The 42,599-nt window shown below is 48.4% G+C and carries 36 protein-coding genes (1 of these 36 only partly in view); 9 read left to right on the plus strand and 27 right to left on the minus strand.

Annotated elements, in window-relative coordinates:
• A protein-coding gene (locus tag CFT61_RS05345) for an ATP-binding cassette domain-containing protein (protein ID WP_089543431.1) crosses the window boundary here: on the plus strand, positions 1-1,336 show its 3' portion. It extends 152 nt beyond the left edge of the window; 1,336 of the gene's 1,488 nt are visible here — the last part of the coding sequence; its start codon lies beyond the left edge, outside the window; the stop codon is at positions 1,334-1,336.
• Between the two features lie 104 nt (positions 1,337-1,440).
• Here the strand turns inward: CFT61_RS05345 and CFT61_RS05350 are convergent, their stop codons facing one another.
• The 13 genes from CFT61_RS05350 to CFT61_RS05410 all read right to left on the minus strand — a co-directional run bounded on the left by CFT61_RS05350 (position 1,441) and on the right by CFT61_RS05410 (position 18,104).
• On the minus strand, positions 1,441-1,716 hold the full coding sequence (locus CFT61_RS05350; protein WP_089543432.1) for a Txe/YoeB family addiction module toxin: 276 nt from the start codon (positions 1,714-1,716) through the stop codon (positions 1,441-1,443).
• Positions 1,713-1,991: a thymidylate kinase gene (locus CFT61_RS05355; RefSeq protein ID WP_119250465.1), complete on the minus strand. Its 279-nt coding sequence runs from the start codon at positions 1,989-1,991 to the stop codon at positions 1,713-1,715. Before CFT61_RS05355 ends, CFT61_RS05350 begins: the two co-directional genes overlap by 4 nt.
• Positions 1,992-2,537: 546 nt before the next feature.
• On the minus strand, positions 2,538-4,202 hold the full coding sequence (locus CFT61_RS05360) for a dipeptidase (protein ID WP_089543434.1): 1,665 nt from the start codon (positions 4,200-4,202) through the stop codon (positions 2,538-2,540).
• A gap of 20 nt (positions 4,203-4,222) precedes the next feature.
• Complete coding sequence (gene nadC, locus CFT61_RS05365) at positions 4,223-5,074, minus strand: carboxylating nicotinate-nucleotide diphosphorylase (protein WP_089543435.1); 852 nt, start codon at positions 5,072-5,074, stop codon at positions 4,223-4,225.
• Between the two features lie 53 nt (positions 5,075-5,127).
• Positions 5,128-5,349, minus strand: a complete 222-nt coding sequence (locus CFT61_RS05370) for a hypothetical protein (RefSeq protein WP_089543436.1) — start codon at positions 5,347-5,349, stop codon at positions 5,128-5,130.
• Between the two features lie 2 nt (positions 5,350-5,351).
• On the minus strand, positions 5,352-6,278 hold the full coding sequence (locus tag CFT61_RS05375; protein ID WP_254918866.1) for a DUF4296 domain-containing protein: 927 nt from the start codon (positions 6,276-6,278) through the stop codon (positions 5,352-5,354).
• 15 nt (positions 6,279-6,293) lie between these two features.
• The gene (locus CFT61_RS05380; protein ID WP_089543438.1) at positions 6,294-6,977 is read right to left on the minus strand and encodes a lipoprotein signal peptidase; all 684 of its coding nucleotides are present in this window, start codon (positions 6,975-6,977) and stop codon (positions 6,294-6,296) included.
• A 3-nt stretch (positions 6,978-6,980) separates the two neighbouring features.
• On the minus strand, positions 6,981-7,364 hold the full coding sequence (locus CFT61_RS05385) for a TraR/DksA family transcriptional regulator (protein WP_089543439.1): 384 nt from the start codon (positions 7,362-7,364) through the stop codon (positions 6,981-6,983).
• Positions 7,365-7,474: 110 nt separating this feature from the next.
• Positions 7,475-11,086 carry an isoleucine--tRNA ligase gene (ileS, locus tag CFT61_RS05390; protein ID WP_089543440.1) on the minus strand — a complete coding sequence of 1,204 codons (3,612 nt, stop codon included), beginning with the start codon at positions 11,084-11,086 and terminating at the stop codon, positions 7,475-7,477.
• 223 nt (positions 11,087-11,309) lie between these two features.
• On the minus strand, positions 11,310-11,927 hold the full coding sequence (locus tag CFT61_RS05395; RefSeq protein ID WP_089543441.1) for a starch-binding protein: 618 nt from the start codon (positions 11,925-11,927) through the stop codon (positions 11,310-11,312).
• A complete protein-coding gene (locus CFT61_RS05400; RefSeq protein WP_089543442.1) occupies positions 11,924-14,701 on the minus strand; it encodes an alpha-amylase family glycosyl hydrolase in 2,778 nt (925 codons plus the stop codon). Before CFT61_RS05400 ends, CFT61_RS05395 begins: the two co-directional genes overlap by 4 nt.
• A gap of 259 nt (positions 14,702-14,960) precedes the next feature.
• Positions 14,961-16,955, minus strand: coding sequence for an NAD(+) synthase (locus CFT61_RS05405; protein WP_089543443.1), 1,995 nt, complete (start codon positions 16,953-16,955; stop codon positions 14,961-14,963).
• Between the two features lie 6 nt (positions 16,956-16,961).
• Entirely contained in the window at positions 16,962-18,104 is a 1,143-nt protein-coding gene (locus CFT61_RS05410) for a DUF2027 domain-containing protein (protein WP_089543444.1), read from the minus strand.
• A gap of 274 nt (positions 18,105-18,378) precedes the next feature.
• Between CFT61_RS05410 and ispE the strand changes: the two genes are divergently transcribed.
• The gene (ispE, locus tag CFT61_RS05415) at positions 18,379-19,239 is read left to right on the plus strand and encodes a 4-(cytidine 5'-diphospho)-2-C-methyl-D-erythritol kinase (protein ID WP_089543445.1); all 861 of its coding nucleotides are present in this window, start codon (positions 18,379-18,381) and stop codon (positions 19,237-19,239) included.
• A 15-nt stretch (positions 19,240-19,254) separates the two neighbouring features.
• The gene (locus CFT61_RS05420) at positions 19,255-19,869 is read left to right on the plus strand and encodes a DNA alkylation repair protein (RefSeq protein WP_089543446.1); all 615 of its coding nucleotides are present in this window, start codon (positions 19,255-19,257) and stop codon (positions 19,867-19,869) included.
• A gap of 308 nt (positions 19,870-20,177) precedes the next feature.
• On the opposite strand, the gene CFT61_RS05425 is transcribed toward CFT61_RS05420, so the two are convergent.
• Both CFT61_RS05425 and CFT61_RS05430 read right to left on the minus strand, forming a co-directional pair.
• Positions 20,178-20,681 carry an NUDIX hydrolase gene (locus CFT61_RS05425; protein ID WP_089543447.1) on the minus strand — a complete coding sequence of 168 codons (504 nt, stop codon included), beginning with the start codon at positions 20,679-20,681 and terminating at the stop codon, positions 20,178-20,180.
• Positions 20,682-20,708: 27 nt separating this feature from the next.
• Positions 20,709-22,784 (minus strand): dipeptidyl-peptidase 3 family protein, encoded by a 2,076-nt coding sequence (locus CFT61_RS05430; protein WP_089543448.1) that lies wholly within the window; start codon positions 22,782-22,784, stop codon positions 20,709-20,711.
• Between the two features lie 165 nt (positions 22,785-22,949).
• Here CFT61_RS05430 and recQ point away from each other — a divergent pair, with 165 nt between their 5' ends.
• Positions 22,950-24,794: a DNA helicase RecQ gene (gene recQ, locus CFT61_RS05435; protein ID WP_176425508.1), complete on the plus strand. Its 1,845-nt coding sequence runs from the start codon at positions 22,950-22,952 to the stop codon at positions 24,792-24,794.
• A 160-nt stretch (positions 24,795-24,954) separates the two neighbouring features.
• On the opposite strand, the gene CFT61_RS05440 is transcribed toward recQ, so the two are convergent.
• The 11 genes from CFT61_RS05440 to CFT61_RS05490 form a co-directional block, all read right to left on the minus strand.
• The gene (locus CFT61_RS05440) at positions 24,955-25,929 is read right to left on the minus strand and encodes a F0F1 ATP synthase subunit gamma (RefSeq protein ID WP_089543449.1); all 975 of its coding nucleotides are present in this window, start codon (positions 25,927-25,929) and stop codon (positions 24,955-24,957) included.
• Between the two features lie 6 nt (positions 25,930-25,935).
• Positions 25,936-27,522 carry a F0F1 ATP synthase subunit alpha gene (gene atpA / locus CFT61_RS05445; RefSeq protein WP_089543450.1) on the minus strand — a complete coding sequence of 529 codons (1,587 nt, stop codon included), beginning with the start codon at positions 27,520-27,522 and terminating at the stop codon, positions 25,936-25,938.
• Between the two features lie 91 nt (positions 27,523-27,613).
• A complete protein-coding gene (locus CFT61_RS05450) occupies positions 27,614-28,150 on the minus strand; it encodes a F0F1 ATP synthase subunit delta (RefSeq protein WP_089543451.1) in 537 nt (178 codons plus the stop codon).
• Between the two features lie 5 nt (positions 28,151-28,155).
• Complete coding sequence (atpF, locus tag CFT61_RS05455; RefSeq protein ID WP_089543452.1) at positions 28,156-28,659, minus strand: F0F1 ATP synthase subunit B; 504 nt, start codon at positions 28,657-28,659, stop codon at positions 28,156-28,158.
• A gap of 166 nt (positions 28,660-28,825) precedes the next feature.
• Entirely contained in the window at positions 28,826-29,065 is a 240-nt protein-coding gene (gene atpE / locus CFT61_RS05460; protein WP_006846851.1) for an ATP synthase F0 subunit C, read from the minus strand.
• A 44-nt stretch (positions 29,066-29,109) separates the two neighbouring features.
• Positions 29,110-30,219: a F0F1 ATP synthase subunit A gene (locus tag CFT61_RS05465; protein WP_089543453.1), complete on the minus strand. Its 1,110-nt coding sequence runs from the start codon at positions 30,217-30,219 to the stop codon at positions 29,110-29,112.
• Between the two features lie 47 nt (positions 30,220-30,266).
• Positions 30,267-30,710: a hypothetical protein gene (locus CFT61_RS05470; protein WP_089543454.1), complete on the minus strand. Its 444-nt coding sequence runs from the start codon at positions 30,708-30,710 to the stop codon at positions 30,267-30,269.
• 41 nt (positions 30,711-30,751) lie between these two features.
• On the minus strand, positions 30,752-30,991 hold the full coding sequence (gene atpC, locus CFT61_RS05475; RefSeq protein WP_089543455.1) for an ATP synthase F1 subunit epsilon: 240 nt from the start codon (positions 30,989-30,991) through the stop codon (positions 30,752-30,754).
• Positions 30,992-31,009: 18 nt separating this feature from the next.
• Positions 31,010-32,536 (minus strand): F0F1 ATP synthase subunit beta, encoded by a 1,527-nt coding sequence (gene atpD, locus CFT61_RS05480; protein WP_089543456.1) that lies wholly within the window; start codon positions 32,534-32,536, stop codon positions 31,010-31,012.
• Between the two features lie 287 nt (positions 32,537-32,823).
• Positions 32,824-33,801 (minus strand): 6-phosphofructokinase, encoded by a 978-nt coding sequence (gene pfkA / locus CFT61_RS05485; protein ID WP_089543457.1) that lies wholly within the window; start codon positions 33,799-33,801, stop codon positions 32,824-32,826.
• Between the two features lie 268 nt (positions 33,802-34,069).
• The gene (locus CFT61_RS05490) at positions 34,070-35,500 is read right to left on the minus strand and encodes an SLC13 family permease (RefSeq protein WP_089543458.1); all 1,431 of its coding nucleotides are present in this window, start codon (positions 35,498-35,500) and stop codon (positions 34,070-34,072) included.
• Positions 35,501-35,977: 477 nt separating this feature from the next.
• On the opposite strand from CFT61_RS05490, the gene rpsA reads away from it, so the two are divergent.
• Positions 35,978-37,762 carry a 30S ribosomal protein S1 gene (gene rpsA, locus CFT61_RS05495; protein WP_089543459.1) on the plus strand — a complete coding sequence of 595 codons (1,785 nt, stop codon included), beginning with the start codon at positions 35,978-35,980 and terminating at the stop codon, positions 37,760-37,762.
• 381 nt (positions 37,763-38,143) lie between these two features.
• On the opposite strand, the gene CFT61_RS05500 is transcribed toward rpsA, so the two are convergent.
• Positions 38,144-38,689, minus strand: a complete 546-nt coding sequence (locus CFT61_RS05500) for an REP-associated tyrosine transposase (protein ID WP_089543460.1) — start codon at positions 38,687-38,689, stop codon at positions 38,144-38,146.
• A 330-nt stretch (positions 38,690-39,019) separates the two neighbouring features.
• Here CFT61_RS05500 and CFT61_RS05505 point away from each other — a divergent pair, with 330 nt between their 5' ends.
• The 4 genes from CFT61_RS05505 to CFT61_RS05520 all read left to right on the plus strand — a co-directional run bounded on the left by CFT61_RS05505 (position 39,020) and on the right by CFT61_RS05520 (position 42,583).
• Positions 39,020-39,448, plus strand: coding sequence for a hypothetical protein (locus CFT61_RS05505; RefSeq protein WP_089543461.1), 429 nt, complete (start codon positions 39,020-39,022; stop codon positions 39,446-39,448).
• Between the two features lie 252 nt (positions 39,449-39,700).
• On the plus strand, positions 39,701-40,888 hold the full coding sequence (locus CFT61_RS05510; RefSeq protein ID WP_089543462.1) for a PCMD domain-containing protein: 1,188 nt from the start codon (positions 39,701-39,703) through the stop codon (positions 40,886-40,888).
• A gap of 8 nt (positions 40,889-40,896) precedes the next feature.
• Positions 40,897-41,688 carry a porin family protein gene (locus CFT61_RS05515; RefSeq protein WP_089543463.1) on the plus strand — a complete coding sequence of 264 codons (792 nt, stop codon included), beginning with the start codon at positions 40,897-40,899 and terminating at the stop codon, positions 41,686-41,688.
• 136 nt (positions 41,689-41,824) lie between these two features.
• On the plus strand, positions 41,825-42,583 hold the full coding sequence (locus tag CFT61_RS05520; protein WP_089543464.1) for a hypothetical protein: 759 nt from the start codon (positions 41,825-41,827) through the stop codon (positions 42,581-42,583).
• The last annotated feature ends 16 nt before the right edge of the window (positions 42,584-42,599 follow it).

Here is a 42,599-nt window from a genome sequence, read left to right on the forward strand (position 1 = left end):
GGGCAGACACCCGCTGTTGATGCACGATCCTGATTACGACTTTTCTCCTAGTACCAAATCCCTGGTGAGCGACAATATCAAATATATCACCTTCCGTGATACCTACGGAGGCGACAACGACCGCACCTACTTCCTGCAGCAGCGCTGGAACCAGCTGGAAATAGATGAGAACACGCCTATCGTCAAGGACAAGCTGGAAGAGGCTTATCAGATGGCTGGCGAAGATACGCCGGAGCGCAGACAGCTGCAGGAACACATCTACGAGCTGTTCCACATGCACCACCTGCTCGACAAATACACCATCCTGCTGAGCAGTGGAGAGCTCCGCAAGTTCAAGCTTGCCTCTACCCTCTTCTCAGAGCCTCGCGTGCTGATTATGGACAATCCTTTCATCGGTCTGGATGCCGACACCCGCGACCAGCTCAAGGAGCTTCTCAAGTCACTCACCACAGAGCATCATCTGCAGATCATCCTCGTATTGAGCAAGAGCGATGACATCCCAGACTTCATCACCCACGTGGTAGAAGTGAAGGATATGAAGGTATATCCTAAGCTTACCAAGGAAGAATATCTGGCACAGCGCAACCCCATCCCTGCCCACGTATTATGCGAAGAATTAGAACAAGCCATCATCGACCTGCCATATAGCGACCGGGAATATCACAGTCAGGAAGTGGTGAAGATGAACAAGGTTCGCATCCAGTATGGCGAGCGCATCATCCTCAACGATCTCGACTGGACGGTTAACAATGGTGAGCGCTGGGCGCTGAGCGGACAGAACGGTGCCGGCAAGAGTACCCTGCTCAGCCTGGTATGTGCCGACAATCCGCAGAGCTACGCCTGTGACATAGCCCTCTTCGGCAATCCTCGTGGCAGCGGCGAGAGCATCTGGGATATCAAGAAGCATATCGGCTATGTATCTCCAGAGCTTCACCGTTCCTATCAGCGTGATATGCCAGCCATCCGCATCGTGGCGAGCGGTCTTACCGATTCTGTGGGTCTCTATGTAAAGCCTAAGGAAGAGGATATGGACCAGTGCCGTTTCTGGATGAAGGTATTCGGTCTGGAGGGTTTGGAAGATCGTGGTTTCCTGAAGCTGTCAAGTGGCGAGCAGCGCCTGGTTCTTCTGGCACGCGCCTTCGTGAAGGATCCCGAGCTCCTCATCCTCGACGAACCTCTTCATGGTCTTGACAACAGAAACCGCCGCCTGGTAAAGGATATCATCGAGGCATTCTGCAAGCGAAAGAACAAGACGATGATCATGGTTACCCACTATAAGGAAGAGCTCCCTGCCTGCATCGACCACAGCATCTTCCTGAAGAGACATACGAAATAGGAAAGCGACTCAGTGACATCACAAAGCTATCACAATAAAACAAGATCTCCCCATAAGCACAGGCTTCTGTAGCCTGGCTTATGGGGAGATTATATTTTTGCGAGTTATTTGTCATTATAGTGACCTTCAACTTCAATTACAACTACAGTTATAATATCATCAAAAACATTATATATAATTCTGTCATGAGCTGTAATATGGCGGGAATAAGTTATATCGTTTCCCCCTTTCATTGCCTCAGGATGCCCAATACCTTCACGAGGTGTTTCTGCTATACTATTCAGAACCTTTCTTAGTTTCTCAAAAAGAGGCCTATTCGATTTTTTCCATTTTTTGATAACTTTAGTGGCATCTTTTGAATAATCTATTTTGTAAATCATAGAGAATCAAGCCATTTGTTCATCTCGGTTGAATTTTCAAAATGAAGAGTCTCTCCTTTTTTATATTCATCCATTGCTTTATCAATCTTCTTCTGCAATTCTTCATCAATTGTATTATCCTCTACAACTTCAGAAGGATGGAGAATACTAATGAGAAGACTTTCCACATAGTTATTAAGGCTGCGATTGCTAGCCTTAGCCTTTTCTTTCAGTTCTTCCAGCAAACTGCTTTGGAACCTGAACGAAGTTGGGATTCTTGCTGCTGTTGTTGACATAATCATTAATATTTTAAATTAGTTCTGCAAATATACAGCAAATCCCTGACAACGCAAAGTTTTTTTGTGATTTTAACACATAATATTCCCCCAACCTGCCAAAACATACTGGTTGGGGGAATATCCGTGTAAACAATATTCAAGGAAGAGAGAATCAGACGAAAACGCCTGGAAAATGGGAGAAAAAGAGATTGAGAATTTTCCCTTAAGGATTTTTATTTTTTTCCTTAAGGGAAAATATATTTTTCCTTAAGGAAAACGGCAGCTTCTCTTAAGAGTTTTTTCCGCAACGCTCAACTTGTAAAGTTATTTATCACAACCAGTATTTCAAGAAGCGTATGGACTCATTATTTCTATTTCAGTTTGCATGTGCTCATCCATGCTTTCATCATGGCAATCTCCTATCTGCACGTAAGATGGAAGAGTTGCCATTAAAGCATATTGAAAAGCTCATTAGACACCAAGTAAAGTTTGAAGGAGCGACATACAAAATCTCCCTATAAGCCAGGTGATAAAGACACCTGAACTTATAGGGAGATTCTTGTTTTATTTCTTCTCCTCTGGAACCAGGAACTTATCGCCACTCTGCTTGACAAGCTGCTTGGCAAACTTCTCTGGATAACCAGGACGAACTGGAGTAGCACCCAAACCGTATGGAGTCTTCTTGAAGGTACCATTCTTATCGGTTGGCTTGATGATCATATCATTGTACTTCACCACCATGAACTCGAAAAGCTGGTTCCAGCGAGCCAACATCTGCTGAGCCTTCTCTACACTGTAGTCGTTGAGATACTTCACAGCAGCCTGTGGGTTCTGGGCATAAAGCTCCTGAGCCTTCTTCTCAACACCTGCCTGAGCAGCGAAATAGCTGTTGTCCAAGCTATCACGAACCTCCTTCAAGGTTGGGAACATCAGACTGTAACGAGGATAAACCATGTTGCTAGTCATGTTGCAAACCCAGTATGCGTTTTTCTTGCTGAAATGCACCGCATCAGCACCAGGAGTATTGTAGCACTCAGGACGCTCGGTCATAGAGCAATATACTGGAGTGAACGCAGCCATATTGGCATCGTCGTTGGCAAACCAGAACACGCCGCCAATCTCTCTTGGCAACCATGAACGCATCTGGCTCACGAATACGAAACCACTCTGCTGGGTGCTGACAGGACGCTCGTTGAAATACTGCTTGCCATCCACCTTGTACATCAATGGTGTAGGACGATAAGGCATCTCCCAGATACCACCACCTATGTCAGAACCATCAGCTACAGAAAGAGGAGTACCCTCGTAATGGTCGCGCATCACATTCTCAACATCCTGAACGCTCACCTTCTTGTTAGGAACCACCCAGAGAGGCATATCCTGCGCATCAGGATTCTTGCCGAGTGCCCAATCCAGATAAGGACTCATATCATAGAAGTGGTTCAGCATAGCCCAGGCACGGGCATCGCAGAAACGGCGACCCGAGAAATCAGGCTTGGCATACGCCATCTTCCAGGAGAAATCAGCATCCTTGCCCTTGAACCAGCCCTTGCTGCGGGCAAAAGATACCACATCCTTGGCATACATCACGTTCTTCTTGTCCTTCATATTGAACTTGCCGATGCGGCTCTGGTTGGCATGCGCACAGATGGCATCATCCGGAATACGGAGAGCTACCCATACAGCACCCTTGGAACCGGCACCCTTACCCATCATCTCCATGATCCAAGCCTCTTTAGGATCGCAGATGGTGAAGGTCTCACCGCCAGAGTTGTAACCATAGGTATTGGCGAGGGTGGTCATCACCTTGATAGCCTCGCGAGCCGTCTTACTGCGCTGGAGAGCTACATAGATGAGTGAGCCATAATCCATGATACCGGTAGAATCTACCATCTCCTCACGACCGCCATAGGTAGTCTCGCCGATGGTAACCTGCCACTCGTTGATGTTGCCGATTACGTTGTAGGTCTCGGCAGCCTCAGGAATCTCGCCATAATACTTATTGCTGTCCCAATCGAAAATCTTGCGCATCTCGCCCTTGGCATGTTTAGCCGCAGGATAATGGCAGAGGTACTGGAACATTCCGTAGTCGTCGGCACTGTAAGAACACATCACCGAACCATCTACTGATGCCTTCTTGCCCACGATGAAGTTGCTGCAGGCCTCAGCCTCTGAGACACTGCCCAACATAGCTACAGCCATCAGGGCTGAAGCAAAAATCTTATTCATAAAATATACCTTTATTTATATTAATCACAAGCCTTGAAGCTCATATCCAAACCCTTCACACTGTGTGTCAAGGCACCTACAGAGATAAAGTCAACACCCTGCTCTGCATAGTCACGGATGGTATCGTAGGTGATACCGCCAGATGACTCTGTCTCATACTTTCCAGCGATGATATCTACTGCCTTCTTGGTATCAGGCACAGAGAAGTTATCGAGCATGATACGGTTGACACCGCCGTGCTTCAATACCTGGTCGAGCTCATCGAAGCTGCGAACCTCGATTTCAATCTTCAGATCGAGCCCCTTCTCCTTGAGATAAGCATGGCAACGGTCGATGGCGTTATCGATACCGCCAGCGAAATCGATGTGATTGTCCTTGAGGAGAATCATATCGAAGAGACCGATACGATGGTTCATACCACCACCAATCTTCACAGCCTGCTTCTCCAACATACGGAGACCTGGAGTAGTCTTACGGGTGTCGAGGATGTGAGTCTTGGTACCTTCAAGGCGCTTCACATACTTGGCAGTCATGGTAGCGATACCGCTCATACGCTGCATGATGTTGAGCATCAGGCGCTCAGTCTGAAGCAGCGAACGGGTCTTGCCCTCTACGATCATAGCGATGTCGCCCTTCTTCACGTGGGTACCATCCTGCAACAGAACCTCTACCTTCATGGTAGGATCGAAGCGTGCGAATACCTTCTTAGCCATTTCTACACCTGCCAAAACGCCATCTTCCTTGATGAGCAAATGGCTCTTACCCATGGCGTCCTCTGGAATGCAACACAAGGTTGTGTGGTCGCCATCACCGATATCCTCAGCAAATGCCAAGTCTATCAACTTGTCTTCTAATTGATCTACGCTTAACATATTATTAATGTTTATTGTTTAATGTTTATTGTTTACTTTTGGGGGGAAGACTATCAACTCTTGATCCTTTTCCCGTTCCATAGGGCGCAGAGGATGCCTTCCTCATCACGCTCTACCCTGATTTCTCCACCCAGCCATTCGGTCATGGGCAACTCCTCACGGAACTCATAGTAATTGACTACTCTACCCTCGGCAATCTCCACCACTGCCTGCTGCAGGATGGTGCCATCGGGAAGCACCACGGTATGAGCACCGCATCTTCTCAGTTCCTCCATCGCTATCTTGTCTTAAGAGGTTCTGCCATCATCGGCTTCATTTCCCTGAGCGGCTTCAGCGGTTTGCCATCCGAAGAAGCACTATCCTTGCGGAGACTATCGGATGATGCCGAGGAAGAGCTTCCTGCCGGCGCTGCCACAGGCTTCAGCGGATGCATGCGAATCAGCTTGATATGCTCCAGGAACATCAGCTTCAAGGTGGTCTGAGAAGAGACACCCGTACCGTTATCGTCATTCATCAGCATGAAGTATCCCTTCACGCTCTTGATGCCAAGAGAATCAGCATCAGAGAGTTCCACCGAATAATGCTGGGTACTCTGAATCATGATGGTACGCTGGGCAATACTGTCATTACCAAACTGCACTGCGAGCATCGCAACACCATTGCGCATACCATCCTGGTAGATGAACTGCGCATCAAAATCGAGCATCAGGCGGTCGCCCTTATGGAAAGTAGAATCCACCTTGATATCGAAGCTGGTACTATTGAACGGCTGCACAGGCATGAACACCATCGATGTAGCGAGATTCCATACATTAGCCGTATCGCCGGTGGCAGAGAGATTAGCAAACTCTCCTCCAGCACTGGCACTACCGCCCATGGCTGTAATCTCGTTGTTGTAACGGTCGGTCAGGTCCTTATATACATCCTCCAGCAGTTCGGTATGACGCATATAATAAACCATGGAAGAATCGAACTCGGCAGAGGTGACATCGTGCTTCCTGAGCACCGCCTCGCGATAAGCCAGGCTCTGTCCCTTGTCGCCGTTGTCATCCATGTGTGCCATCGCCAGAGCCAGGTGATAATCATAAAGAATATCCGTCATCTTGCCCTTCGACAAGACGCCGCTAGGCAGGGAAGGCTTGCAGGATGAAACGCAGAAAAGCAATGCCATCACTGCCACAAGACAAATCATTAACTTCTTCATTCTCATGCCTCCTTTCTATTTCTTATCTTCCTTATTAGCAGAAGTCTCCTTCTTCTCCCCTTCCTTTTTCTTATTACTTCCTCCGAGCTGCTCCAGTTCCTTGCGACAGAAGAGCAGCATGGAGATGATACCCACGCTGACGCAGGCATCGGCAAAATTGAATACAGGATCGAAGAATGTTCCCTGCTGACCACCCCAGAAAGGTACCCACTCCGGCCACGTATAGCTGAAGAACGGGAAGCGGAACATATCCACTACCTTACCCATAAAGAAAGGTGCATATCCGTCGCCGAACGGTACCATATAGGATACATAATAAGGCGAGGATGCAGTGAACATCAGACCATAGAACATCGAATCGATCATATTGCCGATGGCACCCGTAAGTACCAGGGCTACGAGGATGATGTAGAGCAGACGATGCGTACCTCGCTTGATGATGCGATAGAGATAGACGATGAGAGCGACGATGGCTACAGAGCGCAGCAGGCTGAGCCAGAACTTGCCGATAAACGACATGCCCCACGCCATTCCGTTGTTCTCAATGAAATCGATAAAAAACCAATCTGTAACACGAACAGACTCGCCAAGGCAAAAGTGGGTCTTGATGTACAGCTTAATCCATTGGTCGATGATAAGCAGCACAACCACCATTGCCGTGACGAGCCAGCCGATATGTAAATTCCTTTTTTTCTCCATTTATTATTTCTTTCTAGCCTCCTTGGAAGCTACACTCAATGTGGCATGAGGTACTGCACGCAAACGCTCCTTAGGAATCAACTCACCCGTCTCGCGGTCGATGCCATAGGTCTTGTTCTGAATGCGGACCAGCGCAGCCTCCAGCCCCTTGATGAACTTCTGCTGGCGCTGAGCCATCTGGATGATTTCCTCCTTGCTCTGTGCCTCGCTGCCCTCCTCAAGAGCCTTGTAGGTTGGTGATGTATCTACCACATCATTACTATCTGAGTGGTTGAGCTGAGCCATACAGTCACGGTAGGTCTGCTTTGCCACCTTTAACTTCTCTTCAATGATAGCGCGGAACTCCTCGAGTTCTACATCGCTATAACGTGCTTTTTCGTTAGCCATAGACGTTGTTTTGTTATAAAAGTTATTATTAGACTAGAGTTTTAAGGAAAGAAGTTAGAAGCAAGTAGCTTCGGATAACTCCTGACTCCTAACTTCTAACTCCTAACTATTTAATTCTTCTCTACGAGAATGTTCAACTTAAAGTCATCAAACTCGGTCTCAACACCTGCGTTGTCACCGATTTCGATGCTGTCAGCCAGTACCTGACCCTTGATGTAGTCGCCGAATGACTCGATGGCGGCATTGGTCTCCTCATTAGGAGCCACAGTCACCTTGATGCGGTCGGTAATCTCCAGACCAGTCTCCTTGCGGAGGTTCTGGATACGGTTGATCAGCTCACGAGCCATACCCTCCTTCTTCAATTCAGGAGTCAACTCTACCTCAAGCGCTACGGTCAGATTGCCCTCGTTAGATACGAGCCATCCTGGGATATCCTCAGAGATAATCTCCACGTCGGCTACCTCTACCACGGCTTCCTGTCCGTCAATATTCAATGTGATGTTGCCTGCCTTCTCGAAGGCTGCAATCTGGTTCTGATCGAGTGCTGACATCTGGGCAGCAACACCCTTCATCAGCTTGCCGAACTTCTTACCCATCACTCTGAAGTTACACTTCACCTTCTTCACGAGAATGCCCTGACCCTCAATGAAGTTAACCTCCTTCACGTTCACTTCGTTCTTCAACAGTCCGGCTACTGCCTCGATATGTGCCTTCTGTACATCATCTACGGCAGGAATCATGATCTGCTGCAGTGGCTGACGAACCTTGATGTTCACCTTACGGCGCAATGCCAATACCATGGAAGTAATCTTCTGGGCGATGGCCATACGCTCCTCCAGGTCGGCATCGATAGCAGCCTCATCAGCTACAGGGAACTTATCGAGGTGTACGCTCTCCAACTCGCCGCCCAAGTCGTGATACAACTCGTCTGCATAGAATGGAGCGAATGGTGCCAGGAGCTTAGCCACTGTCATCAAACAGGTATAGAGAGTCTGGTAAGCACTCAACTTATCCTCGCTCATCTCCTTACCCCAGAAACGTTTACGGTTCAGACGAACGTACCAGTTAGAGAGGTCATCGTTGACGAAGGCATCGATAAGACGGCCTGCACGGGTTGGGTCGTAGCCAGCCAACTCTCTGTCAACGCCCTTGATGAGGGTATTGAGTGAAGAGAGAATCCAGCGGTCAATCTCTGGGCGCTTCTCGAATGGCACCTGAGCAGCCTCTGCATCGAAACCATCGACGTTAGCGTAGAGGGCGAAGAAGCTGTAGGTATTATATAAGGTACCGAAGAACTTGCGACGGGTCTCATCTACACCATTAGGGTCGAACTTGAGGTTGTCCCAAGGCTCGCTGTTGGTCATCATATAGAAACGAACAGGGTCGGCACCATACTTATCGATCATCTCGAATGGGTTGGTCACATTGCCCACGTGCTTACTCATCTTGTTACCCTTGGCATCGAGAACGAGACCAGAAGAGATTACGTTCTTGAAAGCTACGCTGTCGAATACCATGGTAGCGATGGCGTGCAGGGTGAAGAACCATCCACGGGTCTGATCCACGCCCTCGTTGATGAAGTCGGCTGGATAGAACTTAGGAGGAATAGCATATCCCTCGTAGGTGCTGTGGATGAGTGCATCGCGGTCTGCCTCTGTGCCACGTGCCATCTCTCCCTCGAATGGGTAGTGGAGCTGGGCATAAGGCATTGAGCCTGAATCGAACCATACGTCGATGAGGTCGCTCTCACGATACATTGGCTTGCCCTCCTCGTTAACCAATACAATCTTGTCAACGTATGGACGGTGGAGGTCAATCTTATCATAGTTCTCCTGACTGTAGTCGCCAGGAACGAAACCATTCTCCTTCAATGGGTTGCTCTGCATAATACCGGCAGCCACAGACTTCTCGATTTCAGCATACAGTTCCTCCAAGCTGCCGATACACTTCTCGCCACGGTTCTCATCACGCCAGATTGGCAATGGAGTACCCCAGAAGCGGGAACGTGAAAGGTTCCAGTCGTTCAGGTTCTCGAGCCAGTTGCCGAAACGGCCTGTACCGGTGCTCTCAGGCTGCCAGTTGATGGTCTTGTTCAATTCTACCATGCGCTCCTTGCGGGCAGTATCCTTGATAAACCAGCTATCCAATGGGTAGTAGAGGATAGGCTTGTCGGTACGCCAGCAGTGAGGATAGTTGTGCACGTGCTTCTCACTCTTGAAAGCCTTGCCCTCCTGCTTCAACTCGTAGCAGAGTACGATGTTCAGGTCTTCAGCCTTTTCAGAAGCCTTCTTGTCCCAGACACCATCCACATTAAACTGTGGGTCATAGGCATTCTTCACGTAGTCGCCTGCGTGATGAGCGTATGCCTCCTTGTTAACGCAAGCGCTCACGAAGTTGGCATCGAGGTCTTCGATGAGATAGAACTTACCCTGGAGGTCAACCATTGGGCGGGTCTCACCCTTCTTATTAATAAGGTAGAGAGCTGGGATGTTGGCATCCTTAGCCACCTTGGCATCATCGGCACCGAATGTAGGAGCGATGTGAACGATACCTGTACCGTCATCGGTAGTAACGTAGTCGCCGAGGATAACACGGAAAGCCTCGCTATCCATCTCAACGAACTTATCGCGACCATCCTCAGAAGCGAATACCTTCTCAGGATGAGCTGCAGCATATTCTGTAACGAAAGCTGGAGCAAAAGCATCTACCTTCTCGCATGGCTTTACCCATGGCAGGAGCTGCTCGTAGTGCATGCCTTCGAGGTCTGTACCCTTCATGTGGTCGATAATGCGCCATGGGCACTGCTTCTTCTCCTTGTCGAATGGCAGGAGATCGCCCTCCTTGCACTCCTGGTCTGCCTTCAGATATGAACCTACCAAAGCCTCAGCCATCACGAGTGTCATAGGCTCGCCATTGTAGAGGTTGTAGGTCTCGATAGCTACATAGTCAATCTTAGGACCCACACAGAGAGCCACGTTTGATGGCAAAGTCCAAGGTGTAGTGGTCCATGCGATGAAGTATGGCTTGCCCCACTTGGTCCACTCTGCCTTAGGATCCTTGATGAGGAACTGGGCTGTGGTGGTGAGGTCCTTTACATCGCGGTAGCAGCCAGGCTGGTTCAACTCGTGAGAGCTCAAACCTGTACCTGCGCCTGGAGAGTATGGCTGGATGGTGTAACCCTTGTAAAGCAGACCCTTGTTGTAGAGCTGCTTGAGGAGCCACCAGAGAGTCTCGATATACTTGTTATCGTAGGTAATATAAGGATGATCGAGATCCACGAAGTAACCCATCTTCTCGGTCAATTCGCGCCACTCAGCGGTGAACTTCATCACGTTCTCGCGGCACTTGTGGTTGTAATCCTCGGTAGAGATATACTTCTCTGAAGCCTTGTTGTCGATATCTTTCTTGGTGATGCCGAGTTCCTTCTCGACACCGAGTTCAACAGGGAGTCCGTGGGTATCCCATCCCGCCTTGCGGTGAACCTGGAAGCCCTTCATGGTCTTGTATCTGTTGAATGTATCCTTGATACTACGTGCCAACACGTGGTGAATACCCGGGTGGCCATTAGCAGATGGAGGTCCCTCAAAGAAGATAAACTGAGGACAGCCTTCACGCTCATCGATAGACTTGTGGAAGATATCATTTTTCTCCCACGCTGCTAGTACGTCATTGTTTGTCTGAGTCAAATTCAGACCATTGTGCTCGGCAAATTTCTTAGCCATATTATCTATTTAAATTTTATATTGTTTTTACTTTTGGGCGCAAAGTTACAAAAAAAAAGGTTTTACCCAAAATCTTTAATATATTTTCTACTTATATATACAAAAAAGACTCCTAAATGACTGAAAAATTGCTCTTTTCAAGTCATTTAGGAGTACTAAAACCTAAAATAAATGAAATATGATAAACTAAATGTTTCTAAAAGTAATGGCGGCTAACCATTGACTACTTGATAACAAACTTCTTGCCATTGCAGATGTACATACCTGGAGACAGGACATACTCTGCATCAGAAACCTTGTTCACTTCGGCTACCTTCACACCATTGATAGAGTAAATCTGCAACTTAGCAGGAGCCTTCTTGCAACCTACCTGGTTGATACCTGTTGAGGCAGACTCATTGGTCTTACCGTTGCGGTAATAAACTGCACCGTTCTCGAAAGCATTGGTCTTACCGTTGCGGTCATAAACTGCACCGTTGACGAAAGCAAAAGTTTCTGTCTGGTTGACACCATTACCATTATTGTTGAAGATAATATTAGTAGGAGCACCTGTCAAATCACCATCAAACTTCCACATCCAGACATCCAGACCATTCTTCTTCATGTCAGTCTTAGTACAGCTTACACCTGGCCAGGTACCACCGGTAAAGTTGTCTGCATCATTCCAAGCCCATACGTGGATGTCACTCCATTCTGCAGGAGCGAGGAAGTAAGCGAAGATACCTGTTGGAGTAGGAATAACTACCTCTTTTATCTTGGTGAAGGTTGCAGAACCAGTATTGGTTTCATTGTCAGTATTGGTTGCGCTCCAAGTTACAGTCTTGCTCTCGCCTTCCATCATGTCAGCACCGAGAGTAAAGTAGCAGCCTTACCAGGAGTAAAAGCCACCTGCTCGCCATCACCAATCTTATACCAACCGCTCTTGGCATTGTTGCTGAGGGTTGCTGTTACGGAGATAGTCTTCTGGAAGTCACCACCATTAGGACTCAAAGTAACCTTGGCTGCAGTATTGACAGGAGCGTCAATCTTCTTGGCACTTGTACCACCATCATACTCCAAGTGGATATCGCCTGTGATACCAGTGATTTCACCAGACTGTGCACCATTTCCATTATTCAAGATGACATTGAAATTCTCTACGCCATCGAAAGAGTAAGTCCAGTATTTAGCACCATCAATCTCCACAGGACCGGCCATTACCTTACCAGGCCATGCGCCTGTCAAGTCTTTGCCGTCTGTACCTGTTGTCCAAGCATGGATGTGAGGAGCATTAGCAGCCTTTACATATACCATGATAGAAGCATTAGGATCTACCTTGGTGAAGGTCAAGCTACCGCTCTTCACTTTACCGTCCTGGCCCTCTGCGCTCCAATCAATAGTCTTGGTGTCGCCAAAGTTCATACCTTCGCCGATGGTAAGGTTCTCACTCACACCAGGAGTCAAGTTCACCTTATCCTGGCCTTGTATCTGATACCAACCAGACTTAGCGTCTTCAGAGAGAGTAACTGTCATGTTAATAGTCTCAGTGCGGAATGATCCACCTGCCTGTGAGAATGAAACGCTTGCAGGCTGAATAGGAGCCTCATCAATCCAAGTTGTACCAGCCTCTTCATTACCATCATAGGTCTGACCACCCTTATGCTGAGCAGCAGTTTCGTAGATGAAAGCGCCATCCTCAATGAGCTTGCCACCAGTCCAGTCTTTCACGAGTACGCGAACCTGACCCTGATTATTAGGAGCATCAACGGTGATAGTAGGACCTGTGTAAATCTTGCCTGTTACCAAGTCTGTATAAGTACCAGCTGGGCAATCTGTGAAAGTAGCACCACCATTGAGGGCTACGAGTGCATAGCTGTCCTTATAAGCACGCTTGAAAGCGATACCGCCATTGGCAGTGCAACCATCTGTAGTCCACTGACCCTTGCGGAGAGCAGGCACTGCCTGACGAATCTTGTTCAGACGGATGAGGTGCTGAGCCACATCATGATTCAAAGAGGCAGCCACATTACCAGAAGCCTTGTATTCACCGAAGTCTGATGCTTCTACATCACCTGTGATATAACCACCGAAGTAAGCACGACCGGTGTTAGAAAGAGGACCATTAGGACCTTTATCAATTACTACACCACGACGGAAACCTACCTCAGAACCATAATAGAGACATGGGATTCCACGGAAGGTAAACAAGAGAGAGAGGTTCTCAGCCCACTGAGCATCTGTACCACCGAAACGGTTGGTATCGCTTGGACCTGGACTATAGTCATGGCTATCTACATATACCACATTGAAAGTAGCGTCATTATAGCACTCGTCGCCGCTTGCCAAGCTGAAAGCCTGTTGGGCAGTGTTGTAGCTGTAGTGCATAGGGAAGTCAATGACGTTGAATCCGCTTGACTGAGAATAGTCTGGCTCGTGCCATGCACCATTGAGCATCTTGGCATTGTTGCTCTTTGGAGAAGTAGTCTCCTCCAAGCAAAGCAGTTGTGGACCTACAGGCTCAGAACCCTCAGGAATCACCTGATTATCCCAGTAACTTTTGCTTCCATCCCATTTGTTGAGCAAGGCCTCGTCCGACTTCCAGGTATAGAAGTAGCAAGAGAGGTTTGCCTGACCTCTATAGGTTACATCGTTCATACGTGTACAAACCTCACCATACATAAAGAAAGGTGCCTTGTTCAAGCGCTTGTTCTCGTACTGCTTACCAAGTGCTTCAAATTGAGGGATAAACTCCTTGTTGAATGTCAAGCGGGAGATGTGGCCGGATGTATCAATACGGAAACCATCGACACCCATCTTGATAAACTGTCCATAGCAATCTACGAGATACTTAGCCACGTAGTCGTTCTCTGTGTTGAGATCCACACAATCACCAGCAATCTGACCCATCCAACGGCTTGGGAAGTCCCAGTTCCAGTTGTTGGCAGTATGGTGCCAATAGTTGTGTATATCGTGGTTATTGCCATCTGTATTCTTCATCAGGGCAAGACGACGCTGATACTGTATCTTTACATTGCCCAAGTAATCATTGCCCAACTTTCTCTCATCAGGGATCATACAAGCATCAATGTATGCTTGGTTACGAAGATGAGTATCACGGTCGAACATCTTGCAGAGCTTCTCCTCACCGAAGTTACTGGTGTGGTTGAGCACGATGTCAAGAATGATCTTGATACCCTTGGCGTGAGCCTTGTCGATGAGTTCCTGGAACATCACGTCACCGCTCTTTTTGCCGTCACCACTCTGATAGCGGCAGTCAACCTTAGAGAAATCCATGGCATGATAGCCGTGGTAGTCGTAACCAGAAGCGTTCTGTACGACAGGAGTAATCCAGATGGCAGTGAATCCAAGCGCCTTGATGTAGTCGAGCTTGTCAATCACACCCTGGAAGTCACCACGCCAACAAGGATCCTTGGTACTCTTCTGTGCTTCCTGGTTGTCCCAGCAGAGCACGTTGTTACTTGGATCTCCATCGTAAAAACGGGTGGTGATCATGAAATAGATACTTTCGTCTCGGAAATCAGTACGATTGCTGGTAAACGTGTCTGTAGCCATCGTCTGCATAGAGACCAACATGAGCATTAAAACCGCCCATAATTTTGCGACAAGTTTCTTCATAATGAAATTGTTAAGTTAAAATTAATTAGTTGAATTATCTGCCGCAAAATTACAAACTATGTCTATCCGCCCAACAAGATATTTCACGTTTCTGCTGATATTTTTGTGCAATCGATTTCTCAAATATTAAGAAAAAGAGGCTGGATTCTGTAAACCAAATATTTACAAAATCCAGCCCCTTTAAGAGTAAATAATTAATATAACGGGCGCGCCAGAAAACAGAAAGAATATTGTACTTTTGGCTTGTCCGAAATCAATTTCAGAGGTTTTCCGCCTCTTGCAGCCAGATGGTGGATGCGGCATCGCTAGGCATGCGCCAGTCGCCACGAGGACTGAGGCTCACGCTTCCCACCTTCGGACCATCAGGCAGACAGCTTCGCTTGAACTGCTGGTTGAAGAAACGGCGAACAAATGTCTTGAGCCATTTCTTGATAGTCTCCTCATCGTAGGAATCAGGATCGTTGTCGCTGATCTTCACACGCTCCAGCTTGGTATCGATAAACGCCTTCTTTGCCAGCATGTAGATTTTGGCTGGTCGGAATCCGAAACGCAGGAAGTAATAGAGGAAGAAATCGTGCAACTCGTATGGACCCACCAGGTCTTCTGTCTTCTGCTTGATGTTACCATTTTCATCGGCAGGAATCAGCTCCGGACTGATAGGTGTGTCGATGATGTCGCGCAGGGTGATGCGGCTCTGCTCATCTACCCCACTCTCGGCAACATGGTTCACGAGATGGCGGATCAGGGTCTTAGGGATGCTGGCATTCACGCCATACATGCTCATGTGGTCGCCATTATAGGTAGCCCAGCCCAGAGCCAGCTCAGAAAGGTCGCCGGTGCCTATCACCATACCGCCCATCTTGTTGGCAAGATCCATCAGAATCTGTGTACGCTCGCGTGCCTGCGAATTCTCATAGGTTACATCATGCACGCTGGCGTCATGACCGATATCCTCAAAATGCTGGGTCACCGCCTTGGCGATGCTGATTTCCCTGATGGTGATGCCCAGACTCTTCATCAGCGAGATGGCATTATTATATGTTCTATCGGTGGTTCCGAAACCTGGCATGGTAACACCCATGATGCCTCGGCGGTCCATCTTCAGCTTATCGAATGCCTTCACGCAGACGAGCAGGGCAAGGGTGGAATCCAATCCGCCGCTGATACCTACTACCACCGTCTTGGCATGGGTATGTACGATGCGCTTGGCAAGACCCATCAGCTGGATATTGAAGATCTCCTCGCAGGAGGCATCCATATCACCGCTCGTAGGGATGAAAGGATGAGGATTCACCTCACGCTCTAACACGAACTCGCGTTCGTTCTCGGTAGGATCAGCATCGATGTTACGGATGTTGAACTGTCCGCCGAGAACCGAATATTTGATGTTACGCTGGGCATTGACATAGGTGGAATTTGTGCGACGCTCTGAACGGAGTTTCTCCACATCAACCTGCGCGATAACCATCTGAGGTTCAAGAGAGAAACGCTCACCTTGTGCAAGTAAAGCTCCATTCTCATAAACCAGGGCATTTCCGCCATATACCACATCCTGCGTACTCTCGCCAAAACCGCAGGAACTGTAGATGTAACCCGTCATGGTGCGGGCACTCTGCTGGCTCAGCAGACTTTTCAGATAGTTGTGCTTTCCGATGAGTTCATCGCTCGCAGAGAGGTTGAAGATGAGGTCGGCACCAGCCAGTGCCAGCTTGTTGCTAGGAGGAGCAGGAGCCCATACATCCTCGCATATCTCTACGCCAAACTGCACGCCGTCATAGGTGCGGAAAATCTGCACATCCGGAGTCAGCTTCACCTTATGTCCGGCATAGCGGACCTCGCAGTCGCGCAAATCCTGGGCAGAGGCAAACCAGCGCTTCTCATAGAACTCGCTGTAGTTAGGGAGATAGGTCTTAGGCACGATGCCCAGAATCTGTCCGTGCTGGATCACGATACCGCAATTCAGCAGCAGATCGCCAGCCACTACCGGAGCGCCAACAATGGAGATGATGTCGAGTTTGCGGGTGAAATCGAGCAACATCATCACCGCCTGCTCTGACGATTCCAGGAGCATCTGCTGGCGGAAAAGGTCCTGACAGGAATAGCCTGTAATAGACAATTCCGGGAAGGTAATGATCTCTACGCCCTTGCCTTCAGCCTGGGCTATCAGATCTTCTATCTGTTGGGTGTTGAAGATTACATCGCCTACCTTGACGGCAGGGATGGCACTTGCCACCTTCATAAATCCGTACTTCATGATAAATTACTTTATTGTTACCTGTGTGGCACCATATCCATACTCCTGGAAGGAAGCATCCTGATAGGTGCAGTTCTTATAGCGATAGTTCAGCTCATGGATGAGTGCCTGGCGCAGAACGCCCTCGCCCTTGCCGTGGATGAAGATAATCTTCTGGCCCTTGTTCTTCTTGTTCTCCGCCATTGTCTTCTTGAAGATATCCATCTGATAATGAAGGATATCAGCAGAATTCATTCCAGCAGTTGTTTCAAGCACCTCATCTGCATGAAGATCGACGATGAGGGTACCGTCATCCTTCTTGCTCTTCTTCTTGCTGGTGTTGGCAATCACCTTCTCGTCCTTGTACATCTGCTCCTTCAATCGCTTGGAATCGATGACCAGCGGACGGGCTACCTCGTCGTTCTCCACGATGGTGAAGAGATAGGCTGGTGTCTCGAAGAAATCATTCTCCTCGAAGAGATGGAGCTTGTAGAACTTCACTGGGTCCAGGCGGAACTGGACATCCGTAGCTGGCTTCAGCAGGAATGGCTTGTCCTTCTTGTAGGCAATCATCTGGATGGCGATGTGCTCCATCTCATTCAAAGCCTCACGACCGAATTCCTCGATGAAGAGCTTGGTGTTTGGCTCGATTTCACCCTCCGCCTTCAGGGTCCACGCATTGCCCTCGGCTACGAGATAGGTGTAGCGCAGATAGTAGTTGCTGTCGTTCACCATATACGATTCGAAGCGGGTGTTGGTCACATCCTTGATATCGATAGGCACGAAGGCGAGATAGGCGCTGAGCTTGTTACCGCCCGTACGCTCCTGAATCTGCTTTACGAAGGTAATCTCGCGGTCGGCAGCATCATACTCCTCTACGTTCATATCCACATCATTCTCGTGCTCGTTCAGGATAGCCTTGATGCTTCTGCTGTCCTGATGCAGTTCGGTGTTGGCATGCTCTTCAGCCTTCTGCTTGGCATCCATCTTGGCAGAGATCATCTTGCCCATGGCATAGTCATCCTGCTCTACCACTACCACCTCGTTGATCGGCATCGGAATCTCGAAGCCATCTTCATCCTCTACCAGCACGATATTCTTGCCCTGGAAGCCAGCCACCTTTCCGCCGCCCACTTCGCTCAGGAATCTTACTTTATCACCTTTCTTCATATTTCTATTTAATTTTATTTTTATCTAATCATCTATCTATCCTTAACTCAAAATCTATTTTCCCTCAAGCGGAAACACTCTTTCTGAAATGAGGATACACTTTGCAAAGGTACAAAAGATATTGCAGAATATGGATGTTTTTAATATTTTTAATGCAAGTAAGAAAATAATCTTGATGAAAAGCACCGGGTTTGGGATATTTTTTATATCTTTGCAAGTAGATTGCATATAGATTGCACATAGTTAATGTATCACTCTTAAACAATGATTGATTATGATTACATTTCCATGCGCCAAGATCAACCTTGGCTTAAATATAGTAAGCAAGCGCGCTGATGGTTACCACAACCTGGAAACCGTGTTCTACCCTATCCCCCTGGCTGATGCCTTGGAGATCAAGCTGATGGGAGATGAATTTCCTAGCGAGGTAGCCTGCGACCTGAAGATTACAGGCAATGCCGTGGATTGCGATGAACAGAAAAACCTGGTGGTGAAGGCATATAATATGCTGGCTGCCGACTTCAAGATTCCCCGCATTCATACGCATCTCGTCAAGCGAATCCCATCTCAGGCAGGAATGGGTGGCGGCTCTGCGGATGCTGCCTATATGATCCGTCTGCTCGATGAGCGTTTCCGCCTGAACATCGGTATTCCTGAGATGGAGCGATATGCTGCCAAATTGGGTGCCGACTGTGCCTACTTCATCAGTGCAGACCCGGAGAATGGAGATACTGCCTGCTATGCTGAGGGTATCGGCGATGTACTGATGCCGGTAAGCGGTCCTGGAGATAACATGAAGGGATATTACATTGTGGTGGTGAAGCGCGACGACATCGCCGTAAGCACCAAGGATGCCTATGCTGCCATCACTCCTAAGAAGCCTGCGAAATGCTGCCGCGACATCGTTCGCCAGCCTATCGAGACCTGGAAGGATGAGCTTGTCAACGATTTCGAGGCGCCTATCTTTGCGATGCATCCAGAGTTAGCAGAAATCAAGCAGAAGCTCTATAATCTGGGGGCTGCATATGCAGCTATGAGCGGTAGCGGCAGTGCCATCTTCGGTATCTTCAAGCATAAGCCAGCGAATATCGAGGAGCAGTTCGAAGGAATGTTCTGCAAAGTATTAAAACTTTAGATTTAAAATATTATAATGAACGAAGAAACACATCAGAAACTGATGACTATCAAGCGAAGCTTTCGCTTGTTGATGAACGGTCCGGGTTCGCAATCCATGCGAGACAAGGGCTTGGGATATAAACTGAATTGGGGTGTACCCTTCTATGAATTGAAGAAGATGGCGCAGGAATACGGCAAGGATTACGACCTCGCCATCGAACTCTGGAAGGAAGACATCCGAGAGTGCAAGATTCTTGCTACCCTCATCATGCCTGCCGACAAGATGCTTGCCGAGATAACGGATATCTGGATGGAACAGGTACAGAGCCAGGAAATGGCTGAAATGCTTGCCTTCAATCTGCTGCAATATGTGGAATATGCACCGGTGATTGCGTATCAATGGATTGCAAGCAATAAACCGCTGTATGAGATTGCCGGTTTCCAGCTTCTTGCCCGCCTCTTTGCGAATGGTAAGGAGCCTAACGATCGTGGAATCAATGAATTCCTGGATCAGGCTGCCGTGGCATTGCAGGGTGATAATATGGGAGTGAAGCATGCTGCCGCCAATGCCGTAATGCGCTTCTGCGATTTCGGAGAGGATTTCGAGAAGATCGCAAGAGGAGCACTCAAGGGTATCTTTGAGATATAATAAATCCGCAGAGCATATTTTTAGCTCTGCGGATTTTTTTCATTGATTCCGCTAGGCGTCTCTCCGGATTTGAAATTATATTCCGCTAGGCGTTCCGCCGGATTTGTAATCCGGCGTCAAAAAAGGTTCGACCTATTAAAACCGGGGGATTTGTAATCCCCCTATCCATCAACAGCATTCTTGCTTGCTGCGGATTACAAATCCGCAAAGCTAAATTAGGTTAGGACATTTTTTAACGCCGGATTTCAAATCCGGCGGGACGCCTAGCGATGCTCTGTGTAAATCTGTGAAATCTGTGGGACATTTTCTTAGCAGTCGAAAAACTTTTGGTATTCGTTTTCAAAATTCGGAGTGAAAACACCCTTGCCGATGTTTTCCTTGATTTCTTCCTTACTCCAGAATCTACCACCAGACAGCTCTTCCTGGCTCGGCTTCACTTCACCATCATATACACAACGGTGAACATATACCAGCTCCTTTTCTCTCTGACTCTCAAAGACATAATGTCCTAAAGACTCCGGTTCGAAATCGGTGATACCCAACTCTTCCCTCACTTCACGATGAAGCGCCTGATTCACACTCTCGCCTAAATCCACATGTCCGCCACAGGCAGTATCCCACTTATCAGGCTGGATATCCTTCCATGCCGGACGGTGCTGGAGATACAGTTCTCCCTTACTATTGAATACATGCAGATGAACCACAGGATGCAATATCTTGCATCCATCATGGGCATGACCTCGGGTGATTGCACCCAAGATATTACCCATTTCATCTACTATCGGAAATTCCTCGTTCTTATTATCTGTCATATCTATTATTATAACGTTATTTATTATTTATAACGTTCCGTACTCCTCAGAATAGCGGAGCATCTGGTCGGTATAGCTCTCCTCATAATCGAGATTTACGTCGATAGGATTACCCTCCTCATCATAGACCAGCGTCATTTTAGGATTGATGAAGCCCTTGTATGGAGCCAGATTCAGCTTCTTGTATCTCGCCAGAATCTCGCGATGCAAGTCGGGATCGATATTCACGGCATACTTCTCCACCAACTGGCGTGCTGCCTCGAAATCTCCCTCGCTCTTGATTCGCTGAATCTCTGCAAGGAGTTCTCCGAAGAGATGACGGAGCTTCTCGTAATCATTCACCTTCACATAGGTGCGGGTGGTTACGATATTTCCCTCAGCATCCTTCAAGGCATCCTCGGCAGAAGCATAGCTTACTTCTTCCGTAACCAGTTCCGCGGCTCCCTCGGCATGCTCCAGGGTCCACCAGGCAATGAGGGCACGGTTTCTCATGTGCGCCTCCTCTATCTTGTCACCCTCCTTGATTCGGATAGTCTGGGTGAGCAAACCGTTCATCAGATAGCTGTAATACTGCGCCTTGTAAGCTTCATCATTCGGAGTCAGCCCCAACTCAACCAACTTATGGTCAGCCACATAGTACAGACCGAAAAGATCGGCTCTCGCCTCCTCTATCGTGTTGCCATACGCCTTCAGGGCATCAGGATCGGTGCCAGGAAGAAGCTGACCGCTGCCGTGTCCCAGACACTCGTGAAGGTCGGTATGCAGGTCGTCGGTGATATCAGCATACTGATTCATCAGCGCCACAGTCTCCTCATCGATGACAAACTCATCTCTGAATCCGTTGCCCTGAGCCGCCTTGTTGTAGGCATCAGTCAGGTTGCCGATGGTAACGCTCTTCGAACCGTGCTCCTGACGGATCCAGTTGGCATTAGGCAGATTGATGCCGATAGCCGAAGCAGGATATTCCTCTCCGCCGAGCATCGCCGCACAGATTACATTGGCGGTAACACCCTTTACCTCCGGTTTGCGGAAACGTGGATCCACAGGCGAATGATCCTCAAACCACTGAGCATTCTTACTGATGGTCTGGGTTCGCTGGGTAGCCTCTAGGTCCTTGTATTCCACGATACCCTCCCAGGTACCTTTCAATCCCAATGGGTCGCCATATACTTCGATGAATCCGTTGATGAAATCCACCATGCCTTCGTGCTGCTCTACCCAGGCGATGCTGTATCGGTCGAAATCCTCGAGATTACCGGTGCGATAGAACTTCACGAGCAGGTCGATGACATGCTTCTGTCCCTCATTCTCAGCGAATTTCTGCGCCTTGAGCAACCAGGACACGATTTCCTTGATAGGCTCACTATAGAGTCCATCCTCCTTCCATACCAGCTCAATCATCTCGTTGTTGCGCTTAGTGAGCTTGGAATTGAGTCCGTAAGATGGTGGTGTCGGGTTAGAGGCATCCTTCAGTCGGGCATAGAATCTCTCCACTTCCGCCTGAGTCACATTCTCATAGAAGTTGCAGGCAGAAGTCTTTACCAGGTCTTCGCCATCGGTCTGGTTCACTCTCTTCGGCATCACCTCCGGATCGAAGATGACAGGTACGAGCTGAGCGAGGAGATCTTCCTTGCTCTCTCCTCTCTTGAGCGGCAACTCTTCCTCAGAGATTTCCTCCATCAACTGATAGAAGAATTCCTCAGAGAATCCCGGCTTGAATTTCTCGCAGCCATAATGATGATGGATGCCGCTGGCAAACCATACGCGCTTCAGATATACTTCGAAAGCCTTGAATTCTTCGGTATCGCATACAGAAGAAGTTTCGATTTCAGTAGTAGAATCGCTTGCTGTCTCTGTGTTTTCGATAGCCTCTCCGATTATACCCTTGTAATGGCGATAGATTGCCTCCAGGGTTTTGCGAATGCGCAGGTTGTACTTTCCCTGCTGGTCGAACGTGATGTCACGTCCCATCAGGGTAGCCTTTGCCAGGCAGTAAATATACAATTTCTGATTGAGCGACAATGCATCGAATCCCTTCAGCTCGTAACGCAGCATCTGGATGTCGGCAAAGCGCTCGTGGGTGTTTACATTACAATTTGCCATGTTCTAAACCTTTATTTCTAGCGCAAAAGTACGACAATTATTTGGATTTTCAAACTTTTCAGCCAACTTTTCTTATTTTATTGAAAGAAATGTAATAAATCTCCCGTTTTTTACGTAACTTTGCAGGAATATCCAATGTAAAAGAAGAAAAAATAGTTAAGAAATATGCAAATCAACGAGATATTGAAATCTTACTTCGGATACGATTCCTTCCGCCCCAACCAGGAAGCCATTATCCGGGAAGTGATGCAAGGTAACGACTGTCTGGTACTGATGCCGACGGGCGGAGGAAAGAGTCTGTGCTATCAGGTTCCGGCGCTGGCCATGGAGGGAACAGCAGTGGTCATTTCGCCACTCATCAGTCTGATGCACGACCAGGTGGAAGCCCTCAAGGCGAACGGCATTCCAGCCGAAGCTCTCAACAGCGGCAACGATGTAACCGATGATCTCATCATCCGCAGAAGATGCGAAGCGGGCGAACTGAAACTGCTCTATGTCTCTCCCGAAAAACTCCTCAGCGAGATACCTTATCTGTTCAGCAACATCAAGATTTCGCTCTTCGCCGTTGATGAAGCCCACTGTATCAGTCAGTGGGGCCACGATTTCCGTCCGGAGTATTCCCAGCTCGGACTCCTGCACGAGAAATTCAATGGCGTGCCGGTGATGGCGCTCACGGCTACAGCCGATAAGATTACCCGAGAGGACATCATCAACCAGCTGCATCTGAACGGCCAGACCTTCGTGAGCAGTTTCGACCGTCCGAACCTCAGTCTTACCGTGCGCCAGGAAAGTACGAAGAAGGAGAAACTGAAATTCATTTACCATTTCATCGCCCGTCGCCCAGACGAGGCAGGCATCATCTACTGCCTCTCACGCAAGAATACGGAGATGGTGGCAGAGGCTTTGCAGGAGCATGGCATACAGGCAGAGGCCTATCATGCCGGACTCTCCGCCCAACAGCGAGCCTCTGTACAGGAACGTTTCAAGATGGACCAGATAGAAGTGGTGTGCGCTACCATCGCCTTCGGAATGGGTATCGACAAGGGCAATGTGCGATGGGTGATTCACTACAACATGCCGAAGAGCATCGAGAGTTTCTATCAGGAGATAGGCAGAGCCGGAAGAGACGGCGCTCCTGCCGATACGGTATTGTTCTATTCGATGGCAGACATCATCACCCTCCGTTCTTTCTGCGAAGAAAGCGGACAGAAATCGGTGAATCTGGAAAAACTGCGAAGAATGGAAGAATACGCCGAATCGAGAGTCTGCCGAAGAAGAATCCTCCTGAATTATTTCGGAGAGACCTCCAGCAAGGATTGTGGTCATTGTGATGTCTGCAACAATCCTCCACGCACTTTCGATGGTACCGTGCTTACCCAGAAGGCGCTGAGTGCGGTGGTCCGTGCGGGTGAAAAGATTGCCGTGGGTACCTGCATAGAGATATTGAGGGGTATGCAGACTCCTGCCGTGGCGCGCAATCACTACAACGAGTTGAAGACCTTCGGAGTGGGCAAGGATGTAAGCGTTCGTGACTGGCAGGCATACATGCTCCAGATGCTGCAGATGGGTTTCTTCGAAGTGGCGTACAACATGCATAACCAGATGAAGGTCACACCATTGGGCTGGAAGGTTCTCAAGGGAGAACACCAGGTTTCGCTGGTGATAGTTGAGAATGAAGAGCGGGCTCCTCGTCAGCAAAGGGTCAACAGACCTTCAAGAGGAAGCAGCATCCCTGTGGTTCATGCCGAGCGTGTGATTTTCGAGGATGAAATGTCGGGTGTAGAAGATAAGAAGCTTTTCGAATATCTGCGTAAGATCAGAAAGAATCTTGCCGATGAACAGGGCTATCCTCCATACATCGTGTTATCAGATAAGAGTCTGCACGAATTAACCAAGATGAAGCCTACCACCCTCCAGGCATTCGGTCTCATCAGCGGTATCGGCGAATTCAAGATCAAGAAATATGGCGATACTTTTATCAAAGCCATCAAGAAATATACAGGCAAATAGCCTATACTCTACTCGCCCTGAAAGGGCGTGTGGGGATAACAAGAAAAAACAAAACATAAAAAAGAGGTAACCTGGGCCAACAAGTTACCTCTTGATTCAGAAACAACGGCTTGGAAAGCTAATTATTCTAGCTTCCTCCCATAATATCTAACGTAGAAGCTTAGTTATTCACGCTTCCACCCACGATATCCAACAATTCATTCGTAATGGCCTGTTGACGACTCTTGTTGTACTGAAGATTCAGTTCACGCAAGAGTTCATCGGCATTATCCGTAGCAGTCTGCATGGCAACCATACGGGCTGCATGCTCACTCGCCTGACTATCCAACAAAGCAGTGTAAACCATCAGATGAAGCTGTTTAGGAATCAATACACCCAAAACAGTCTCCAGATCCGGCTCCACGATGAAGTCATCGTTCAGAGGATGCGCCTCTGCACGCTGTCTTTCATCCTCACTAGCCTGCTTCTTGCGCAGATACTCCTGAGCCTTCGCCGTAGCCACATTCGATGTGAGGTCACGGTCGTTGTCCTCTCCTATCGCCTCAGTGCTGAGGTCGATAGGCAGGAAAGTCTTCTGGGTAAGGATCTGCGAACCGGCACTCTTGAAGTGGTGATAGATCATCTCCACCTTGTCAAGTTCACCAGCTGCATACTGCTTGGCAAGCTTGCGGGCGATGTCGGCACAAGCGCTTGAATTAGGATGATCGGCAAGATCCAAGAAGTTACCGCCAATCTTCAAACCCAGCTTCTGTGCCTTCTCAGCCACCTTTCTGCCGATAGGATATACCGTGATGTCGTCAATGCCATGAGCCTTATACTCGTCCACCGCCTGAATCATCATCTTGATGACGTTGGAATTGAAACCACCGCACAAGCTGCTGTTAGAGCTATATACGATGAGAGCCACACGCTTGATTTCCTTGTGCTCCACCTGCAACTCATGGTCCACATTCGGAGTACTCACCAGGAAGCTCTTCAGGATATGCTCCAGCATATTCTCATAAGGCAGCATATTCTGGATAGCTACCTGAGCATGATGCAACTTGCTGGAAGCCACCATCTTCATCGCACTCGTAATCTTACGGGTACTGTTGACGCTGGCGATGCGAGTCTTAATCTCTTTTAACGACGGCATAGGCTATTACGCTTTATATTGTCCTGCTACATTAGCCATGGTATCCTTGATCACCGCGATGCAATCGTCGGTGAGCTTACCATCAGCCAAAGTCTCGATTACGTCGGCGTGCTGGCTGCGCATAGCGTCGAGGAACTGATCCTGGCACTCGCGTACCTTGTCCATTGGCACGTCGTGCATCAGTCCGTGCACACCACAATAGAGGATAGCCACCTGCTCGCCCACTGGCATAGGGCGATACTGAGGCTGAACCAGCAACTGGTCGTTCTTTCTACCACGGTCCAGTGTCATCGCTGTTACGGCATCCATATCGCTTGAGAACTTAGAGAAAGCCTCCAGCTCACGATACTGAGCCATATCGATCTTCAGGGTACCAGCCACCTTCTTCATACTCTTGATCTGGGCAGAACCACCTACACGAGATACAGAGATACCTACGTTGATAGCTGGGCGGAAGCCCTGGTTGAAGAGGTCGGTCTCCAGGAAGATCTGACCGTCGGTGATGGAAATCACGTTGGTTGGGATGTAGGCAGAAACGTCACCAGCCTGGGTCTCGATGATTGGGAGGGCTGTCAAAGAGCCACCACCCTTCACCTTGCCTTTCAGGCACTCAGGAAGGTCGTTCATCTGCTCGGCTACCTCCTGCTGGTCGTTGATACGAGCGGCACGCTCCAACAGACGAGAGTGGAGATAGAACACATCACCAGGGTAAGCCTCACGTCCTGATGGACGGCGGAGAATCAATGATACCTCACGGTAAGCCACAGCCTGCTTACTCAAGTCATCATATACTACGAGGGCTGAGTAACCACGGTCGCGGAAGTACTCACCGATAGCTGCACCGGCGAATGGTGCATAATACTGCATGGCTGCAGGATCGGCAGCGGTAGCACTTACGATGATGGTATATGGCAGGGCGCCGTGCTCCTTCAGGTTCTGTACCAATGCTGCAACGGTAGATGCTTTCTGACCGATGGCTACATAGATACAATATACAGGCTTGCCTGCCTCATAGAAACTCTTCTGGTTGATGATGGTATCCACTGCGATGGCAGTCTTACCGGTCTGACGGTCGCCGATGATCAACTCACGCTGTCCACGACCGATAGGAATCATGGAATCCACAGCCTTCAAACCTGTCTGCAGAGGCTCCTTCACTGGCTGACGATAGATCACACCAGGAGCCTTACGATCCAGCGGCATCTCGAAAGCGCCGGTGAGATCGATATCACCCAGACCGTCGATAGCCTGACCCAGAGGGTTAACGACACGACCTAAGAAGTTGTCGTTCACGCGGATAGAAGCGATACGGTGAGTACGCTTCACGCTCTGTCCCTCCTTGATGCCAGCAGTAGGACCTAAGAGGACACAACCTACATTGTCTTCCTCCAAGTTCATGACGATGGCCATTGTGCCGTTCTCGAACTCAAGAAGCTCATTAGCCTCTGCATTGCGAAGACCGTAGATACGAGCCACGCCATCACTGACGGTAAGCACGGTACCTACCTCGTCAAACTGCTGAGAGCCATTCACCTCCTGGAGCTGCTGCTGAAGCACTTCAGACACCTCACTTGGTTTAATTTTATCTGACATTGTTTATTTACTTTGAAATTTGAACTTTGAAATTTGAACTTGATGATTACCTTTATTATAAAGAAATAACCCTTTCCGTTCTCTTTCCGTTTTACTTTTTGAGCTGTGTCAGAATGTTGTTGAGCTTTGTCTTCACGCTCGCATCCATTCTGTAAGTATCATACTCAAGGATGAAACCACCAATCAAATCAGGGTTCACCTCAGTCTTGAACTCCACAGTACCTTGCGTTCTCTGCTCCACCATCTTGCGCATCTTGTCCTCCGTAGAGGCGTCAACGGCAGTGGCGGTGATCAGCTTACCGCGGATGATGTTCTTCTGTTTCCTGTAAAGAGTGATATACGAAGCAGCCATGAATTGCAGGGTGCTCTCCCTATCCTCCTTCAGGACGAGTGCGATGAACTTCTTGCTCAGATCCGATGGGTTCTTACCCAGGGCTGTGGTGAGAAGCGCCTGCTTCTTGTCCTTTGAAAGCATAGGGTTGTCTATCGTAAATCTCAGTTCAGGCACGTCGATGTAGCTCGTGTAGAGCGTCTGCATCTCCTGGTACACCTGATCTTCGAGCTTCATGCCGAGTGCTGCCTTGATGAGGGCACGGGCATAACGCACCGATATTACACCGATATCCATAAGCTTTACTGTTTGTTGTCAGAAGAAACCTCGTCCAGCAGTCGATTTATCATATCCATCTGTGCCTTGTCGTCAGAGAGCTTAGCCTTGAGCACTTTTTCTGCAATCTGTACAGAGAGCTCGGCAACCTGTCCACGGATTTCGCGAATGGCATTCTGCTTTTCTGTCTCAATCTGCGCCTTGGCGTCAGAGAGCAGACGAGCGCCCTCTTCGCGAGCCTTGTCCTGTGCTTTCTCTACGATGGCATCGCGGGTATCGGCAGCCTCCTTGAGGATGGCAGCCTGCTTCTCGCGAGCTTCCTGCAAGATGGATTCACCTTCTTTTTGGATATTGGCAAGCTTCTCGTTGGCTTCGTGAGCTTTCTTCAGGCTCTCGTCGATGAAGGCCTTACGATCGGTCACCATCTTGATGATGGCTGGGAATCCAGCCTTCCAGAGGATAATGAAGACGATGATGAAGACCAGTGTCATCCAAAAAAGCAAACCGCTATCAGGAATCAATAAATCCATATATACTGGTTAAAGTTTTACTTAAACGTTTTATTTTAATTAACTCTGGAAAAGATCACCCACCCGCCCTCACAAAGAGAGAACAAATCCCGAGAGCATCAGATATCGGGCCATTCTACAGATTCGTGAGAATGAATCGCGGCGGGAAGGGTGATATTCCTTTTTATTACATAACGATAGCCAAGATGGCGATGATGACTGCGAAGAATGCAACACCCTCAACCAACGCAGCTGCGATGATCATAGAAGAACGGAGATCGCCCATCTTCTCTGGCTGACGAGCCATAGCGTCCATAGCCTGGCCACCAATGCGACCGATACCAATACCTGCGCCAATAGCGGCCAAACCTGCACCTACTGCGGCACCCAACTTTGCAATCTCTGCTGCTAATAAAAGTGATAACATAATCTTAATAATTTAAGTTGTTAATATTTTCTATGTTTATAATTCTATTTTACGATTTCTGGCTCAGCCTCATGAGACTTTACATGAGCCAGCGAGATGAATACTGCACTCAGCATGGTGAATACCAATGCCTGAATGTAGCTTACCAATACTTCGAGGAGCATCATAAAGGCGCTCATCGCAACACTTACTATTGTCATACCCGTACCTGCCACATAGTTGGCGATAGCATTCTCACTGATGTTGAACATGATGAAAATGATAGCCGCAAACGAAAGTGCGATGGCGTGACCCGCCATCATGTTGGCGAAGAGTCGGATAATCAGAGCCAGCGGTTTCGTAAAGATTCCGAAGAGCTCGATGAATGGCATCAATGGCACTGGCACCTTCAACCACGTTGGTACCTCCGGCCAGAAGATATCCTTCCAGTATTCCTTGGTACCGGTGAAGTTGGTGATCAGGAATGTCGTTACACCGAAGAATACGGTGCAGGCGATATTACCCGTCAGGTTACCACCACCTGGAGGGAATGGTACGATACCCATGATGTTCGCCACGAAGATAAAGAAGAAGCAAGTAAGCAACCATGGTGCATACTTTGGGGCTTCCTTACCCAGAGTGGCCTCAATTACATCGGTATATACCGACATGATGAACATGTGCATCAGTCCCACAAATCCCTTTGGTGCAGGGTCATCCACCTTGTGCTTCCTGCACCAGCGGGCTGGTATCAGGACACACAGCAACAGGATGATAGCATCAATGAAGAGCACGCAAACGGTCTTCGTGATGGAGATGTCGAGAGGACGAACCTCCTGGCCTCCCACCTTCTCTACTATCTTGTTGGGATTCGCCTGCGCATCAGCGTTCTTGATCACCAGATTGAAAGGTCCGGGACGGTCTCCATTGGCATCCTTCTCTTCCGAGAATTCGCTGCTGCAGAACACGTGCCAGCCTGAAGTGGTGTTAACGATGATTGGCAGATGAATCACTACGGGATGGTCTCCCACCTTTGTGATATGCCATTCATAAGAATCCTTGATATGACCCCACAATATCTCTTTCACGTCGATGTTTTCCTTGGCCGATACCTGCAGAGGTGCCAGCGTGAAGAGCAGCATCGCCATCAAGAGGAATTGCTTGAGATGTTTCATATTCTTTAATTCTTACTTTGTTTATTAATTATTTGTCTCGAGCCGCATTAAGAGAGGCGGCTCTTTTTCTCTACCCGAGCGAAGTAGATGCAGTCGAACACGAGAAGCATGACATAGAACAGGGCGAAGATGACGGTGAATCCCAGGATGTTCTGCTTGTCGCATACCAGCACGTAGATGAGGAACACCAGCGTACCAGCCATCAGCTTCAAGACCAGTGCCGCCAGATAGAACTTGGCGAGATTGGCAGGAGATGATTTAGCCACAGCCTTCCAGGCTTCGCCATAAGCAGTACTTGCAACGAGCGAGAATATCGCACTCACTATCAGCGGGTTAACCACCTGGGCAATGATATCATCGCATTGTGCAGAGATTCTGCAGCTGAAGAGGATGGCGAGCGCCATGGCTGCTGTCATCCACAGAGAAATCTGCTTGTACTTGATACCTGCCTGCCTGATAGCCTGCAAGCGCATCTTTTCATCTTTTTCCATTGTTTTGTCTTGTCAATATTGAGAATTATGAATTCTTAATTTTATACTTCTACGCAGAGGCTTACTTCGTTTTTCTTACATTCCACGAATCCGCCCTTGATGTTCATTGCCTGCTTGCCTTCCCTGGTGGTGTATTCCACCTTGCCCACTTCGAGCGAAGAGATGATAGGCGCGTGATCCTTGAGAATCTCGAACGAGCCGAGGGTTCCCGGAACCAGTACGCTCTCTACCTCACCCTGGAAGACTACTTTCTCAGGAGATACTATCTTTAGCTGTAACATAAGCCGTGGATTTAAAGATTACGCCTGTGCTGCTGCGAGCAACTGCTTAGCCTTCTCCTTCGCATCCTCGATAGTACCTACGTTGAGGAATGCCTGCTCTGGCAGGTCATCCACCTCGCCGTCGAGGATGGCGTTGAAGCCCTTGATAGTCTCTTCGATAGGTACCATCACACCCTTCAGACCGGTGAACTGCTCTGCTACGGTGAATGGCTGACTCAGGAAACGCTGTACACGGCGTGCACGGTTCACGGTCAACTTATCCTCATCAGAAAGCTCATCCATACCGAGGATGGCGATGATATCCTGCAACTCGTTGTAACGCTGCAGCAACTGCTTTACTCGCTGTGCACAGTCGTAGTGAGCCTTGCCCACAATCAGTGGGTCGAGGATACGAGAGGTAGAACCCAGTGGATCTACGGCAGGATAGATACCCAGAGATGCAATCTTACGAGAAAGCTCTGTGGTGGCATCCAGGTGAGTAAAGGTGGTGGCTGGAGCAGGGTCGGTCAAGTCGTCGGCAGGCACATATACAGCCTGTACTGAGGTGATGGAACCATTCTTGGTAGAAGTGATTCGCTCCTGCATGGCACCCATCTCAGAAGCCAGTGTTGGCTGATAACCTACGGCTGATGGCATACGGCCCAAGAGCGCAGACACCTCAGAACCAGCCTGGGTGAAACGGAAGATGTTATCGATGAAGAACATAATGTCGGCAGCCTCACCGTTCTTGCCTCCGTGGTCACGGAACTCCTCGGCAACAGTCAAACCTGAAAGCGCTACTGAAGCACGTGCCCCAGGTGGCTCGTTCATCTGACCATACACCAGGGTAGCCTGACTCTTGGCAAGCTCCTCAGGGTCAACGAGTGAGAGGTCCCACTTACCTTCTTCCATAGCTTTACGGAACTTCTCGCCATACTTGATAACGCCAGACTCGAGCATGTCTCGAATCAAGTCGTTACCCTCACGAGTACGCTCACCTACACCAGCGAATACAGAGTAGCCGTTGTGTCCCTTGGCAATGTTGTTGATCAACTCCATGATGAGCACCGTCTTACCTACACCGGCACCACCGAAGAGACCGATCTTACCACCCTTCATGTAAGGCTCGAGCAGGTCGATCACCTTGATACCGGTGGCAAGCATCTCCTTGTGCGTAGAGAGCTCGTCGAACTTCGGAGCCTCGCGATGGATAGGATAAGCACCCTTCATGTCCAATTCGTTCATACCATCAATAGGCTGTCCGATTACATTCATCATACGGCCCTTGATCTGCTCTCCGGCAGGCATCATGATTGGGTTGCCTGTTACGGCAACTTCCAAGCCACGCTGCAAGCCGTCGGTGTTGTCCATGGCGACACAGCGAACTGTATCCTCACCGATGTGCTGCTGCACCTCGATGACCAGGTCGCGTCCGTCTGGGCGTTTCACCTTCAGAGCTTCGTGAATTTTAGGAAGCACCTTCTCAGGGTTCTCGCCCTTGGTATCGAAATATACGTCGATAACCGGACCGATAATCTGCGAGATGCGTCCACTTACTTGTGACATAAGCTTATTAGTTTAAAAATTTATTTTTTAATATTTATATTTCGTTCTTTTGGTATTCGAGGTTCGTGATGTCGGGAATTGAAGCCCGAATCACGAATTTCGTTATACGCCTGCAAAAGTAACAACAATTTACGGAAGCCGCAAATTTTTCGGAAGTTTTGTTTGTATTTTGCTCCGTTTTAAAACTTTTTTAGTTCCGTTTAAACCATTTTTACTTTTCATTCATTTCCTATAATTAATGCCGATAGCAGCATTGAATATCGAAATGCGATGCAAGGAGAAACTGATTAGATGCTCAACTCATCCAATACCTTGATCAGCTTGCGGTCGAATGGCTTGTCTGAACGGATAGCCTCTGAAAGCGGTACGTAAACTACCTCGTTGTTGCGGACACCGATCATCACGTTGCGCTGACCCTGCATGATAGCCTCGATGGCACCGCAACCGGTACGGCTGGCGAGGATACGGTCGCGGGCTGATGGGCGACCACCACGCTGCAGGTGACCGAGGATAGATACACGTACGTCGAACTCAGGGAACTCCTTGCGTACACGGTCGGCATAGTAAAGCGCACCGCACTTAGGACTCTCAGACACGATGACGATACAGCTCTTCTTAGACTTGCGGATACCGCGCTCCATGAACTGAGCCAACTGGTCAACATCGGTAGAATCCTCTGGGATGATGGCAGCCTCTGCACCGCTGGCGATGGCTGAGTTCTGTGCCAGGAATCCGGCATCACGGCCCATCACCTCGATGAAGAAGATACGCTCGTGGCTCTGCGCAGTATCACGGATACGGTCCACGCACTCTACGATGGTGTTCATCGTAGTATCGTAACCGATGGTGTTGTCAGTGCCATAGAGGTCGTTGTCGATAGTACCAGGCAGACCGATGCAGCAGACATCAAACTCACTTGCGAAGTTCATCGCACCGGTGAGCGAACCGTTACCACCGATTACCACCAGCGCATCGATTTCCTCTTTCTGGATATTCTCGAAAGCCTTCTGTCGGCCCTCTGCTGTCATGAATTCCTTAGAACGTGCAGTCTTCAGCATCGTACCGCCGGTACCGATGATACCGCTCACGTTCTCAGTGGTGAAAGTCTTGATCTCGTCGTTGATCAGTCCATCGTAACCACGATAGATACCCTTCACGGTGAATCCGTTGTAGATAGCCGAACGGGTCACCGCACGGATTGCTGCGTTCATACCAGGAGCATCACCTCCAGAAGTCAAAATACCTATAGTCTTAATCTTTGCCATAACTATATATACCTTATTATATTATATATTAGTGATACATTAATAAAAAAAATATGCTTTCTTGTTGGTTCCGGGATGCGTGTTACATCCCCTTTTTCTTCTTTAGAACTTTCTGAATCTCTTTCGTCGTCTGATTCGTCCTGAATTTCTTTCGTCTGATTCTTCTTTTTGAATCTTCCTGAATCTCTTCCATCTGATTCTTCTTTTTTGAATCTCCTGAATCTCTTCCGTTTTCAGATTCTTTCTTTTCTTCTTCAGATATGGTTGTTTAAATCATTAAGTAAACGGCTCTTCCCATCAGGGTGTGCGAGAGCCAGAGGATAACGAGGCCAGCCACGCCACCCACGAGGGCCTTCCATCCGATATTGCGGAAGAACCAGCCCATGCGCATGTGCTCCATCTTCATCAGGGCGAGACCGCTGATGGTACCGATGCCCAGCACATTGCCTCCTGCCATTACGCAGTAAGCGATTACCTGCCAGTAGAGACCGTTGGTATTATATACCGAATCCATGACATAGGTAGGGTCGCCCAATCCCATCACATCGTGCAATGAGAAGAAGTTCATGGCGGTGGCAAAGTTGTCGAGTACCGTACTCAGCACTCCGGCAGCCACGCCATGCAGCCATACATTAGGGTGTTCCTCGCTGGTTCCCATCCAGTTGGAGAGGTCATAGAAGGCACCTGTCTCCTTCACCACGCCCACGGCGAGAATCATTCCCATCACGAAGAGAATCATCTGAATCACACCGTATTGCAGCACTCTAGGGGTACGACGCTCCACCATCGCATCCATGTTCATGAGCTTGCGATTGAAGATCTCGTTCACGATCCAGAGTACGCTGAGCACGCACAGGGCGCCCAGGAACGGGCTGAGCTTGGTGATGTTATGGAAGGTAGGGATAAACCACAGACCGCCGATTCCCACGAGGAGCATCAGCAATCTCTGCCACTTGTTCAGGCGGGTGTCATCGCCACGGAAAGGCATCACAATCCACTCTGTCTCAACTCTTTCGGGCAGCATACGCTGCATCAGCAGGGTTGGAATCAACCACGCTGCAAGACAAGGGAGGAGTAATGAAAAGGAGAAAACGGTGGCTGTAACAGCCCCTGAATTCCAGAGTACCAGACCTTCCGGGTTACCAATCACGGTGAGCGCACCGCCACAGTTGGCAGCTACGAGGATGGCGCTTCCATACACCATTCTCTGTCTTCTGCTCGGGATGATGCCATGCATCATGGTGAGCATCATCACGGTGGTAGTGAGGTTATCGAGATTGATGGAAATCAGGAATGTAACGATGGCGAGCGTCCACAGCATCTTCTTGCTGCTGCGCGTGCGAAGCAACTGGCGCACGAAGTCAAAGCAGCCGTTGTTGTTGAGGATTTCCACGATCGTCATCGTAGCGAGCAGGAACATCACGATCTCCGCTGCCCTACCCACCTGTGGGAGGAAGATGTTTCGGGAGATGAAGTACTTGACGGAAGTACTGGTTGATTCCATTTCACTGAAATTGAGGAAGCGGGTATAATCCGCTGAATGTTCGCTAGTTACGAAGTCCATACCGAAGCATATATACAGCACCCATCCCACCGTTCCGGCGAAGATAGCCACGGCAGCACGGTTTACTTTGGTCACGTTCTCAGTTGCAATGAGCACGCAGGCCAGGATCAGTATGGTTAAAATGACTAGTGTCATATCTACTCAATCGTTAGTTCATATTTTCATAATCAAGGGCAAAGGTAACAAAATATTTGCAATAACCATCATTTCCGTGTTTTTTTTTAATGAATTTAACGCAAAATTCATGCAACAGAAATTTTCGGAGCCGAATGACAGCACGCCCTGACAGAACTGATGCTCCAATATAAACAGTACGCCCTGAAAGGGCAGAAGCTCCTAGCCCAGGGCACCACCCTGGGTTATTAATGGATGCAAGCCTGTCGCCCTGAAAGGGCAAAAGCTTTCCCCCAAGCAAAAAAACACCCCTCTAATATATAATGTAGAAAGCGGCAAAAATGCCCTCAAACCGCCCCATTTAGTTAAATATCATTAATAAACCGAAGAAAAACAAACACAAATGCTTGTAACTCAAAGAAAATGAGTAATTTTGCGCCCGATTTCAACAATATATAAAGTCAAACTTTATTAATTTAATTTTTTTAATTATTTTTTATGTCAAATTTTAAGAACGTACAGCCACTCGACGACTTCAATTGGGATGAGTTCGAGAATGGCACAAACGCAGGCGTCAGCAAAACAGACCTCGAGAAGGCCTATGACGAAACACTTAACAAGGTAACTGAGCACCAGGTGGTTGAGGGTACCGTAATCTCTGTTGATAAGAAAGAGGTTATCGTAAACATCGGCTACAAGAGCGATGGTATCATTCCAGCTTCTGAGTTCCGTTACAACCCAGACCTCAAGGTAGGCGACAAGGTTGAGGTTTACGTAGAGAACCAGGAGGACACAAAGGGTCAGTTGGTACTCTCTCACAAGAAGGCTCGCCTCAGCAAGTCTTGGGAGCGTGTTAACGCTGCTCTCGAGAACGAGGAGATCATCCAGGGTTACATCAAGTGCCGCACTAAGGGCGGTATGATCGTTGACGTCTTCGGTATCGAGGCTTTCTTGCCAGGAAGCCAGATCGACGTTCACCCTATACGCGACTACGACGTATTCGTAGGCAAGACAATGGAGTTCAAGGTTGTAAAGATCAACCAGGAGTTCCGCAACGTCGTTGTATCTCACAAGGCACTCATCGAGCAGGAGCTCGAGCAGCAGCGTAAGGAGATCATCGGCAAGCTCGAGAAGGGTCAGATCCTCGAGGGTACCGTTAAGAACATCACTACTTACGGTGTATTCGTTGACCTCGGCGGTGTTGACGGTTTGATCCACATCACAGACCTCTCTTGGGGCCGCGTAAGCGATCCACACGAGGTTGTATCTCTCGACCAGAAGATCAACGTTGTTATCCTCGACTTCGATGAGGAGAAGAAGCGTATCGCTCTCGGTTTGAAGCAGCTCACTCCACATCCATGGGATGCACTTGATCCAAACCTCAAGGTAGGTGATCACGTGAAGGGTAAGGTAGTGGTTATGGCTGACTACGGTGCATTCGTTGAGATTGCTCCAGGTGTAGAGGGCTTGATCCACGTATCTGAGATGTCTTGGAGCCAGCACCTCCGTTCAGCTAACGACTTCATGAAGGTTGGCGACGAGGTAGAGGCTGTTATCTTGACTCTCGACCGCGCTGAGCGTAAGATGAGCCTCGGTATTAAGCAGCTCAAGGCTGATCCATGGGAGTGCATCGAGACTAAGTTCCCTATCGGCAGCAAGCACGTTGCTAAGGTTCGCAACTTCACTAACTTCGGTATCTTCGTAGAGCTCGAGGAGGGTGTTGATGGCTTGATCCACATCTCTGACCTCTCTTGGACTAAGAAGATTAAGCACCCATCTGAGTTCACATCTGTAGGTGCTAGTATCGACGTAGTAGTTCTCGAGATCGACAAGGAGAACCGCCGCTTGAGCCTCGGCCACAAGCAGTTGGAGAAGAACCCATGGGATGAGTATGAGACAATCTACACTCCAGGTTCTGTACACAAGGGTACTATCGTTGAGATGATGGATAAGGGTGCTGTAGTTGCTCTCGCAGAGGGTGGCGAAGGCTTCGCTACTCCAAAGCACCTCACCAAGGAGGACGGCTCAATGGCTAAGAAGGGCGAGGAGCTCGACTTCAAGGTAATCGAGTTCGTTAAGGAGACAAAGCGTATCATCCTCTCTCACTCTCGTACATTCGAGGAGGGCAAGGACGAGCCAATCGCTAAGCCAGCTCACAAGCGTGGTGGTAACGGTGGTCGCAAGAACGAGACTCCAGCTATCAACAACGTAGCTGCTGGTACTTCACTCGGCGACATCGATGCTCTTGCTAAGTTGAAGGCTCAGATGGAGGGCAAGGCTTAATCTCTTGCAGATAAAGCATTTGCTATTCATTAGCTAAATAAAAATTTTAAGGGGACTGAAATTTCATTTCTGAGATTTCAGTCCCCTTTTTTGTGGGTGGGGAATGTGTGTGGGGGAATGGAGAATGTGAATGGTGAATGTGTATGGCTGAGGGATGAAATGCATTACTGATTGCTGGGGATTGCAAATCCCCAGAACACAAAAGAGGTTAGGACATTTTCTAACGACGGATTACAAATCCGTCGAAACGCCTAACGGTATCGATGCAAAGTCTTCCGCTAGGCGTCCCGGCGGATTTGCAATCCGCCGTAAAAAAGGGTTCGACCTATGAAAACCGGGGGGATTTGTAATCCCCCATAACTACCCATCAATAACAAAAGATTACCTCACAACAATCACTTCCAGCAATCCCCTACCCCCTGCATAATCTATCGCAGAACTATAAAGATAATCCTGAGGATACCTCACGAACTCGGCCTTCACAGGATTCTGATGAATATAATCCAACTTCTGCTTGAAAAACTTGAACGATGAAATCACTTCAGTATAACAACCATCCTGCCAAAAATGATACTTGCTGATTTTCGGATTCTTCTCACCAGCCAGTCTGAAAAGCTGCAACATCCACTCTCTCCTACTCTCCTGGATATCCTCCAGAAGTTCTGCGACAATTTTCTTACTCGTGAACTTCTTGAAATCACGGAGAACAGTTTGAACCTGTTCAAGATTCTCTGCCCCTATAATGAAATGTAAATGATTGGGCATCAGTACCCAGGCGTATATTTCCAATCCCTTGGTCTTCTGACAAAAAGCCAGAGATTCTATAATAATATGCTTATACTTGGGACGACTGAAAATATCAACCCAATTAACAACAGTGGTTGTCACAAAATATAAGTTTTTGGTTGTAGTATTCTTTGTAGCCATAATTTTGATGATTTTAAAATTTCCATAAAACAGGATGAGTCATATAGGTTGTGATACTTCTTGATGTATCGTAGCTTATCACTGGCTCAAGCGAATATACAGGCACAAAGATAATATATTTCTTCATTCAATGGTGCTTTTTAAGTGAGAATTTGCTGTTTGAGTCGAAATTATTTGTTTTTTGGAGAAATCTAGCAGTTTTTTCTTCTTTTTTTAGTGTTTATGAGGTGAGGATTAGACTTTACAAGGCATTACTTATTGATGGGATTGCAAATCCCCAGAACATAAAAGAGGTTAGGACATTTTTTAACGCCGGATTTCAATGCCCTGATGACAGAGATCTCAGCCAACATCGCCGACGGCAACAAGGTGGTGCTCGACGAATTCGGAAGCTTCAAGCTCGGCATCAGAACTTCCCCAGCCGAAAGCGCCAAGAAGTTCACCTCAGCCAACATCAAGGCCATGTACATCATCTACTCACCTTACTCTGTCATGGACCAGGGCAAGCGAGTAAAGCCGATGCTCAGTGGCATCAAGATGGAGGAGATGACCGAGTACAACGGCATCGAAGACGAGGAAAATGGCGGCGGAACTTCAGGCGGAACATCAGGCGGTGGAACCGATAAGGACAATACCGGTGATACATCCGGCGGCACCGACAAGGACAACCCATCCGGAGGCAACACCCCATCAGGAGGCACCGGAAAGGATAACACCGGAAGCGGAGAAGACAGCGGCGACGACAATGTAAGTCTCTAAAATCAAGACTGGGCATCCCTTTTGGAATGCCCAGTCTTTTTTTTCTGCCTCATTTAACAAATAATCAGAAACATAAATAATATGCAAATAAAGTGAAAAATGTTTGGTGCTTTCAAGTTTTCGGCGTAACTTTGCAACCAGAAAATTGAATCATCAGCGGATATCCCAAAAAGATAACGCTCATATATATATAATAAAGAAAAGAATCTTATAACAAAAGATAGAGATTCTTATGTAATAAAGGAAAAGGATATGAAGACTATGGGTTTTAGAAAATTTTTAACGCTATCTTTATCGACGGTTTGCGCCCTATCTCTCAGTTCATGCTTCAAGGATGAACCCCTCAATGCCGAATGCGACATTGAGCAGGCATACATCCACCCAGGAAGCTGGATGAAGCTGTGGTTCACAAACGCATCGGATACGCTCGTCAACGTACAGAGCGACCAGGACAAGATAGAATTCACCATGAAGCCATTCGCCAGCCTCAAGAAGCAGGCACCGATGTTCCGACTCACTCCTGGAGCCACCATCCAGCCGGAAAGCGGAAGCGTACACGATTTCTCCAAAGGTCCTGTTACATACGTGGTTACATCAGAAGACAAGCAGTGGACCCGCACCTATCAGGTGAGCATCAAGAAGGGTCAGACCACCATGAGCAAGGAGTTTGAATTCGATTTCGAAAACGCATACCTCAGCAAGGGATACTACAACTGGCAGGAAAACTGGAATGGCGATTTCCTCGACATCTGGGCTACCGGAAACCCGGGATTCAAGATCAGCAACCCATCGGCAAAACCGGAGGAATATCCTACCGTGATGACAGAAGACGGCTATCAGGACAAGGGCGTGAAGCTCACCACCCAGCGCACCAGCAAGCTTGCCGATATGGTACACAAGCCTATCGCTGCCGGCAACCTCTTCATCGGACAGTTTGATGCCACCGATGCCCTGCGCGATGCGATGAAGGCTACCAAGTTCGGTCGCCCATTCAGCTTCAGCGCCAAACCGGAGAAGCTGGAAGGCTGGTACAAGTATCAGGCTGGCGAGAAATTCACCGACAAGGATATGAACGAGCTGAACCGACATGACTACGGAACCATCTACGCCGTGCTCTACGAGAACATCGACGAGAATGGAAATGCAGTAATGCTCTATGGCGATAACGTACAGAGCAGCAAGCAGATAGTAGCGCTCGCACTGGTAGGCGAAACCCGCGATGACAACGGAAAGACAGCCATCGGAAACACACCGGAATGGCATCACTTCAGCGTAGATTTCGATTATCAATCCTACGGCAAGACCATCGACCCCGTGAAGCTGAAGAATGGCGGTTACAGTCTCTCCATCGTCTGCTCATCCAGCTCTGATGGAGCCAACTTCCTGGGAGCCGTGGGCAGCACCCTCTGGGTGGATAGTTTCAAACTGATTTGCAAATAAGAAGAAAAATGAAAAAGATAACAGTACTGGCACTCCTGCTGGCATGCAGCGCTGCTTCATGGGCAGGAGACAAGAATAGTGCCTGGAACAAATATCTCCACGGCTATGAGTATCAGGCACGCGTGGCGTATAACCTGGGCGGCACCGCCCCTATCGGCATGCCTGCCACCATCCGCACGCTTCACAGCTACACCCTACGCCCTAACTTCAGTCTGGGCGTGGATGCCTATCACCCACTCTCCGGAAACTGGGGTTTCGTGGGAGGAATCCGCTTCGAGAACAAGAGCATGAAGACCGATGCGGGCGTTAAGAACTACTATATGAAGATAGTTCGTGGCGGTGAGGAGCTGCAGGGCATCTTTACGGGCGATGTAGTGACCAAGGTGGATATGAGTCTCATCACCGTTCCGATTCTGGCAACATACGATGTATGCGATAATCTCCGCTTCAAGCTGGGTCCATACGTAAGCTATGTTACCTCGAAGAAGTTTGAGGGCTGGGCATACAATGGTTATCTCCGCCGCCAGGAGGAGGGTCATCCCAAGGGGGACCCTACGGGACAGAAGGTGATGCTGGGCGAAAAGGAAGGTGAACGTGGTGATTACGATTTCAGCGACGATATGCGCAACTGGCAGGTGGGCGTAGATTTTGGAATAGACTGGCGATTGAACAACCGTTGGGGCATCTGCGCCGACCTAAGCTGGGGTCTGAACGGCATCTTCAAGAAAGATTTCGAGACCATCGAGCAGACGATGTATCCTATCTACGGCAGCATCGGCATCACGTATCAGCTGAAGTAACAGATCATATTCTGCTGAAGCTATCTATATAATAATGTACGCGTACATTAATATATATAGCCAAAATATATATAGCCAAAGAGAGATAAAAAAGATAAAAAACAACAATTATTCATTAACAAAAAAAGAGAAGAAAATGAAAAAGTTTATTTATTTGATGGCCATGGTTTGCACCCTTGGCTTCTTCACTGCTTGTAGCAGCGATGATGACAATGACGAGAAGGGATTTGTACGCAACGAGAAGATTGAGGGCACCTGGAAGGTACAGGAGGCTGGTATGGATCCAACAACTTACCAGGCAACAGGTTCAATAGTATTAAACTGGGAAGGTTCTAACGATGCAGTTATCGAAATTCCAGGTCTCTTTGATGAGCCATATCCAGTAAAGGATGCCATCTCAATGGTTCCAATGCTGCTCAACAGCCAGCTCAGAAGCGTTCTGCAGGATGTAACCTTCAATGAGAAGGGTCAGATTTCTGCAACCTACAAGGAAGAGGCTGATGACAAGGACTGGAAGGTAGCTAACGATTACGCTACATACCAGGTAGTTAACGAGAATATGATTACCTTGTTCCTGAACACAGCCAAGATTACAGAAGACATCGACGATGCTCAGGAGAAGGCTATGGTAGCCGGCATGTTGGATCAGTTTAAGACTGGTATTCCAGTACACGTATCTTATCCAGCAGCCAACAAGGTATATTTCTATGTTGACAAGGATTTCGTAGCTCCTATCATCGCCATGCTTTATGCTCAGGTTAACAAGATTCCTGCTACAGGTATGGACAAGGAGGATTTGGCACAATTCCTGATTTTGAAGACTGTTGTAAACCAGCTTCCTACCATCATGGAAAAGACCACCAAGTTCGAGGCAGGTCTTGAGTTGATCAAGTAAAGCGGAGCTTCTGCCC

It is taken from the genome of Segatella copri (assembly GCF_002224675.1).
GTDB classification, from domain to species: Bacteria; Bacteroidota; Bacteroidia; order Bacteroidales; family Bacteroidaceae; genus Prevotella; species Prevotella copri_U.

Bases quoted from the DNA above. Each gene is read 5' to 3' on its own strand.
- CFT61_RS05350 (WP_089543432.1), bottom strand. From the start codon at position 1,716: ATGATTTACAAAATAGATTATTCAAAAGATGCCACTAAAGTTATCAAA.
- CFT61_RS05355 (WP_119250465.1), bottom strand. From the start codon at position 1,991: ATGTCAACAACAGCAGCAAGAATCCCAACTTCGTTCAGGTTCCAAAGC.
- CFT61_RS05360 (WP_089543434.1), bottom strand. From the start codon at position 4,202: ATGAATAAGATTTTTGCTTCAGCCCTGATGGCTGTAGCTATGTTGGGC.
- nadC (WP_089543435.1), bottom strand. From the start codon at position 5,074: ATGTTAAGCGTAGATCAATTAGAAGACAAGTTGATAGACTTGGCATTT.
- CFT61_RS05370 (WP_089543436.1), bottom strand. From the start codon at position 5,349: ATGGAGGAACTGAGAAGATGCGGTGCTCATACCGTGGTGCTTCCCGAT.
- CFT61_RS05375 (WP_254918866.1), bottom strand. From the start codon at position 6,278: ATGAAGAAGTTAATGATTTGTCTTGTGGCAGTGATGGCATTGCTTTTC.
- CFT61_RS05380 (WP_089543438.1), bottom strand. From the start codon at position 6,977: ATGGAGAAAAAAAGGAATTTACATATCGGCTGGCTCGTCACGGCAATG.
- CFT61_RS05385 (WP_089543439.1), bottom strand. From the start codon at position 7,364: ATGGCTAACGAAAAAGCACGTTATAGCGATGTAGAACTCGAGGAGTTC.
- ileS (WP_089543440.1), bottom strand. From the start codon at position 11,086: ATGGCTAAGAAATTTGCCGAGCACAATGGTCTGAATTTGACTCAGACA.
- CFT61_RS05395 (WP_089543441.1), bottom strand. From the start codon at position 11,927: ATGATGGAAGGCGAGAGCAAGACTGTAACTTGGAGCGCAACCAATACT.
- CFT61_RS05400 (WP_089543442.1), bottom strand. From the start codon at position 14,701: ATGAAGAAACTTGTCGCAAAATTATGGGCGGTTTTAATGCTCATGTTG.
- CFT61_RS05405 (WP_089543443.1), bottom strand. From the start codon at position 16,955: ATGAAGTACGGATTTATGAAGGTGGCAAGTGCCATCCCTGCCGTCAAG.
- CFT61_RS05410 (WP_089543444.1), bottom strand. From the start codon at position 18,104: ATGAAGAAAGGTGATAAAGTAAGATTCCTGAGCGAAGTGGGCGGCGGA.
- ispE (WP_089543445.1), top strand. From the start codon at position 18,379: ATGATTACATTTCCATGCGCCAAGATCAACCTTGGCTTAAATATAGTA.
- CFT61_RS05420 (WP_089543446.1), top strand. From the start codon at position 19,255: ATGAACGAAGAAACACATCAGAAACTGATGACTATCAAGCGAAGCTTT.
- CFT61_RS05425 (WP_089543447.1), bottom strand. From the start codon at position 20,681: ATGACAGATAATAAGAACGAGGAATTTCCGATAGTAGATGAAATGGGT.
- CFT61_RS05430 (WP_089543448.1), bottom strand. From the start codon at position 22,784: ATGGCAAATTGTAATGTAAACACCCACGAGCGCTTTGCCGACATCCAG.
- recQ (WP_176425508.1), top strand. From the start codon at position 22,950: ATGCAAATCAACGAGATATTGAAATCTTACTTCGGATACGATTCCTTC.
- CFT61_RS05440 (WP_089543449.1), bottom strand. From the start codon at position 25,929: ATGCCGTCGTTAAAAGAGATTAAGACTCGCATCGCCAGCGTCAACAGT.
- atpA (WP_089543450.1), bottom strand. From the start codon at position 27,522: ATGTCAGATAAAATTAAACCAAGTGAGGTGTCTGAAGTGCTTCAGCAG.
- CFT61_RS05450 (WP_089543451.1), bottom strand. From the start codon at position 28,150: ATGGATATCGGTGTAATATCGGTGCGTTATGCCCGTGCCCTCATCAAG.
- atpF (WP_089543452.1), bottom strand. From the start codon at position 28,659: ATGGATTTATTGATTCCTGATAGCGGTTTGCTTTTTTGGATGACACTG.
- atpE (WP_006846851.1), bottom strand. From the start codon at position 29,065: ATGTTATCACTTTTATTAGCAGCAGAGATTGCAAAGTTGGGTGCCGCA.
- CFT61_RS05465 (WP_089543453.1), bottom strand. From the start codon at position 30,219: ATGAAACATCTCAAGCAATTCCTCTTGATGGCGATGCTGCTCTTCACG.
- CFT61_RS05470 (WP_089543454.1), bottom strand. From the start codon at position 30,710: ATGGAAAAAGATGAAAAGATGCGCTTGCAGGCTATCAGGCAGGCAGGT.
- atpC (WP_089543455.1), bottom strand. From the start codon at position 30,991: ATGTTACAGCTAAAGATAGTATCTCCTGAGAAAGTAGTCTTCCAGGGT.
- atpD (WP_089543456.1), bottom strand. From the start codon at position 32,536: ATGTCACAAGTAAGTGGACGCATCTCGCAGATTATCGGTCCGGTTATC.
- pfkA (WP_089543457.1), bottom strand. From the start codon at position 33,801: ATGGCAAAGATTAAGACTATAGGTATTTTGACTTCTGGAGGTGATGCT.
- CFT61_RS05490 (WP_089543458.1), bottom strand. From the start codon at position 35,500: ATGACACTAGTCATTTTAACCATACTGATCCTGGCCTGCGTGCTCATT.
- rpsA (WP_089543459.1), top strand. From the start codon at position 35,978: ATGTCAAATTTTAAGAACGTACAGCCACTCGACGACTTCAATTGGGAT.
- CFT61_RS05500 (WP_089543460.1), bottom strand. From the start codon at position 38,689: ATGGCTACAAAGAATACTACAACCAAAAACTTATATTTTGTGACAACC.
- CFT61_RS05505 (WP_089543461.1), top strand. From the start codon at position 39,020: ATGACAGAGATCTCAGCCAACATCGCCGACGGCAACAAGGTGGTGCTC.
- CFT61_RS05510 (WP_089543462.1), top strand. From the start codon at position 39,701: ATGAAGACTATGGGTTTTAGAAAATTTTTAACGCTATCTTTATCGACG.
- CFT61_RS05515 (WP_089543463.1), top strand. From the start codon at position 40,897: ATGAAAAAGATAACAGTACTGGCACTCCTGCTGGCATGCAGCGCTGCT.
- CFT61_RS05520 (WP_089543464.1), top strand. From the start codon at position 41,825: ATGAAAAAGTTTATTTATTTGATGGCCATGGTTTGCACCCTTGGCTTC.